Below are 47,130 nucleotides of genomic sequence, written 5' to 3' on the forward strand. Positions count from 1 at the left end.
TCTGGCTCAATCCGGAGCGCATGCAACCGGCAGAACTAAAGCAGTTCGCGTGAAGTGACGCGACAAGTACGTTGACAACCGCCGTCGATGCTCGAACTGGCCTTCATTATCCTTGAGCGTCGTACGCGACGAATCGCGGAAGCCACCAACCTGAATATCCGATATCACGCGTGCACAAGACTCTTTCGAAATGCGCCTCCCTGCCGGTCCCGTTTCTGCTCAGTGGCTGCCTCATTTTTTCGACGCCCGCGAGTGCACAGGAATTCTCCTTCCTCGCCGGGCCTCTTGTCAGCGACAGCGCGAACTCCTATTCATGGGAAGGCAGTTATCGAGAGGGTCTCGGACGCTACGCGGCATGGAGTTTCTCCTGGCTGAACGAAGGCCACATCCCCAATCATCATCGCGATGGCCCATCCGTGCAGGTCTGGGGTCGACTGCCCCTGTGGAACGACCGCCTCGAGCTGTCGGCCGGCGTTGGGCCCTACCACTACTTTGACACGACTGCAGCAGAGGCCGGTGCGGGCTATTCGAACACGCACGGCTGGGGTGCATTATGGAGCGCCCGTGCTGCCTGGTATTTCGATAGCCGCTGGATTGCCCAGATGCAGCTCAACCACGCCCAGGTGTTTGGCGGCCGCGACACGACAGCGCTGCTCTTCGGCGTGGGTTACGAACTGGATGGGAACGACGAACCCGGCCCGCGACAGCGGCCCACTCCGCGCACATCGAACGTCACGAACAACGAACTCACCGTGTTGTTCGGCGAGACGATCCTGAACAGCACCAGTTCGCAAACGGCTCTCGCGGGAGGCCTCGAATACAGACGGGGCGTGTGGCGGTACGTCGATGTGACCGCTTCGTATATTCATGAAGGCAACCGTTCACAGCCGCGTCGGGATGGCGCCGCGGTTCAGATCTGGGGCACGCGTGCTTTCTTCGACGACCGCCTGACATTGTCGGCCGGTGTCGGCCCATACTTCGCAATCACACAAAACGAGGATTCTCCGCAAAACCAGACGGGCGACGGGCGCATTTCCGGGCTCATCTCGGTGTCGGCGAGTTACCGGTTCGGCCAGCGCTGGTTGACGCGAGTGACATGGAATCGCGTCGTCACGCGCTACGATCGCGATACCGATGTGATCGAAGCCGGCGTCGGGCTGCGTTTCTGAGCGCGCTCAGTCTGTCAGCGATCAACCTCTGGCGAAACGCTGTCGCGGACGGGGAGATGGCCGGGTGAATCCGCATCCTGACCAGCCGCTTCGGGTGTGTCGTCCACCTTGATGATCCGCCACGTTCCGCCCTGTTTGCGCAGAGACACCAGCACGCTGGTTTTGTCTTTTGAACCGAAGGTAACGCACACAACCGCGACGTCGCGGCGCACGACCGCCCGATGCGTTGCGATGTGGGCGGACCCGTCCTGCTCGTCGCAGTCCTGCACCTTCGTGAAGTAGTCGCTGTCGCCTGGCAACCGGTCGTGGCGCCAGGCGCTCCGTAGCGCGTCGACTGTCGCCTTCGACACGTAGGTGTAAATGCCGTTATTCAGTAACGGATAGCTGTCGTCGGATTGCAGCTTGATGTACCACGCGTAAAACGCGCGAGTCGTCGATTCCGGCGTGGCGCTGTCTGCAAGCGCTGCATGCTGGCAAAGCAGCCCGCTAACGAGCAGGAGAACCGACACGGCGAGGGAGAACAGTTTCTTCATCGTTTCCTCAGTTGTGTCGATAAAACCTCTATGTGGGCTGTGCCGCCCGGTACGCCGGTCCCGGATGGTTACATCTCGACGAAAGCGTCCTTGTGGCCTTGAACGCTATCATGAAGATCGCGTTGAAACTGTCAAAAATGGATGTGCTGGATGACGCGTATGGCGTGGCTACGCGCTCAGTGTGTTACCAGACCGACTCCCCTACATCCCCTCCACCGAAGTCACATCCTTCTCCGCCGGAAGCTGCGACACGTCCCATCCGCCGCCCAGCGCCTCGATCAACTGCACGCTGCTTGTCATCTGCTGCACGCGCAGCGTGATCATCGTCTGCTGATCGGAGAGCAACGCCGTCTGCGCGACGAACACATTCAGGTACGTATCCACACCCGTGCGATACCGCGCCGTCGAAAGATCGTAGTAACGCTGCGCAGCGGCCACCACCGCCTTCTGCTGTTCCAGCTGCGTGGCCAGAATGCGCTGCGCGGCGAGGTAATCCTCCGTCTGCTGGAAAGCCGTCAGCACGGTCTGACGATACGCCGCCACCGTGCCCTCGTACTGCGCCTTGTATTGCGCGACCGTCGCCGTGCGCAAACCGCCGTCAAAGAGCGTCTGGGAAACCGACGGTCCCAGCGAGAAAAACCGGGCCGGCCACGTGAACCAGTTCTGCAGCAACGAGCTTTCGAAGCCGCCCGACAGCGAAATGCTCACCGTCGGATAAAACGCCGCCGTCTCGACGCCGATCAACGCGTTCGCCTGCGACATCGAGCGCTCCGCCGCCGCGATGTCGGGCCTGCGCTGAAGCAGCGTCGATGGAATTCCGGCGGGAATCGCCGGCGCAACTGTCGTGAGCGGCCTGGAAGGCAACGAGAACGTCGAAGCCGGTTCGCCAGTCAGCAACGCAATCGCATGCTCATACTGCGCGCGCGCGAGTCGCAGATTCGTCGCCGACGCCTCCGCTGTCTTCAGATTCAGTTGCGCCTGAGCCACCGACTGCGCGCTATCGATGCCCGTGCGTCCCAGCACTTCGGTCAAGGCAAGACTCTTGCGATAAGCCTCGATCGTCTGTTCGTTCAGCGCGATGAGTTCGTCCTGCCCGCGCAGTTCAAAATAGTATTGAGCGAGGCTGGCCTGTTCGCTAAGCCGCTTGTTGGCCAGATCGGCGGCGCTCACCTGCGCTGCGTTCGCGTATTCCCGCACGGTGTTGCCGATGCGTCCCCACAGGTCCGGTTCCCACGATATCGCCAGCGGAAAGTTGAAATCGTTGCTCGTGAATCGCATGCCGTTGCTGGGTATCCCGGGCGCGGAAAACGAAGATCCGGAGCGCGTGTAGGCCGGCTGAAGCGTGGCCGTCGGCGCGTAGCTGGCGCGCGCCTGATTCACCTGCGCGCGGGCCGCCATGAAATTCTGGTACGCCTGCGCGATATTCTGGTTCGAGTGGTTCAGGCGCTCTTCCAGCGCGTCCAGTTCCGGCTCCTGATAGATTGTCCACCACGCGCCGCGCTGCGCCGCGTCCTGCGGACTGGCCGGTGTCCACGTCGTGCCATCGGGCGAGACGGCCGGCCCTGCTTCCTTGAACGACGCGGGCGTCGCAACCGAAGGACGGACATAGTCCGGTCCGACCGTACACCCCGCTTCCATGGCTAACGCGGTAAACAGAACCGCGCACGCGAGGATGCGCAGTGAAGGAGCGATGAATCGGGCGAACTTCTGCATGGCTTTTCCGGCAGATCAGATCAGGTTTGCGCGGGCGAATTGCGACCCGCGCGGTCTTGGCGGCGTCGGTTGAAGCGCTGACGCATGCGGTCGAAATACAGGTAGATCACAGGCGTCGTATAAAGCGTGAGCATCTGGCTGAAGATCAATCCGCCGACAATCGCAATGCCCAGCGGCCGTCTCAACTCCGAGCCCGTGCCGTGACCGATCGCAAGCGGCAGCGCGCCCAGCGCCGCGGCAACCGTCGTCATCAGGATAGGCCTGAAACGCAGCATGCAGGCTTCGAAGATCGCGTCTTCGGTGCTTTTGCCTTCGATACGTTCGGCCTGCAACGCGAAATCGATCATCAGAATCGCGTTCTTCTTGACGATCCCGATCAGCAGGAAAATGCCGATCAGCGAGATCACGTCCAGCTCGCTATGAAAGAGGATGAGCGCAATCATCGCGCCCACGCTCGCGGACGGCAGCGTGGTGAGAATCGTAACCGGATGAATCAGGCTTTCATAAAGCATGCCGAGCACGATATAGATCGCCAGCAGCGCACCGAGAATCAGGAACGGCTCGCTGGCAAGCGAACTCTGGAACGCCTGCGCGGTGCCCGCGAACTGGGCGGTGATATTCGCGGGCGTGCCGAGGCGTTGCTGCATCTGCGTGATGAGCGCGGTGGCCTGTCCGAGCGATACGTTCGGCGCGAGATTGAACGCGATGGTGACCGAAGGAAAGAACGAGGAATGGTTGACCGAGAGCGGCGAAGTCGACACCCGCGTGGTCGAGAACGCCCCGAGCGGCACCGCGCCCTTCCCCGATGCATGAACATATGTCGATTGCAATGTCGATGGCGATTGCAGGAGCGCGGGATTCGCCTGCATCACGACGTAATACTGGTTGAGCGACGTGTAGATGGTCGAAACCTGCGACTCGCCGAATTCGTAGTAAAGCGCGTTGTCGATCAGCTTTGGCGTGATGCCGAACCGGGCGGCCGTCATGCGGTCGTAATCGAACAGGGCCTGCAGGCCGTTGTTCTGCTGGTCGGTTGTGACATCCCTGATCTGCGGCATTTTCTGCATCGCGTGATACAGCACGGGCGCCCATTGACTCAACGCATCGACGGTATCGGCGGATAGCTGGTACTGGTACTGCGCATTGCTCTGCCGCCCGCCCACGCCGATATCCTGCGCCGCCTGCAGGAACGTCGACGCCCCCGCGATCGCGTTGAGTTCTGGACGCAGGCGGTCGACGACTTCCGTCGCGGTCACGTCCCGTTCGTTGCGCGGCTTGAGCGTGATGAACACAAACCCCACGTTGCTCGCGCCGCCGCCCGGGCCGCCCTGCCCGCCGGCGAATCCGGCCGCGTTCTCGACGGCGGGATCCTGGCGGATCACGCTTTGAATGCTCATCAGCGAGCGGTTCATCGACTGGAACGAAGCGTCCTGCGCGCCCTGAAAGCCACCGAATATCGTGCCCGTATCCTGCTGCGGGAACAGCCCTTTCTGCGCGATGCCCGCCAGCACGACGTTAAGTGCAAGCGTCAGCACGAGGCTGAATATCACCGTGCGTGGATGCTGGATCGCCCAGCCGAGCGTGGTCCGGTACGCCGCCAGAATATGGTTGAAGCCACGCTCGCTCCACCGGTACAGCCTGCCATGCTGCGTGTCGCTCGCGGGCTTGAGCAGGTACGCGCACATCGCGGGCGTCACGGTCAGCGAGATCACCATCGATATCGCAACGGAGGTCGCGAGCGTGAACGCGAATTCGTGAAAGAGTCGCCCTGGCACGCCCCCCATGAACAAAATGGGAACGAAAACCGCAAGCAGCGAAAGACTCATCGCGATCACCGTGAACGCGACTTCCTGCGTGCCCTGGAACGCGGCACGCATGGTCGGCACGCCGCGCTCGATCAACCGCGTGATGTTCTCCATCACCACGATCGCGTCGTCGACCACAAAGCCGGTCGAGACGGTCAGCGCCATCAGCGACAGGTTATCGAGCGTGAAACCCAGCAGATACATCACGGCGAACGTGCCGATCAGCGAAATCGCCACGGCGACACCTGGAATCAACGTCGCACCCGGGCTGCGCAGAAACACGAACACCACACCGATCACGAGCACGATCGACAGCATGAGCGTGCGTTCGACGTCGTTCACGGACGACCGGATCGTGGTGGTCGTATCGAGCATGAGCTGCAGGTGATCGCTTGCGGGCATCGACGCGCGGATCGACGGCAACGCCTGCTTGATACGATCCACCGTATCGATCACGTTCGCGTTCGGCAGCCTGAAAACAAGCAGGATGACCGACGGCTTGCCGTTGACGTAGCCCGCCGAACGCAGCGTCTGCACGGAATCGTAGACGTGCGCGACGTCGCGCAGGCGCACGACCTTGCCGTTGCTCGTACTGACCACCAGCGGCGCGTAATCCTGCGCGCGGGAGATCTGGTCGTTTGCGGTAATGACCGAAGTGGTCAGATCGTCGCTGAAGCCGCCTTTCGGCCGGTTCGAGTTCTGGACCGACAGGGCCTTCGCGACGTTCTGCACGCCGATGCCATAGCTGTTGAGCTGGGCCGGGTTCAGATCGACGCGCACAGCGGGCAACGAGCTGCCCACCACCTGAACCTGCCCGACGCCCTGCAGCTGCGCGATTTTCTGCGAAATGACCGAGGACGCGAGGTCGTACAGCTGGCCCCGGTCGGCGGAATCCGAGGTCAGGCTTAGCACCGTTATCGGCGCGATCGCGGAATTGATCTTCCGGTAGGTCGGATTGGAAGGCAGGTTGGCCGGCAGGTCGGCGCGCGCGGCATTGATGGCAGCTTCGACGTCCCGTGCGGCGCCGTCGACATCGCGGCTGAGGTCGAACTGCAGCGTCACGGAGGTCACGCCCAGCGTGCTGGACGATGTCATCTGCGTCACGCCGGCGATGCGGCCGAACTGGCGTTCGAGCGGCGTCGCGATGGAAGACGCCATCACTTCCGGGCTCGCGCCCGGCAACGTGGCGGCGACGGTGATCGTCGCGAAGTCCACCTGCGGCAGCGACGCCACCGGCAGTTGCCTGAACGCAATCGCGCCGGCGATGACGATCGCCATCGCCATCAGCGTCGTCGCGACGGGCCGCTTGATGAACGGTGACGAGATGTTGATCACGTTTCGCCAGCCGTCCATGGACCGCGAGGCCGCGCGCCACGCGGCCGGAAACGCTTCGCGAGTCCGTCGAAGAAAACGTAGACGACGGGCGTCGTGTACAGCGTCAGCACCTGGCTCAGCAGCAGGCCGCCCACCATCGAAATACCGAGCGGCCGGCGCAGTTCCGCGCCGATGCCCGAGCCGAACGCGAGCGGCAGGCCGGCGAAGAGCGCGCAGAGCGTCGTCATCAGGATCGGCCGCAGGCGCAGTTGCGCCGCTTCGAACACGGCTTCGACAGGGCTCAGGCCGCGCGTGCGCTCCGCCTCGAGCGCGAAATCGACGAGCATGATGCCGTTCTTCTTCACGATACCGATCAGCAGGATGATGCCGATCACCGCGATGATGCCAAGGTCCTCGTGGAAGAGCCGCAGCGCCAGCAACGCGCCCACGCCCGCGGAAGGCAACGTCGAAAGAATCGTGACCGGGTGAATAAAACTCTCGTACAGGATGCCCAGCACGATATAGACGGCGACCAGCGCGGCGAGAATCAGCAACGCTTCGTTCGAGCCGATATCTTCATACGCTGCTGCCGTGCCCTGAAAATCCGGCTGCACGCTGGCGGGCATCTTCAGGTCGCCCTGGGCGCGCTGGATCGCCGCGACAGCCTGCCCGAGCGACGCGCCCGGCGCCACGTTGAACGAGATCGTGACAACCGGAAACTGCCCCTGATGCGTGATCGTCAAAGGCGCGGAGCGTGTCGTGAACCGGCTGACGGCGCTAAGCGGCACTGGTGTCGATTGCGACGTCGAGTTACCTGAAGTGCTGCCTGTTCCCGCGCCGCCCGATCCGCCAGCGTTACCCGTACTGTTCGAACCCGCATTCGCCCCGGACGAGGACGATGATGAACCCGAACCCGATCCACCCGATGCGCGCGACGCAAGCACGGTGGTCGGCGTTGTCGCGGCGAGGCTCTGGTTCGAAGACGCAACGAGACTCGACACCGTCCCGCTCGAACTCAGCGACGTGCGGCCCGACGTGCTCTGCGCCGCAGACGTGGCGGCGGAATTCGTGCTGCCCTGAATGTAGATGCGATTGAGTTGCGCAGGATTACGCTGGAACTCCGGCAGTGCTTCGAGGATCACGTGATACTGGTTCGACTGCGTATAGAGCGTGCTCACCTGGCGTTGGCCGAACGCGTCGTACAGCGTGGAGTCGATCTGGTCCGGCGTGATGTTCAGACGCGAGGCCGTGGGCCGGTCGATGGTCAGATCGGTGCTGATGCCATTGTTCTGCTGGTCGGTCGTCACGTCGACCAGTTCGGGCAGTGTCCGCAGTTTCGCGACGAGCCGGCCGGTCCACTGGTTGAGTTCCTGCATGTCCGGGTCTTCGAGCGTGTACTGATACTGCGTGCGGCTCACGCGGTCGTCCACGGTCAGGTCCTGCACCGGCTGAAGATAAAGCTGCACGCCGGGCACATCGCGCAGCCGGTCGCGCAGACGGTCGATCACTTCGCTTGCCGTCAGGCCCCGTTCGGCGACCGGCTTCAGGTTGATCTGGATTCTGCCGCTATTGAGCGTCGTGTTGATACCGTCCTGTCCGATGAACGAAGACAGGCTCGCCACCGCCGGATCCTTGAGGATTTCGCTCGCCAGCTGCTGCTGCTTTCGCGACATCGCGGCGAACGAGATCGACTCGGGCGCCTGCGAAATCGCCTGGATGATGCCGGTATCCTGTGGCGGGAAAAATCCCTTGGGAATCTCGATGTACTGGAAAACGGTGAGCACCAGCGTCGCGAGCACCACGAACAGCGTGGCGGTCGAATGATCGAGCACCCAGCGCAAGCTGCGTCCGTACGCGGCGATAACGCGGTCGAAACGTGCCTGCGTCCAGCGGTAAAAGCGGTTCTGTTCGGCGTCCGGCGTGTGACGCAAAAGACGCGAACTCATCATCGGCGTCAGCGTCAGCGAAACGATGCCTGAAATAAGCACCGTGACGCTCAGCGTGACCGCGAATTCGCGGAACAGCCGTCCGACGACATCGCCCATGAACAGCAACGGAATCAATACGGCGATCAGCGAAATGGTCAGCGAGACGATCGTGAAGCCGATCTGACGCGCACCTTCCAGCGCGGCCTCCATCGGCTTCATGCCCTCCTCGAGAAAGCGCGAGATGTTCTCGATCATCACGATCGCGTCGTCGACGACGAAACCCGTCGCGATCGTGAACGCCATCATCGTGAGATTGTTGATGCTGTAGCCGAGCGCGTGCATGACGGCGAGTGTGCCGATCAGCGAGAGCGGCACGGCAACCGTCGGAATGATCGTGGCGGCGAAGCTGCGCAGGAACAGGAACATCACCATCACGACGAGCGCGATCGTGAGCATCAGTTCGAACTGCACGTTCTTCACCGATGCGCGGATCGTCGTCGTGCGGTCGGTCAGCACGGTCACTTCCACCGCGGCAGGCAGTGTGGCTTTCAGCTTCGGCAGCAACTGCTGGATTTCATTGACGACGGCGATCGTGTTCGCGCCAGGCTGCCGCTGGATATTGACGAGTATCGCCGGCGTTTCGTTTTTCCAGGCCGCGAGTTTCGTGTTCTCGATGCCGTCCGTGATCTTCGCGACATCGGTGAGCATCACCGGCGCGCCGTTTTTATACGCGACGATGACGTCGCGAAAGCCTTTCGCCGACAGCAGCTGGTCGTTCGCGTTGATCTGGAACGCCTGCGCGGGGCCGTCGAACGTGCCCTTCGCCATGTTGACGGAGGTGCTTGTAAGCGCCGATCTCAGGTCTTCCAGGTTCAGGCCGTATGACGCGAGCGCAACCGGGTTCGCCTGGATTCGCACAGCCGGTTTGTGGCCGCCGCTGATCGTCACGAGACCGACACCGCTCAGTTGTGAAATCTTCGGTGCGAGCCGCGTATCGACCAGGTCCTCGATCGCCGAGAGCGGCAACGCGCGGGACGTCAGCGCGAGCGTGATGACCGGCGCGTCGGCCGGATTCGATTTGCTGTAGACCGGTGGCGCGGGCAGATCGGTCGGCAGGTAGCTGGTGGCGGCGTTGATCGCGGCCTGCACTTCCTGCTCGGCGACATCGATGTTCAGCGCAAGCGCGAACTGCAGCACGATGACCGAACTGCCGTCCGAACTGGTCGACGTCATCTGCGTGAGGCCCGCGACCTGGCCGAACTGGCGCTCGAGCGGCGCCGTCACCGCCGACGACATCACGTCCGGACTCGCGCCTGGATAGAACGTCTTGACCTGGATCGTCGGATAGTCGGCTTCCGGCAGCGCGGAAACCGGCAGCCCCGGCAGCGCGGCGAGGCCGATGACCAGAATGGCGATCATCAGCAGCGCAGTCGCCACCGGCCGGACGATGAAGAGTCGCGACGGGTTCATGACGTCTGGCCGGCCTTCATGTCCGCGTCTTTCGTGCCGCTGGCGCCACTGCCGCCTTCCGCCGCGGCTGTCCCGCTCGCGCCACTTGCGGCGCCCGTATCGGGCCCGTTCCCCGCTGACGTTTTCGACCCCGGCGCGGTTGCGTTCTGGACCGTGATCTGCGCCCCGTCCTGAAGCTTGTCGAAACTGGAAATCGCCACAACCGTGCCCGCATCGATTCCGCTCACGGCCGCCGCGTCGTTCTCCGTCGCCAGCTCGGTGAGGGTGTGCATCTTCACGGTATTACCCGCGACCACGTAGACGAACGCCTGCGTGCCGTTATGCTGGAGCGCCGCCGTCGGGACGAGCACGACGTTCTTCAATGTCTTCACCAGCAACCGCGCGTTGACGAACTGGTTCGGATAGAGCGTGAGCTGCGCGTTGTCGAACTGCCCGCGAAAACGCACTGTCCCGGTCGACGTATCGACCTGGTTGTCGAGCGTCAGCAGTTTGCCGGTCGTGATTTTTGTCTGCTGCGACCGGTCGAAAATATCGACGGGCAGCGACGCGCGCCGGGTGATTTCGTCGTGGACCTGCGCGAGGTTGTCCTCCGCGACGTTGAACACAACCGTGATGGGTTGCAACTGCGTGATGACGGCAATCGAAGTCGAGCTGCCCGAGAACACCACGTTGCCGGGATCGACCAGACGCAGCCCGATACGCCCGGAAATCGGCGACGTGATGTGGCAATAACCCAGCTGGACCTTCGCGTACTGAACCTGTCCTTCGTCGTTCTTCACGGTTCCGCGATCCTGCTCGACGATAAGCCGCTGATCCTCGTACTGCTGACGCGCGATCGCCTGCTGGCTGGACGCTTCCTGATAGCGCGCGAGATCCATCTCCGCCTGGGCGAGCACGGCGCGGTCGTGCTGCAACGTGCCTTCGGCCTGCTGCAGCTGCGCCGCGTAGCCACGCGGGTCGATGTCGATGAGCGGGTCGCCGCGCTGGACCATCTGGCCTTCCGTGTAGTGAACGGCTTCGACCGTGCCGTTCACCTGACTGTAGACGTTGACAGTCGCGACGGGCGTCACCGTGCCGAGCGCCTCGACGTATACGCCCATATCGCCGGCATGCGCGGATGCCGTGCGGATCGTGACGGCTTGAGGCGCCTGCGCTTCCCCGTTGCCGCTTTTCGGCTTGCGCACCACGATCAGCACCAGGATCACAGCGAACGCGATGGCCGCGCCGATCAGCACCCAGTGGCGTTTGCGACGGGACGGCGGTTCGCCCGGAGCACCTGGCTCGCCTCCAGGGCCGGGGCCGTTGCGCGAAGGTTCGGCTTCGTGTTCGCCGTGCGTGGGTTCATTCATGTTTTTTTTCACCCTTTCTGGCTGAAGGCACGGATGCAACGCCGCGGGCAAAGAGCGCCGCAAAGCCATCCGCCATCCGCTCGATATCGGCAGGTTGAGTCTGATGCAGTTCGCGGTGCATGAACGCCAGCTGAAAGACGAAACCCAGCAGCAGTTCGGTCGCCATGTCGAGATCGAGTGCCGGGTCGATCATGCCCGCATCGATGTAGCGCGCAAGGCGCTCCTTGAGACTGCGCCGGACTTCCTGGCGCGTCGAGATGCGCTGGAAATCGGCCTGGAACGCACGGTCCAGCAGGACACGCGAGAAGACGATGCGGATCGTTTCAGCGCGCTCCGCGAAAACGGCCATGCCGTGATCGATCATCTCGCGCGCTTCCCGTGCGAGCGAAGTACAGAGCGGCCGCTCGAAGAACGGGTCGCGTCTCGATGCGCCCTGGCGCTTCAACACGGCCAGCAGAAGCCCTTCCTTGCCGTTGAAATAGCGCTGGATGAGGCCTTCGGAGCATCCGGCTGCCTCGGCGATGCCACGTGTCGTGGCCTTTTCGAAGCCTCGTTCCGCGAAGGCAACCGCCGCCGCCGCGATGAGTTCTTCCTCCGTGGCCTGACGATCCCGTTGTCGTGCCCTGCCCGCCGTTGGTAGCGATGATGGTTTCACAGCCTGCCCATGTGTATGTGCGTGACCACATACATCATGCTGACCCGTCGGGCTGACGTCAAGCCGAAGATAGACATCGGGGACCGATGAATCGACGGGCGTTGGGAGCGATCTGCTATCGTGCGTCGCTGGCCGCGCGCTCCTGACCTGGCGTCTTCCCGAAGCACTGCTTGTAGCAGCGCCCGAGGTGGGACGGGCTCGCGAAACCACAATGCATCGCAATATCGAACAGGGACCAGGTCGATTCCCGGATCAGCTTCTGCGCGGCTTTCAGGCGCAGTTCCAGATAGAACTGCGAGGGCCGGACGCTGAAATGCTTAAGCCACATCCTTTCGAAGGTTCGCGGCGAAATCCCGGCCAGCGAAGCGATGGTTTTCATCGGAATCGGGCGTTCGATGTTTTGTTCCATCAGCGTGATGGCGTTGACGATGCGACGGTCTTCGACACCGTATCGCCACTGGATCGCCATCTTCTGACTTTCCTGCGCGGTGCGCATGCGCGTATGGATGAACTGGTCGGCCACCTCCCCTGCCATCTGGTGGCCGTGCTGGCGTGCGATCAGTTCGAGCATCATGTCGATGGCTGCCGTGCCGCCGCTGCAGGTCATCCGGTCGCCGTCGATGCAGTAGATATCGCGGCTCACGTCGAGCGACGGAAACTCCTCGGCGAGTTCCCTGAGCGCCTCCCAGTGGATCGTGCAGCGGCGCCTGTCGAGCAGCCCGGCGCGCGCGAGGATCATGGTGCCGAGGCTGATCCCGCCGAGCGTCAGACCTGTCGCCGCATAACGCCGCAAAAAATCGAATACCTGTGCGTTCCGGTAGTCCGACACACCGATACTGGCAACGACAAAAAGATGGCTGAATTCCGGTGATGACGTAATCGCGAATTCCGGCAGAAGTGCGAAGCCAGAACTCGATGACACCGGCTCGCCGTCGACACTGATCAGATGCCAGCTGTAGAGCGGCTTGCCACTGACCCGGTTGGCCGCGCGCAGTGGCTCCGTCACCGAACTGAGCGCCATCATCGAAAAATGCGGAACCAGAAAGAAGCCCATTCGCTGGGTTACCGGGTCGACATTGTCGGTTTCTGATGGGTCCATGAGCGCGTGTGCATTGAGTGCAGGAGAGCCCGTGGCATCCCGGGCGGGTCGAACGTGATCCATCTTCGCCAGGGTATCGATGAGCCGCGTGTCGATCGACCTCACAGGTTAGACCCTGATTTCGCCAAGCACCAGATCGAGCAACGCCGCGATCGGCGCGTCATTCGAACCCAGTTCGTCGACGCGGTTCTCCAGTTCCGTCGCCAGCCGGGTGCTGCAGGCGCCTTCAGCAAAGCGCCGGAATTTCTGCCGGATCGCGGCGGCGCCAAGCGGCAGATCCGGATCGCCGAGCGCCTGGGTCGTCCCGGAGTCAAGGCAGCGGCCATCGACCAGCTCCACGCTTACCTGCGCCAGGCGTTCGCCTGGAAAACGCGCGGTGAATGCCGCCTGCTCTTCGGTACGTATCAGATGGCTCAGGCGCAGCACTTCGGCATCCTTGAGTGCGTCGCCGTGAATCGCATCGAAATCGACGACGCCATACCTGAGCGCAACCGCTACCGGAAAGAGCAGACTGTATTGCGCTTCCTCGGTCGTGGCCGGATGCGCGTGGGCGAGCCGGGTTGCGTGATGGAAGGTCCGCACCCTGACCGCGCGGATCTGCTCGCTCGAGAAACCGTGCTGCTGCCTGAGTGCCTGCGCCGCATCGATCGCCGGATGCGCCCAGCGACAGACGGGCTGCGGCTTGAAATACTGTTCCATGATGCGCCAGCGCTCGCCAAGATCGCCCCAGTATGCCTGCACTTCGGGCTGCTCGACGGTAATCGCGGGTGCGCCGGTGAATCCCTGCTGCGCCAGAAACCCCGCGCTCAAACCTGCCATGCACCCCCATCCCGAGCCATCCTTCACCATCGTCGGATGGTCGATGCAGCGCATCATCTGGCTCCGGGGCCCGTGGTATTCGGCAATGCCGAGCGCCTCGCGGGTCTGCCGCGCATCGAGCGGCAAGAGGCGTGCGACGAGCGCGGCCGCAGCCAGCGCATTCCATGCGCCCGACGTGTGATAGTCGCAGGCACTGGCATGCAGCGCCATGCCGGCGCGCGTCCCGATTTCGTAACCCAGCACGAGCGAGGTGAGGAATTCCCGGCCGCTCATGTCGGGCCGCTGTTCGGCCAGCGCAAGCAATGCCGGCAGCACGGTCACGCCGACATGCCCTTTCGTTTGCGCATGGCCATCGTGGCCGTCGCAGCTATCGATGGTCATCGCGCCCGCGAGGCCGGCGCCGATCGGGCTCGCGATCCGCCCGTCGAAGAGAATGCGCGAGCGCAGCCTGCCGGCCGCGAAGAACTCGACCGCGTGGTCGCCTGCGATACGCGATAACGCGGTCTGTCTGCCGGCCAGCGCAACGCCCAGCAGATCGAGCAGGCACAGTCTGCCCTGCCCGGCGACATCCTCGGGCAAATCATCGAACCTCAGTTGATGAATGAACGCAATGGTGGGGACACCCATCAATCAGTCTCCAGTAAAAATCGGCGGGCGTTTCTGAAAGGTCGCGGCGAGCGCCTCGCGATGGTCCGCCGTCCGGTGCGCAATGCCCTGAAACGCGGCCGACAGTTCGAGCAGGCTCGGCAGGTCCATCCGCTGTCCTTCCCGGATGAGCCGCTTGGACATCCGCAACACGCCAGGCGGATTGCTGGCGATCGCCCGCGCGAGCGAAAGCGCGGCATCCATCAATTCTTCATCCGGCACGACCCGGGACACCAGTCCCCATTCGTGGGCACGCTGCGCATCGATCGGCGTGCCCGTGAAGATCATTTCACTGGCTCGCGAGAGTCCGATCACACGGGGTAGCAGCCAGGCGCCGCCGTCGCCGGGAATGATGCCAACCTTGGCGAAGCTTTCCGCGAACACCGCACTGGCGGCGGCAATACGGATATCGCACATCAAGGTCAGGTCGCAGCCGGCGCCATGCGCCGGGCCGTTCACCGCAGCGATGCACGGCACATCCAGCTCATGAAACGCTTTCGGAATGCGCTGGATGCCGCTGCGATAGTTCTCGCGAATGTGTGCGGAGCTGCCCGCGAACGTGCCGACGTCGTCACGCATGTGCTTGATGTTGCCGCCCGACGAGAACGCCGGACCGGCGCCGGTCAGCACGATCGCGCGGACGCCGCTATCGGCCTGCGCACGTTCGAGGGCGGCCACCAGTGCGTCGACGACCTCCAGTTCGGTCAGCGCATTGCGCGTGGCCGGCCGGTTGAGGGTCAGCGTGACGACCGAATCGTCCTGCTCATACAGTACTGCGTCGCTCATCGTCAGGCTCCTGCCACCAGTTTCTGATAGACCGCTCCGGCCAGCTCGTGCCGCAACACCTTGCCGCTCGGATTGAGCGGTAGCTGGTCAACGAAGAACACTTTTTTCGGGCGCTTGTAGGGCGCGAGATCGTCGCTCGCCTTGCAGAACGCGACGACGTCCGCTTCAGTGAGCGCGGCGTCGCTGCGCACCACGAACGCGGTCACCGCCTGCCCCCACTTCGGGTCGGCGATGCCGATGACCGCGGCCTCCTGCACGCCGGGGCAGTGATACAGCACTTCCTCGACTTCGCGCGGATAGATGTTTTCGCCGCCCGACACGATCATGTCGTCGGCACGGCCGTGAAAGTGAAAATATCCGGCTTCATCGACGCTAAAGAGGTCGCCCGTATAGAGCCAGCCGCCCCTGAATTTCTTCTCCGTTTCAACGGGATTGTTCCAGTAGCTGGCAGCGAGTTGCGGGCCTTTCACGATCAGCTGGCCGACTTCGCCGGCGGCCACGTTCTCGGTTGGCGGCACGGCTCGCCCGGGATCGTTCCTGACGACACGGCACGTGCTGATCAGCGTCGGCTTGCCGCAGGAGCCGAGATACGCCAGTGCGTCGCGCGGATGCAGCAGCAGCGTCAGGCTCGCTTCGGTCATCCCGTAGCCGTTGAAGATGTTCGGGCAGAACGCCTGGATCACGCGCTGCATGGTCGCGGCGGGGATGGCCGCGCCGCCTGTCGTGATCATGCGCAGACTGCTGACATCGATTGACGCGAAATCAGGGTGGAACAACATGTCCTGGATCTGCGTGGGTACCGCGAACAGCGTCGTGATGCGATGCTCAGCGATTGCCTCGAGCGTGGCCAGCGGCTCATAGCGCGGCAGGATCACGTTCGCGGCGCCCACCATCAGGTGGGGCACGAAATACGCCTGCATGCCGCCCACGTGGTAAAGCGGCGCGATATGCAGCGCCGCGTCGGTGCTCGTCAGGCTGTATTCCATCACGCAGTTGGTCGCGATCGCGACGTCATTGCCGTGCGTGTGGATCGCTCCCTTGGGCCGGCCGGTCGTGCCCGACGTGTAGACGAGTGCCGAGATATCGTCAGGCTTCAGGCGCGGCAGTGGCGCATCGAGTTGCCCGACACCCTCGATCAGCGCCTCGAACGAATGATGATGTGCCGGCGCTGCGGACGCATCGGGCGGGCTGCCCGCGACACGGATGTAGACGCGCAGATCGGGCAGCGCCTGCTCGATCTTGCCGATGACGGGCAGCATCGAATCGTCGTAGATCACGGCGCGCGCACCGGCATCGCGCAGGATGAATGCCGCCTCGTTGGCCGAGAGCCGGAAATTCATCGGCACCGCGATCGCGCCAAGCAGCTGGCACGCCATGTAGGCCGTCGGCGTCGCGTCGGAGGTTTTCTGCAGGATCGCCACCCGGTCCATCTGCCGGACCCCGAGATTGAACAGCGCCTGCGCAAGGCATCTGACACGGCGGTTCCACGCCACATAGGTGAGCCGGGTGTCGCCGCAAACGAGGGCAAGGCGGTCGGGATATTTTTCGACCGTGTTTTCGAAGAGAGACGTGATCGTGAGCATGGGATGGGGCGAAGCTGTCTAGAGATTGATCCGGATGTCCGGAAGGTCGCGCCCTGCGATCAGGTATTTGGCGATCTCGGACGTACCGCCGACGATCGTCAACGCGCGGGCATCGCGATAGAGTTGCTCGGCACGGCCAAACTCCTTGGTGATGCCATCGCCGCCCAGAATCTGTACGGTTTCGTTCGCGCAGAAATTCGCGGTTTCGGTCGCGACCAGTTTTGCCATGGCGGCCTCTTTCATCAGCGCCTTGCCGTCGGCCCCTGCGTCGTACATCTTCGTCGCCCGATAGGTGAGCAGTTCCGCTGCGTCGATCCGCCAGCTCATTTGCGCGATCTTCTCCCAGATCAGCTGCTTGCAGCCAAGCGCCTGACCGAACGACTGGCGCCGCTGCGCATGCGCGGTCGCAATATCGAATGCGCTGCGTGCGACGCCGAGCCCCGAACCGCCGAGGATGGCCCGTTCGAAATTGAACATGCCGCGCATGATGCGAAAGCCGCCGCCCTGCTCGCCGAGCAGATGGTCCGCGGGCACGCGGCAGTCGCTAAATTCGACTTCACCCACGATGCAGCCGCGCCGGCCCATGAAGGTGTAATTGCGCGGAAAGCGGATGCCGGCCGCGGTAGCCGGCACCGCGACCGCCGTCATGCCGGCCTGGGACGGGTCCGTGCCGGTCGCGATGCCATAGACGATGTAGACGTCGGCAACCGACGCGTTCGAGATATATCGCTTGAAACCGTTGATGACCCACTCATTGGTCCTTGCGTCAAAATCGATCCGCGTTTCCATGCCGGCGGAATCGCTGCCGACGTTGGCTTCGGTCACGCAGATCGCGCCGATCGCTGTCCCGTCGAGAATCGGCGCCAGATAGGCGTCGCGCAACCGCTCGCTGGCATGGCGATGCAGCGGATAGGCGCAGCTCAACGCGGTCCCGATGGTGGTTTCGAACGCGTAGTTGAGGTATGCCGCTTCCTCGGAAAGGATCGTTGCGTGGGTGAGCCCCGGGCTCGTCAGCGTGCCCCGATACAGATCGGGGAACATCAGCCGGAGATAGCCGGCCTCCCCCAGCGCGCGGACGACATGCTTCACGGCCGACCAGTCCTGCCGGTCTTCGATATCGGCCGCCCGTGGCGCGAGTTCGCGCTGCAGGAATTCCCGGACTTCGCTCCGGAACGCGCGGTCGGCGTCATCAAGAAGAAAATCTCGCATCGTCGTGCCTCAATCCAGGTTAAGGGTAAAGTCGCGCTTCGCCGTGTCCTGGCGCAATGCAAACGCGCGTGCGTCCCGCACGGTCGGCAACAGGAACCGCGCCCGACGAACCGATTCATAGTCGAGCTCGCCGATGACGAGCCCTTCTTCAGTCTCCGGGCCGAGCGCGACAGTCTTGCCGAACGGATCGAGAATGCGCGAGCCGCCCCAGAAGGTCATCATCCCTTCGGTGCCGACGCGGTTTGCCATGACGATGCCCACGCCGTACGTCATCGCGTAGAAACGCAGGTTGACGTCCCAGCCGGCAGGATTGTCGAAACCTTCGCCCACCGCCTCGCGGGCCGAGCTGATCGGCGCCGCGATCAACGTGACGCCATCGCAGGCGAGCGCATGCACGAGCGCCGGATTCCACAGATCCGCGCAGATCGGCGTCGCCATCCGCCAGCGCTCATTGAACGGGAAACTCCCGAGCGTCGTGCCGGCCGCGTAGTAAAGTCCGTCCCTCAGCTTGCCGTAGGTCGCCAGTTGCGCCTTGCGGTGAATATGGACAACCTCGCCATTCGAGACGCTCGCCTGGCTGTTGTAGAACTGCCCGCCAGGTGCTTCCTCGATAAACCCGAACACCGTATGCAGATCGGTGCTGGCCTGCGCAAGCGTCGCGATCACGGGATCATCGGGGCTCATCGCGAGCCTCAGGGCGTCCTTGCCCGCGCTGTGCCCGCACAGCGAGAGCTCGGGGAAAACGAGAAGCCGTACGCCGTTCGCCCGCGCCTGCTCCATGTGCCCAAGGTGCTTCGCCAGGTTTGCACCGACATCGCCGTAGGCGCCGTCGATCTGGGCGGCGGCCACCTTGATCAGGTTGTGCCGCGGATCGTTGCCGGCCATCGAATTCATCTCTCTTCTCTCGCGTTGCGTGAATGGGCGCCCTGACCGTGCATCAGATCAGCCCGGACTGTTTCAGGAATTCGTGCGCGACATCGGTGAAGGACTTCTTCGACACGTCGACGCTCGCATTCAGCCGGGCCATCGTCGGCGCATCGAGCTTCGCCGAGAGCGAATTCAGGATGGGCCCGAGCGACGGGTTGGCATCGAGCGTGGCCTTGCGGATAACCGGTGTGAGCGCATAGGCCGGGAAGTAGCCCTTGTCGTCCTTGAGCAGCACGAAGTGGAAGGCCGGCACGCGGCCATCGGTGGCGAACACCAGCGCGAGGTCGACCTGGCGGTCTTTCAACGCCTGATAGGTCAGCCCCGAATCCATCCGCTTGACCTCATCCTGGCTGAACTCGAAGCCGTACATCTTCTCGAGCGGATGCAGGCCATCGGGGCGCGCATAGAACTCCGAGTTGCATGCGAACGTGAGCGTCTTGCCACCCTTGAGCGCTTTGGCGAGATCGCTGATCGTCACGATGCCGAGCTTCTTCGCTTCATCCTCGTTCATCGCGAACGCGTAGACATTGTTGGCGCGCGACGGGTTCAGCCACACGAGACCCTTCGCCGCATCCAGCTCCTTGACCTTTTTATAGGTGTCTTCGGGGCTGAGACGGTCGTTGATCTTGTTGTAGGTGATCAGCGACGTGCCGGTGTACTCCCAGTAGATATCGACCTGGCCGTTTTCCTGAGCCTGCCGCAATACCGCGCTGCCCATGCCGTCCTTCTTGGTCACCGTGAAGCCCTTGGCTTCCAGCAGTTGCGTGGTCATCTCCGCCATCAACTGCTGCTCGGTGAAGTTCTTGCCACCGACAATGACCGTCGCGGCCGATGAAGGGATGATCCAGCAGGCTGCAATCAGTACGCAGATCAGCGCGAACGCGCGCGCAAACAATGAATTTTTCATGGTCTCCTCGATGGATAGATACAACTGGCAGGGGGTTCAGCTTCTGGAAGTGACGCCGCGCGAGACGAGCCTGCGCTGCATCTGCCCGACAAATGCATCGGTCAGGATCGCCAGCAGGGCGGTCGGGATAGCACCGGCGAGCAGCATGGTGAAATCGTTGAGGTCGATGCCGGTGAAGATCAGTTCACCGAGACCGCCGCCACCGATCAGGAAGGCGAGCGGCGCCGTCCCGACGGTGATCGCGAGCGCCGTGCGGATGCCCGCGAATATCACGTACAGCGCGTTGGGCAACTCGACGCGCAAGAGGATCTGTAGCGGCGTCATGCCCATTCCGGTGGCCGCCTCGATCAGCGAACGCGGCACGGCGCGCAGGCCCTCGTAGGTATTCAGGGCGATCGGCAGCAACGTGGCCACCCACAGCCCGAAAATCGCGGGAATCGAGCCGATACCCAGCGCGCTCATCGCCAGCGCGAGCAGGGCGAGCTTCGGGATCGCCTGCCCGACGTTCAATGTCTGCATGACGACCGCCGCACCGTGCCGCTGTGAGGGCCGGCTCATATAGATGCCGACCGGTACCGCGACGACGATCGCGAGGACACCGGCGATCGCGACCATCGTCATCATCTGGACCGACTGGTACACCATGTCGCTACGATACTGGGCGACCCCGGAGAACCAGCTATCGGCGCGGGCGCCCATCGACACCCCGGCGAGCAGCAGGCCGGTCGCGGCGCTGACACACCTTGCCGCGCGGATACGTGGTTCGGGTTTCATGCCTGCTCTCCGGCCGGTACGCGCAACAGTTCGACGATATGCGCCTGGCTGACATAGCCGACAAACCGGCCGTCGTCGTCGACCGCGGGCAGCCGCGATGCGCCGCTCGCGAACATCGCCGAGACCACCGAGCGCAGATCGTCTGCCGGATTGGCCGTTCCCTGAACCGGGGTGGCGTGTGCCACGCTCAGCGCACCATCGACCGCCTGTAGCTGGGCGACGGTCAGATAGCCCTGCGGCCTGTCGGCCCCGTCGACGAGCACGATCTGGTCGACGCCGTGCTCGGCCATGAGCGCCTGCGCGCGGGCACTGCTCTCGCCGACGCGCACGAGGCATTCGCATTCCGACAGCGCATCTTTCGCGCGGACCAGACGCAGGCGCTTGAGCGCACGGTCCGTCCCGACGAAGCCCGCGATGAACGGCGTCGCGGGGCGCGCGAGGATGTTATCCGGCGTATCGAACTGCTCGAGCCGGCCGGCGCGGAAAATCGCGATCCTGTCAGCCATCTTCACCGCCTCATCGATGTCGTGACTGACAAAGACGATGGTCTTCCTGACCTGCTTCTGGATCCTGAGGAACTCGTCCTGGATCAGCTCCCGGTTGATCGGATCGATCGCACCGAACGGCTCGTCCATCAGCATGACGGGCGGATCGGTCGCCAGCGCCCGGGCTACGCCGACACGCTGTGCCTGGCCACCCGACAGATCCTTCGGGTAGCGGGTGAGGTAAATGGCCGGATCGAGTGCGACGATCTCGAGCAGTTCCGCCGCCCGCCGGCGCGCCTTCGCCTTGTCCCAGCCCAGCAGCTGCGGCACCACGCAGATGTTTTCCTCGACGGTCATGTTGGGAAACAGGCCGATCTGCTGGATCACGTAGCCGATGCGGCGGCGCAACGCCACCACGTCGAATTCATCGGTGTCCTTGCCTTCGAGAAAGATCTTGCCGGAAGTGGGCTGGACCAGACGGTTGATCATCTTGAGCGTCGTCGTCTTGCCGCATCCTGACGGGCCCAGCAGTACGCAGATTTCTCCGGCACCCACTTCCATGTTGATGCCGTCGACCACCGGACCGCTCGCGCCGTCGTAGCGCTTCGTAACGTTGGATAGCTTGATCATGATTAATGCGCCTGTCGTGGTTGTTTGCGAATCCCCGTCAACACGCCCAGTCGCAGCGCGAAACTGGCCGTACGCGAGGGACTGCGCAATCCCTTTGGTGTCAGGAACCGTTGAACCCAGCCGAGGCCGAAGTCTGCCGCGATGGCGAGCAGGCTGACCAGAATGGCGCCCGCGATCAACTGGCGTGGATCCGATTGGGAGATGCCGCGACTGATGAGCTTGCCCAGACCGCCGGCCCCGATGTAGGCCGCAATCGCCGCGACCCCGACATTGATGACCACCGCCATGCGCACGCCAGCCATGATGATGGGCAGCGCGATCGGGAGTTCAACCTTGCGCAGCCGCTCGCCTGTCTTCATCCCCATCCCTCTCGCGGCTTCGCGCAGGGCCGGGTCGATATTGGTAATCGCGGTATAGGTATTGCGGACGATCGGCAGTTGCGAGTAGAGGAACAGCGCGATGACCGTCGGCAGGAAACCGATACCCTGGCCGATCACGGAGAGCACCGGAATCATGATGCCGAACAGGGCGACGGACGGAATCGTCATGATGATCGACGCGACGTACAGCACGATTTTCGCGACGCGCTCGTTGATGGTGATCGCGATGCCGAGCGGCACGCCGGTGAGGATCGCGAAGCCGACACCCACGCCGACGATCTCGATATGCTCGACGGTCATCCTGCCGATGCTGGCCAGGTTGTCCCAGATGAAAGCAAGGGTTTCCACAATGTCTCCTGGACTCTGAAAGAGCCATTTTCTCGTGTGTGCTGCTTTGGTGACAGGATAGGGGCGGAGTGGGCACCGCCTTTAACATGGGATCGACATTGTTTGTCACAAAAGCGGCGTGTCGCGGCTGTGATAAATTTTTATCCTTGTAAATCAATGCGATATAGGGTTACCACCGATGTCTCAAGAAGACGCTTCCAGCTTTGCCGCGCGCTGCGCGGGTGGCTCCGTTCTGTAACGATCCTCAGGCTTGCAGCCCGGATGCGAGTTGTTTTGAGCAGAGCAGAATTGAAGTGAAGTGAAGGAAAAGCGTCACGCGATCACGCCGCTCTCGTCATGCCGCGGCGGGCGCTCACGCTGAGCAACGCTTGAATGGCAAGGACCGCGGTCACGGTCATGGTGAACAGATAGATGCCGAGGGGGCCGACCCACTTCATTACCAGCGATGCGATGATCGGTCCGGCACTCCCCCCGAGCGCGAAAGTCAGCAGCAGGCCGGCACTAACGGCGACGCGGTGGGTCGATGGAACCCGGTCGTTGGCGTGCGCGATGGACAGGCCGTAGACGGTAAAGATCAGGCTGACGTAGAGGTACGCTACAGGTTGAAGTGCCCCGTCGCCATGGAACAGCAAGAGTGTCGCGCTGCTCAGGGTCAGCAACAACGAAACGGCCAGGATGACCCACCTCCGGTCGACGCGGTCAGACAGCCAGGCCACCGGCCATTGCGGCAAAAGCGCTGCGATCAGGGCGGTACCCATGAAATGGGACACCGCCGGCACCGGATAACCGGCGTTACGCATGTACACCGGATACAGCGAGTAAAACACGCTGCTCAGCAAGCCGGCCGCAACGCACCCGCACAGACCCAGCGGCGCCAGTCGACAGAGCGAGCGCACGCCGTCCAGTCCGAGACCGGGTCTCGCCTGCGGTGTGCTGTCGTGTGCGTGCGCTGAGGCTTCGGCGGCAAGGCTGCGAGCGAGGGTCACGGGCACCAGGGATGCCGCGAACAGGCAGCCCACGAGACTGAAAAGCTCGAAGCCGTAGGGATCGGTCATGCTGACCAGAAATTGTCCGGCACCCACGCAGAGATAGGTAGTGATCAGATACACGGAAAAGACCCGCGCCCGCCACGCGTTGCGCGCCACGCCATTCAGCCAGCTTTCCATTACCGTGAAAATGCCGACCAGGCAAAAGCCCGTCATGAACCGCAGACACCCCCAGATGAGCGGCTGGGTGGAAACAGCATATCCGAGCGCCGTGCAGGTCGCGACAGCGGCGAAGATTGCAAATGCGCGGTGATGGCCAATCCGTGCGATGAGTGATCCGCCGCGCCAGGCGCCGAGCATGAAGCCGGCGTAATACGCGGCCTGAACGCATCCAACGGTCATCGAAGGAAAGTTTGCATGAACCATGCGCAGCGCGATCAGCGTGCCGAGCAGGCCGTTCCCCATGACCAGCAGGGCAAATCCGAGCAGCAGGCTGGAAATGGCTGACACCACACCGGGCGCCGGGGCTCCCGTGCGTACGTCACTGGCGCGGGCATTCGCCCGTGTCCCGCACGGCAGTCCGTCGGTGCTCACGTTCGCGACCTCACTGGTTGGAGAATCGATGGCTCGGCACGCGTGCCGACGTGTCTGTCGAGACCGGAACCACTTGCCAGATCATCTGGCGTCACGAGCAGCGATGTGCCGACGGTCTGACGCGTCGCCGCAGCCTTTACAGACTGTTCGACTATAAGGAAGAGTGTTCGCTCACGAATAACACCGCTGCGACATTGTTCGGCACAGAGACGACACGTTGCGACGGCAAACGCGATCGTCGCCGGACACGCCGCGCGCCGCTTACCGCAGGTTCGTTCTCGCGAGTTCGACGATCTCGTCGCCGCGCCCGCTCAATACGGCACGCAGCATATAGAGGCTGAAGCCCTTTGCGTGCGCCAGTTCGATGTTGGGCGGCATTGCCAGTTCGTGCTTCGACGTGACCACGTCGACGAGCGCCGGCCCTGGATGCGCGAACGCCTCCTTCAACGCACCTTCGAGCGCTTCCGATTCCGTCACCCGCACGCTGAAAATGCCGGCACCGTGCGCGATCGCCGCGAAGTCCGTCTTGCTCAGGTCCACGTTCGTATCGAGGTAGCCGCCGGCTTTCAGTTCCATCGATACGAAACCGAGCAGGCTGTTGTTGAACACGACGACCTTGATCGGCAGGTCGAGCTGACGCGCGGACAGCAGGTCGCCCAGCAGCATCGACAGTCCGCCGTCGCCCGACAGCGAAATCACCATCCGCCCCGGATGAGCAGCCTGCGCGCCAAGCGCCTGCGGCATCGCGTTCGCCATCGATCCGTGATTGAACGAACCATGCAGTTGCCGTCTGCCGTTCATCGTCAGATAGCGCGCTGCCCAGAGTGTGGGGGTGCCGACGTCGGCGGAAAAAATCGCATCGTCGCTGGCGACTTCGTCGATCATTCGCGTCAGATACTGCGGATGAATCGGCCTGCCGGGCCCCGAGGGCGTCGCAAGTTCGTCGAGGCCCTTGCGCGCCGACAGATAGTGCTTGCGCGCCTTGTCGATAAACGTGCGATCCGCTTTACGCTGCAGCTTTGGCAACAGCGCCGCGACCGTTTCCTTCACGGTGCCGACAAGCCCGAGCGCAAGCGGCGTGCGGCGCCCCAGTTGCGAGCCCTTCCAGTCGATCTGCACGACTTTTGCTTCGGGCGGATAGAAAGGGCGATACGGAAAATCGCATCCCAGCAAAAGCAGTGTGTCGCACGACATCATCGCGTGATAGCCGGAGCTGAAGCCGATCAACCCCGTCATGCCGACGTCGAACGGATTGTCGTATTCGATGAACTGCTTGCCGCGCAGCGCGTGAACGACCGGAGCGCCCAGCGTATCGGCGAGTTGCACGACTTCGGCATGCGCACCGGCCACGCCACTGCCGCACATGATCGTCACGGCTTCGCAGCCGTTCAGCATCGATGCCAGCCGGTCGATGTCGGACTCCGGCGGCAGGATTGTCGAAGGTCCGCCCAGGTTCCATTCGGGCACCGGCACCTGACATTCGGTGAGCGCGACATCGCCCGGCAACACGATCACCGCGACGCCGCGCTCCTCGGTGGCGGCGCGCATCGCGCGCTCCAGCACACGCGGAAACTGTGATGCGTTCGACACCAGTTCGACGAAATGGCTGCACTCCCGGAACAGATCCTGCGGATGCGTTTCCTGAAAGTAGCCGAGACCGATTTCGGTCGACGGAATATGCGCGGCAATCGCTAGCACGGGCTGCTGGTTGCGATGGCAGTCGAAGAGCCCGTTGATCAGATGCAGGTTACCGGGTCCGCAGCTGCCCGCGCATACGGCGAGACGGCCGGTTGTAGCGGCATCGGCGCCCGCGGCGAACGCGGCGACTTCCTCATGACGCGTGTGCATCCAGCGGATCGTGCCGACCTGATCGAGGCTGTATGCGAGGCCGTTCAGGCTGTCGCCCGTTACGCCCCAGATACGCTCGACGCCCGCAGCCGAAAGCGTCCTTGCCAGATAATCCGCGACCGTCTGTGTAGCCATGTGCTGCTCCTCGCCAAGTACGCCAGCCGGACTCCTGAAACGGAATCCGGACCGGCACGAAATCCGGTGAAGAAGATCGACACGCCCCGTGTACAACGCGCGAACCGGTAAACGTGTCGCCGATGCATCTGAATGCTGACTTTCCTGCGCCCGCGTAGCCCCACCGCGCCTGAAAGCACTGCATGACATCCGTTGCATACTACGCCGGGATCGCATTAGCCGCGCTTTAACAGCCCGCGTCGTTCTCGACACCGGCATGGCGCGACATCCGATTCGATAACCGCACCGCCTCGTCGCACGTTAACACCTGCAAAACAAGGGTCTTCCATCATGACGCGAGGCTCGCCGTGCGCGTGACCTCTTGTTATAATTCTCTCAGGAAATCGAACGAAACATAACGCGCACCCACGCCAAGCGCCAGGACCTTCATGCTGAAAACCGACCGCCTCCGCACCCTGGCCGATGCGCTGGCCAGGCAAAATGTGATGCGCCTGCGTGACGCCGCCACCCTGCTCGGCGTTTCGGAAATGACCGTGCGCCGCGATATCGCGGGCAGCCCCGAGCGGTTCACCTATCTTGGCGGCTACATCGTCAGCGCCACCGATGTCCCGAACAACGCCGGCTACTCGCTTGAAGAAGAGAAAGACCATTTCGCGCAGGCCAAGGCTGAAGCGTCGGCGGTCGCGGCGAGCCTGATCGGCGATAACGAAACGCTCTTTATCGACTGCGGCACGACGCTCACCACGCTCGCGCGGCTTATTCCGGTCGAGCGCCACGTCACGGTGGTGTGCTATTCGCTGAACGTCGCCGAAATCCTGCGGCGCAAGCCGAACGTCCGGATGATCCTGCTAGGCGGTGTCTACGTGCCGTCGTCCGATTCGTTCGCGGGCGAAGAAAGCCTGGAGGTGCTGCGCCGCATGGGCATCAACAAGGCGTTTATTTCCGCCGGCGGCGTGGATCCGGCGCGTGGCGTGACTTGCTGGAATTTTCACGAAGTCGCGCTGAAACAGGCCGCGATGGCGAGCGCTGTCGAGCGGCATCTCGTGGTGGACATGAGCAAGTTCGGTGTGGTGAAAGCGGTGCGCTTTTCACAGATCGACGACTTCGATTCGATCATCACCGAGAAAGGCCAGGATCACCGCAAGCGCAAGTGAATGCGCCTGCTGCTGCGACAGCTAATCGCGTCGCAACAGCAGGCAGCAGTGCTTCATGTGCGCGGCAGGAACGCTCAGCTCTTGCGTTGCAATGCGAAGAGCGTGCCCGCCACCAGAATGAACGCGCCGATAATCACCTTCTGCCAGGTGCTCGGCACGCCGATCAGAATCAGCACGCTGTTGATCAGCGTCACCAGCACGACACCCAGCAGCGTCCCCGCTACCGTCCCGGTGCCGCCTGTGATGCGCGCGCCACCCAGAATCACCGCGGCGATCACGTCGAGTTCCGAGCCGACCAGATCGAACGGATTCGCGAGACGGTTGTTCGACACGTGCAGGATGCCCGCGATACCGGCCAGCATGCCCGTATAGCCGAACACGAACAGATGGATCGCGCGCAGGTTGTATCCGAGCCGTTCGGCGATCGCGAGACTGCCGCCCATCGCATACACACCGCGCCCCATCATCGTCCGGTTGAGCAGCCACCACGTGACAATGGCGGCCGCGACGAGCGCCAGCACCGATACCGGCAACACGGCACGCAGGCCTTCGCTGGTGTGATAGAAGAACAGCGGAATGCGGCCGAACCGGTCCATGCTGTGCGGAATGTTCATGAAGAACGACGTGCCGATGAACGTCAGGAGCACACCGCGAAACAGATACTGCGTGCCGATCGTGACGATCAGCGAAGGCGCCTTCAGCCGGTAAACCAGCAGTCCGTTGACGATGCCGAGCACGATGCCGCCGAGCGCGCCGGCAATCAGGATCAGCGCAAACGGCGCGTCGGGCCACCACGCGAACACGGCCTTGGTGATGCCGTACATCGTCAGCGCGGCGATCGCGGTGAACGATACGTCGATGCCGCCCGATGCCAGCACGACGAGCGTGCCCAGCGCGAAGAGCGACATCGTCGTTGCCGAATGCAGCAGGTCGAACAGCGTCGCGAGCTGGAAAAAGCGTGGATTGATCGCGCCGACAATCAGACAGGTCGTCACGATCAGCGCGGCGGTGAACCACTCGGGATTGCGCGCGAGCTTCGCGCGCACGCTGGGCGGCTTGACCTTGGGTGCGATTTCGACGACGGTTGGGGTGGTCATGGTCTGATTAACACGGGAATTCATGCGTGGGGCGTCCTTTCGTTCCGGGTCAGGCCGCTTCCGAAAGCAGCGCGTGATACAGGTCCGCTTCGCTCAGCGTATCGGCCTTGTACTCGTTCGCGACGCGTCCTTTCTTCATCATCAGAATGCGATCGCAGTTCTGCAGCAGTTCGGGCAGATCGTCGCTGATGAGCACAATGCCGATGCCGCGTTGCGAAAGCCGCTGCATGATGCGATAGATGATGTCCTTCGATCCGACGTCAACGCCGACTGTCGGCCCGTGCAGGATTAGCACGCGCGGATCGATCGCAAGCCACCGGCCGATCAGCACGCGTTGCTGGTTGCCGCCGGAGAGCGACTGCACCGGCTTGTCGACGCCAGGCGTCGCGATCTGCAGATCCTTCACGGTCTGTTCGGCCAGTGCCTGCGCGCGCGCCCGGTCGATCTGGCCGAAGCGGTCGCGCAGGCTCGAAATCATCGCGGTGATCACGTTGTCGCGAATCGGCTTGTCGAGAAAGAGGCCCTCGTTCAGGCGGTCTTCCGGCACATAACCGATCCGGTGATGTTTCGCATCCGACGGCGTGTGCAATGTGACAGGCTTGCCATCGAGCACGACCTGCCCTGATTGCGCGGGCGCGACGCCTGCCAGCGCACGCGCGAGTTCATTGCGGCCCGAATCGAGCAGCCCGGTGATGCCCAGTATTTCGCCCGCATGCAGGGCGAACGAAACATCGCTGAACTGGCCCGCGCGCGCGAGACCGCGCACGTCGAGCACGACCTCCTGCCCGAGACTGCCTTCACGATAACGTTCGTTCGACAGATGGCGACCCGTCATCAGCTCGCTGATCTGCGCTTTCGTGTACTGCGCGATCGGGCCTTGCGCCATCTTCTGGCCGTCGCGCAGCACGATCACTTCGCCACCGATCGCGTAGCACTCGTCGAGCTTGTGGCTGACGAAAAGCACCGTCACGCCCTGCGCGCGCAGATTCGCGAGCACGGCGATCAGGTTGTCGACTTCCTTTTGCGTGAGCGATGTCGTCGGTTCGTCCATGATCACGAACTTCGCCTCGCTCGCGATCGCGCGGGCGATCGCGACGAGCTGACGTGTCGCGAGCGGCAACTGCTCGATCAGCGTTGCCTGAAATTCCGCGGTGCCGGGCAAGCCGACCGCTTCGAGCGCGCGCGCGGCGGTTCGCGCGAGTGCGCGCCGGTCGAACGTGCGGGCAAGCCGGCCGCCGTGTTCGGCGAGCTCGGACGTGAGCGCGACGTTTTCGGCGACGTTCATGTTCGGCAGCAGCGACAGGTCCTGATACACCGTTTCGATCCCCGCCGCGAGCGATTCGAGCGCCGAGAGCCGCGCGTGCCGCACGCCTTCGATCACCAGTTCGCCTTCGTCGGGCGGCTGCGCACCGGAGATGATCTTGATGAGCGTGCTCTTGCCACAGCCGTTTTCGCCGAGCAGGTGATAGATCTGGCCGCGCTCGAACGAAAGATTCACCCCGCGCAACGCATGCACGCCGGTGAAACGCTTGTGTACGCCGACCACTTCCAGAAACGGTTGCGATGGTGAAGACCGCGGTGTCGATACGTCTTGAGTCATGATGGCAAGCCAGTGAATCGCGAATTAAAAGGCGTGCCCGCCCGGGCACGCCACGACACAACGGTCAGAACGGATACTGCTTGTAGTTCGACTTGTCGACATTCACCCAGCCCTGGCCGCGCACGATGATGCCCTTGCCCGGACCCTTCTCGACCGTGACCTTCGTGTAGCCCGGAATGCCGAGGTCGGCGCCGTTCTGAACGGTCTTGCCGTCGATCAGCATCTTCGCGATCTTGTTCATCGCGATGCCCGCGAGCTTCGGATCCCAGAACGCGATGCCGTTGATCGCGCCGCTTTCGAGGAACTTGCCCGCTTCGGTCGGCAGCCCCGTACCGTACACGCAGATCTTGCCCTGCAGACCCGCCTCCTCGACGGCGCGGCCAATGCCGATCACGTCGAGCGACGACGAGCCCTGGAAGCCCTTCAGGTCCGGATGCTTGCGCAGCACTTCCTTCGCGACTTCGTACGCACGCTCACCGTCGTTATTCGTTTCGAGTTTCGGCTCGACCAGATTCATCTTCGGATACTTCGCTTTCGCGTTGCCGATGCCGCCGTCCGCCCACTGCACCTGCGAGCGGCTGCCGAGCGAGCCGACCAGCACGGCCCACTTGCCCTCGTCGTGCATGCACGCCGCGAGGCGCTCGTTCAGGCCCGCACCGTATGCGGTGTTGTCAAAGGCCTCGATGTCGACCATCGTGTTCTTCTCGTTGTCCGCTTCATGCGTGACCACCTTGATGCCGCGATCCATTGCCTTTTTCAGCGCCGGTTCCAGCGTCGGCGGATCGTACGGCACGACCGCGATCGCGGTCACTTTCTTCGCGATCAGGTCTTCGATGATCTTCAGCTGCTGCGCGGCATCGGCGCGGCCCGGGCCGGTCTGATACGCCTTCACGCCGGGATTGTCCTTCGCGAATTCCTTGACGCCGTCGTCCATCCGGTTGAACCAGTTGATGCCTGTCACCTTGACGACCGTGACGATCGTCTCGTCCGTTGCCGCCTGCGCCGCTGCAATGACGCCTACCGTAAGGACGCCTGCTGTGAGCGCGGCAGCCAGTCGAGTCAATTTCATGCGATGTCTCCTTTATCGTTCGATGTCGCCCTGTTCATGGTCGCGGACAACCAGGGCTCCGATGTCCGCCGCGTACTGAAAACCTTCTGGTACGGATGCCTTCGCTAACGCCCGGGCGTTGAACCGGGACTGCCCGAGCCACCGGAACTGCCTGCAGCCGGATTGCCGCCCGTACCGCCGAAACCAAAGATCGCGCGCACCCGTTCGCCGCCCGCGAACGCAAGCGAAAGCAGCAGCAGGAAACCCCATGCGCAGTCGCCGAAGAACTGGGATACGCCGAGCAGATTGAACAGGCTCGACAGAAACTGCAGCACGGTCGCGGCGAAGAACACGCAGATGATGCGTCCGTGGCCGCCCGCCGGATTCACGCCGCCCATCACGGCGATCAGGATGGCAATCAGCAGATACGAATTGCCGTAGTCCCATTTCGCGCTGGAGGTGTGCGTGGCGCTGATCAGCCCGGCCAGCGAGGCGAGCACGCCGCACATCGCGTAGGTCCTGACCAGCATGCGTACACGCGGAATGCCCGCATAAAACGCCGCTTTCGGATTCGTGCCCATCAGGTACAGGCGCAGGCCGAACGGGCTGCGCCTGAGCAGCCAGCCCAGCACCACGATCGCCGCGATAAAGATGCAGAACGCGATCGGCACCTGAAACACCGTACCGTTGCCGATCTCCGACAGCGGGTCGACATAGTCGACATGCACGGATGCACCGTTGCTGAGCACCACGGCAATGCCGGTGAACAACAACTGCGTGCCGAGCGTGCAGAGAATCGGCGTGAGCTTGAGCCGCGCGATGACGACGCCGTTCAGCAGGCCGCCAAGCAACCCCATGACGACGACGATCACACAGAAGAGCGACGTATAGAGCACCGGCGAGTTGTCGCCGTTCACGTACAGCGGCACGACCATCGCCGCGACCATGCCCGAGAGGTTCGCAAGTCCGACGCCCGACAGGTCGATCCCGCCGTTGCCGGACACCATCGAGAGCATGATGCCGAGCGCGAGCAGGCCGAGTTCGGGCAACTGGCCGCCCATCGACTGCAGGTTGTCGATATCGACGAACTGTCCCTGCGACATCCACGTCGCGACCAGCACGACGAGCACGTTGACGATCAGCAGAAAATTCAGTTGCCGGTCGGCGAACAGTTTTCCATTGGCAAACGAGGACTTCATGGTGATGACGAACTCCTTCAAACTGCACAGCCAGCCACGCGGCCGGCGACGTGTGGCGCTACGGATGCAATGGCGATGAGGTCGGTTGCCCAAGAACCTGGTTCACTTCATCGAGCGTCGGCATCGAGGGCGCCGTGCCGGCACGCGTGACGGAAATGCCCGCCAGCGCGCAACCGAAGCGCATGGCCGCGATCGGCTCTTCGCCACGTGCGAGCGCGGCGGCGAAACCGCCCGTGAAGCCGTCCCCGGCGCCCGCTGTCTCGACCACGCGACCGCAGTGATACGCGGGCACCAGTACCGATTGCGTCGCCGAATGCAGCAGCGCGCCGCCTTCGCCCAGCGTGACGATCACCGTGCCGACGCCTTTGGCAAGCAGCACATCAGCGGCGCGGCGTGCGTCGTCGGCGTTCGCGATCGGCACGCCGGTGAGCGCCGTGGCTTCCGTTTCATTCGGGGTGATGTAGTCGCACAGCGGGAAAATGTCGTCGTCGAGCGGCAATGCAGGTGCTGGATTGAACACCGTGATCACGCCGTGCTTGCGGGCCACTTCCAGCCCGCGTCGCGCGGCGGGCAGCGGCTGCTCGAGCTGCGTGACGAACACGCGCGCCGCGGCGATATCCGCCTCGATCGCATCGACGTCGGCGGCGGTCATCGTGCCCGCCGCGCCGGACGCGACGATAATCGCGTTCCTGCCGGTGATGTCGTCGACAAAGATATGGGCCGCGCCTGTCGAGACGCCGTTGAGCACCGTGGCGCGCGCGGTAATGCCTTCGTCGTTCCATGTCGCGCGCGCGATCGAACCGAACGCGTCGTCGCCGATGCGGGTGCAGAACACGACCTGCGCGCCCGCGCGTGCGGCGGCGACGGCCTGATTCGAACCCTTGCCGCCGGGGCCCATCGCGAATGCGGAGCCTGCAATCGTTTCGCCGATCAGCGGCATGCGGTCCGCGCGAAACGTCAGGTCGGTCACATAGATGCCGAGAATGACGACGCGCCCGTTACGCTCCTCGCGGGCGATCATGTGCGATTCCCCTGAGGGGCGTCCGGTGCGAGGAGCACGCCCTTCTTGAACATGAAGCATCCATAGCCGCGCTGTTCGCCGGTCGCGATCACGCAGTACGCGCGCCGCGCCCGTTCGTAAAACGCGAAACGTTCGATCGAAGCGAACGGCAGATCGCGTCCTTCCGCCCTGTTCACTTCGGCCTGCGCCTCGCGCTGCACTGCGGGAACCGTATCCGGTTCGCCGACCACTTCCATGCGCAGCGCCGGATCGTCGACGAAGGTGTCGAGCGGCATGACCGACAGCACCGCGCGAATCGCGCGTGCCGCATCGACGCCGTCAAGGCGCAGCAGCTTGCCGGTGACCGTTGCGCGTGCAACGGAGTCGGCCGGGAAATTCGCATCGCAAATGACGAGTTCATCGCCATGGCCCATCGCGCTCAACGCGTGCAGCACGTCGGCGCTCAACAGCGGGTCCAGATTCTTCAGCACGTTGTCTCCTCCATTTCCTGGTTGGCGTGCAATTCGTTCAGACGGTTCGGACAGTCAGGTGTTCAGTCAGTCACCGTACGGTATCCAGATATTCTTCACCTGCACCGCCTGGCGCAGGAACGGCAGCCCTTCGCTCGACCGGTCGTGCCAGTCGAACTGGCGCCCGTGATCGACAAACGTGCGCTTCAGGTTACCGATCGACTCGCGTTCGACCAGCGTCGAATCCGACGCATTGCCAAAGCACCAGAGCGCATCGACATCGTCGTGCTTCGCGAGCGCCGGCAGCAGCGCGCCGCGCTCGCCCGTGACGATGTTCAGCACACCGCCCGGCACGTCCGAGGTTTCCGCCACCTGATAGAAATCGGTAACGGCCAGCGGACACGCCGCGCCCGGCAACACGACGACACGGTTACCCATCGCGAGCGCCGGCGCCACGAGCGAAACGAAACCGAGCAACGGCGCTTCGTCCGGGCACGCAATGCCGATCACACCGAGCGGCTCGTGCATGGCGAGCGCAACGCCGCGCAGCGGCGGCGTATGCACGGCGCCATCGAACTTGTCGGCCCACGCGGCGTATGTGAAAAGCCGCGATACCGATGCGTCGACTTCAGCACGGGCCGCCGCTTCCGTTGCGCCGTTACGCACGACGAGCTGGCGCGCGAATTCATCGGCACGTACCGCGAGATTCTCGGCGAGGTAATACAGCACCTGCGCGCGATTGTGCGTGCTGGCCTGAGACCACTTGTGCGCCGCCCGTGCCGCTTCCACGGCATTACGGATGTCCTTGCGGTTGCCCTCGCCCACTTCACCGACCGGCGTGCCATCGGGCGCGTACACCGGCAGCGAATAGCCGCTGTCCGGACGCACCTGCCTGCCGCCGATAAAGAGTTTCGCGGTACGGTCGATCAACGCGACGTTCGAAGGCTCATCACGCTTCGATGCGCGCGCCGCAGCCCGCAACGGCACGCGATCCGCAAGCTTGAGCCACGCGCGCGGCTTCAGATATTCGTAAATGCCCTCACGTCCGCCTTCGCGGCCATAGCCCGACTCGCGATAGCCGCCAAAGCCGACCGCCGCATCGAACAGGTTCGTCGCGTTGATCCACACGACGCCACACGCCAGACGCGGTGCGATATCGAGCGCGCGCCCGATCGTCTCGCTCCACACGCTCGCCGCAAGCCCATAGCGCGAGTTGTTCGCGAGCGCGATGGCCTCGTCGGGCGTGCGAAAGCTCATCGCGATCAGTACCGGACCAAAGATTTCTTCCTGCGCGAGCGTCGAAGCGGGCGCGACGCCAGTGACCAGCGTCGGCGGATAAAAGCAGCCGCTTGCGGGCATCGTTGCATCGGGCGATTGCCAGACTGCGCAGCCTTCGCGCTTGCCGGCTTCCACCAGCGAATGGATGCGCTCCAGCTGGACCGGATCGACGATCGCACCCATATCGATGCTCTTGTCGAGCGAGTGGCCCACGCGCAGCGTTTCCATCCGGCGCTTGAGCTTCGCGATGAAACGCGCTTCGATACCTTCCTGCACGAGCAGACGCGAACCCGCGCAGCAAACCTGGCCCTGGTTGAACCAGATCGCGTCGACCACGCCCTCCACCGCGCCGTCGATATCCGCATCGTCGAATACGATGAACGGCGACTTGCCGCCGAGTTCGAGCGTCAGCGACTTGCCCGAACCCGCCGTCACCGAGCGGATCAACCGGCCGACTTCCGTCGAACCCGTGAACGCGATCTTGTCGACCTGCGGATGCGCGACGAGCGCGGCACCCGTGCTGCCATCGCCCGTCACCACGTTCAGCACGCCCGCGGGCAAGCCGGCACGATGCGCGAGTTCGGCGAACAGCAGTGCGCTGAGCGGCGTGTATTCGGCAGGCTTCAATACCACGCAGTTGCCCGTGGCAATCGCGGGCGCGATCTTCCATGCGAGCATCAGCAGCGGAAAATTCCACGGCACGATCTGGCCCACGACACCGAGCGGCGCGTAATCGCGGAACTCGTTGTCCTGCAACTGCGCCCAGCCGGCGTGATGCAGGAAATGGCGCGCGACGAGGGGCACGTCGATATCGCGTGTTTCGCGGATCGGCTTGCCGTTGTCGAGCGCTTCGAGCACCGCGAAAAGACGGCTATGGCGCTGGACCATGCGTGCGAGCGCATACAGATGGCGCGCGCGTCCGGCGCCGCCCAGCGCGAGCCAGGCCGGCTGCGCGGCACGCGCGGCGGCAACGACCGCGTCGACATCGGCCGCGTCGCCCTGCGCGATATCGGCAAGACGCTCGCCCGTGGCGGGTGCATGCGAAACGAAATGTTCACCGGCAGCCGGCGCATGCCACGCGCCGCCGATGAAATGCCCAAAGGTCGCCTCGTGCTGCGCGAGCCAGGCGCGCGCGGGCTGATCGTCCTCGGGTGCGGGACCGTACTCCATCGAAGAAAAATACTCGGCTACGCTCATGGGATCGGTCTTGAGTTCAGGCTACAGGGTGACGGTTGAAAGCGGAATAACGGCCGCTCACATGATGTTCGAGCTGACGTTCGATATCCGCCAGCAGGCTCGACGCGCCGATACGGAACAGCTCCGGTTCGAGCCACGGGCGGCCGAGTTCTTCTTTCATCAGGAACTGGTACGACAGCACGGACTTCGCGCCGGATACACCGCCCGCCGGCTTGAACCCGATCAGCACGCCAGTGCGCTCCTGGTATTCGCGGATCATGCGGACCATCACGAGCGACACGTCGAGCGTGGCGTTCACGCCCTCCTTGCCGGTCGACGTCTTGATGAAATCGGCGCCCGCCATCATGCAGACCATCGACGCGCGCGCGACGTTCGACAGCGTGCGGATGTCGCCGGTGGCGAGAATCGCCTTCAGATGCGCCGGGCCGCAGGCCGCGCGGAAATCGCGCACTTCGTCATAAAGCGCCTGCCAGTTGCCGGTGAGCACATGTTCGCGCGTCACGACGATATCGATTTCCTTCGCGCCGTCCGCCACCGAAGCCTCGATTTCCTTCAGCTTGAGCGGATGCGGAATCAGCCCGGCCGGAAAACCCGTGGAAACCGCGGCAACCGGAATGTTGCTGCCCCCGAGCGCATCGACGGCGGCCGCGACAAAGCGGTGATAGACGCAGACCGCGCCCGTCGTGATGCTTCGCGGCGCGATACCGAGCGCTTCGAGAATGTCGGTGCGCACGGGCTGCCGCGCCTTCGCGCACAGACGCCTGACGCGGCCCTCGGTGTCGTCGCCGTTCAGTGTGGTGAGGTCGATGCAGGTCACCGCCTTCAGCAGCCAGGCCGCCTGTGCGTCTTTCTTGACGGTGCGGCGCGTGGCCAGCGTGGCCGTGCGCCGCTCGACCGCCGACTGGTTCACGCGCAGACCGTCCAGCCATGACGCGTCGAACGGCGTACCTGGGTTGCGCACCGGATGGATTAGCGGCCCGCCGCGCAGCGCGATGACCGTGGAAGACGAAGAAGGAGCTTCAGGCATGAGACATCCGGAAATTGGTGCAATGCACAGCAAAAAGCCTATGGGCCGTTCAGGTCTATGCTACATCGATTGATATGATTCTAACAAGTCCAGTGAATCGATCATGACATTTCAGCCGTATCAGGCTTGTCAAAGACCGTTAATGTTATTGACTCACCAAATCCGTGATGCGAAGATCACAACATCACATGCGACAGATCGCGCGATAAAGACAGGAATTTCGTCGCTCCCGACGAAGGAGACAAGCCAGATGAGTGAGCCGGTAACGGTCACGGCCGCTTCATCGCCTCAGGCACCCCTGATCCGTGTTGCGGGCGTCACCAAACGTTTTGGCGGCGTGCAGGCACTGCGCGGCGTCAACCTCGAAGTCATGCCCGGAGAAGTTCATGCGTTGCTCGGCGAGAATGGCGCCGGCAAATCCACGCTGATCAAGATCCTGAGCGGTGTTCACGCCTACGACGAAGGCAGCATCGAGATCGATGGCCGCAATGTTGCGTTTGCCACGCCGGCGCAGTCGCGCGACGCGGGCGTCGCGGTGGTCTACCAGGATCTGAGTCTCGTCGAGTCGCTTTCGGTCGGCGCCAATCTGATGCTGGGGCGCGAGCCGCGCACGCGCTTCGGTTTCGTGAAGCAGCACCAGTTGATGGCGGAAGTCGGCGCGTTTTTGCAGCTGCATGGCATTCCACTCGATCCACGTGTTCAGGTCGGCTCCCTCCCCTTTGCGTACCGGCAGATGACGGAAATCAGCAAGGCGCTGATGGGCGACGTGCGCGTGCTGATTCTGGACGAGCCCACCTCCGCGCTCACGGGTGGCGAGGAACAGATCCTGTTCGACGCGATACGCGCGGTGACCGGTCGCGGCGTCGGCGTGATCTACGTGACGCACCGGTTGAACGAAGTGTTCCGTATTTCGCAACGCGTCACCGTGTTTCGCGACGGCGCCAACGCGGGCCAGTTCTCGACGGCGCAAACCGACATGAAAGAGCTGGTCGCCGCGATCGTCGGCCCGGGTCATGCCGCGCTGCATGCGCGGGAGATGACCGCGAGCAGTTCAGGCGCAATGAGCAATTCATCCGCTGCCTCAGGTCGCGAAGCGGATGCGGCATCCAGCGCGCCGGTGCTGACTTTATCGGGCGTCGGCAACGACAGACTGCACGCGGTCGACCTCGCCGTGCACCAGAGCGAGATTCACGGGCTTGCCGGCCTCATCGGCAGTGGCCGCACCGAAATCCTGCAAACCATTTTCGGCCTGCGAAGCGTCGATACTGGCACCATCGTCATCGACGGCCAGTCGCTCACCCACCTCACGCCCGCGCAGGCAATCAAATGCGGCATCGCGCTTGTTCCTGAAGATCGCCATCTCGAAGGCCTCGTGCTCGATCATTCGATTGAACGCAACCTGACACTGCCGCGGCTGCCGCATTTTTCACGCTGGGGCTGGCTGCGCGGCAAGGCCGCTGTTCAACAGGCAAAAAGCGCGATGAAGCAGCTTGCCGTGAAGGCGCCGAACGCATCCACGTCAGTCAGGTTTCTGTCGGGCGGCAACCAGCAGAAAGTGGTCTTCGCCAAGTGGAACAACCCGCGCCCGAAGCTCCTCATGCTCGATGAACCGACCGTCGGCGTCGACGTCGGCGCACGCGAGGAAATTTACGACGTGGTGCACGACGCGGCGCGGGCGGGCACCGGCGTGCTCATCGTGTCGTCCGACCTCGACGAACTGCTGCGTCTGTGCGACCGGATTTCGATTGTCGTCGACGGCGGCATCGCCAGGACCGTCGAGCGCGCCGACCTCGCTAACGCCGAGGCGCTACATCACCTGATCCAGCTTTCCCGTTCTTCAATCGAGTCCCGTCATGTGACTTCCTTCGGAGCGTCCGCAACATGAACGATTCCGTCTCGCCGCTGACAACCGGGCAGCAGGTTTTGCCGCAACAGCGGCGCAGTCGTGGCCGGCGCCTCGCCCAGCTTCTGCTTCAGGGCGACAGGCCGTACGCGCTGTACATCGCTTTCGCGATCCTGCTGGTTGTTTTCAGTTTCGCTTCACCCTGGTTTCTCTCCATCGACAACTTCCTGAACATCGGCCGCCAGACCGCGCTTGTTTCGATTGTCGCGATCGGCATGACGTTCGTGATCATCGCGCGGCAGATCGATCTGTCGGTGGGCTCGACGCTCGCGTTGTCGGGCATGGCCGCGGCGCTCGCGATGTCGTATGTCGGCGACAACTGGATCATCGGCGCGATTGCCGGCATCGGCACGGGCGCGATTGTCGGCGCGCTCAACGGTGTATTGACCATGCGCCTGAATATTCCTTCGTTCCTTGTGACGCTCGGCACATTGAGCGCCGCGCGTGGACTCGCGCTGATGGTGACCACGACCAGGCCCGTCATCATCACCAACGACGCCTTCGTGGCGATCTTCGGCGAGGGTTCCATTTTCGGCGTGCCCGTGCCGATCGCCTGGACACTGCTCGCCGTGATCGCCGGCATCCTGCTGCTGCATTACAGCGTGTTCGGCCGGCAGATCTACGCAGCGGGCGGCAATCCGACAGCGGCGCTTTACTCCGGCATCAATATCCGCCGCGTGACCACGCTCGCCTTTGTCCTGACCGGCGCGCTCGCCGGCCTCGCTGCGCTCGTGCTTTCGGCACGCTCGCACGCGGCGCGACCCGACGTCGTGCAGGGACTCGAACTCGACGTGATTGCTTCCGTGACGTTAGGCGGATGCAGCCTCTTCGGTGGCCGGGGATTTGTTCTCGGCACGCTGCTTGGCAGCCTGATCATCGGCACGCTTAACAACGGGCTGGTTTTGCTGGGCGTGAGTTCTTCGCTTCAGCTTGTCATCAAGGGCGCCATCATCGTCGCAGCGGTCGCATTTACGAAGAAGTGACAGGGCATGACGATCGCCCGTGAAATCCGGGATTCCGGAATCCTGGCGACGTGTCTGCAGGATTCCGCAAGCGGCAGAGGACTTAACACCGATATGAAGACCAACGGAGGAGAATCATGAATCATCGTCGTGGCTCTAGAATGGTTTTAGCCAGTGTCATGGCAGCGGGAACGCTTGCCGCCCTGTCCTCGTTTGCCGTTAGCGCGCAATGCGTGACCGGATTGCCGGTTGCTTCGATCGGCCCGAAAACGATCATCGGGCAAGGGCCAAACGGCGAAAAGGCCGCTTCGGTCGATTCCGTGCAACTGAGCGCGGCCGATGCAGCCAAAGTCAAGGCCGGCAAGTTCAAGGTCGGCATTTCGATGCAGACGATGAATCTCGACTGGTCGCAACTCCAGGTACAAGGCATTACCGATACGCTCAAGAAGTACGGCGTCGACGTGATCGGTACGGCTTCCGCCGAGTATCAGGTCGACAAGCAGATCGCGGATATCGAGAACACCATCCAGCGCCATCCGGACGGAATCATTTCGATTCCGGTCGACGGCACGGCAACGGCGGCGACCTACAAGAAGGTCTCCGCGGCCGGCATCAAGCTCGTGTTCATGGACAACGTGCCGACCGGGCTCAAGCATCCGGAACAGTACGCCTCGATGATTTCAGCGGATAGCGAAGGCAACGGCCAGATCGCCGCGAAGGTGCTCGCTTCGTGCGTGCCGCACGGCGCGACGATCGGGCTCGTCAACTTCGGCGTCGATTACTTCAGTACGAAAGAACGCACGAAAGCCGTCAACGACTGGATGAAGAAGAACCGTCCGGACATCAGGATCAAGCAGGTCGACTTCACGGACCCGTCGAAGGTCGGCCAGATCGCCGGCGACTTCCTGACCGGCAATCCGGACGTCAAGGGTCTCTTCGCGGTATGGGATCAGCCTGCCCTCGACACGCTCACGTCGATGCGGGCGCAGGGCGTGAACATTCCGGTGACGACGGTCGATCTGGGTCTGGAATCGGCGATTGAAATTGCGAGAGGCGGGCCGCTCAAGGCAACGGGCTCGCAACGTCCGTACGACCAGGGCGTCGCCGAGGCAATGGCGATGATGAAAGCGTTGATTGGTCAGACGCCGCCCGCGTGGATCGGCGTGCAATCGTTGCCGGTCGTTCAGTCGAACGTGCTCGAAGCATACAAGACCGTGTTCAAGAAAGACCCGCCGCCCCAACTCGCCGAAGCGTGCACGAAAGCGAAGCCGGCTTGCGGTTGATGTGAAGCCTGCCTGACCCCGGAGGCGCGCGATCTGCAAGGATGCCCGCCTCCCGGCGTTTACATTCAGAACAGGTCGCCAAAGCCACCCGGCTTCGCACCGGACGCGCATAGCGCGGCGGCAACACGAGGTGAAAGCAGTGCATGGAGTTCGTCTGCGTGACGATAGTCGCGCATGCCGTCACTCAATGGACCCTCGCCTGCTATCGCGGGATGGCAATAGATCTCGCCGACACCTTCAGGCAAACCGGCCAGTGCGGCAAGCCACGTCGCTTCGTCCATCCGGCCCGAGCCGGCAATGCCCACGACGTAATCGTTATGGGCGATGCCAGCCCGATCGAGCTGGCGACATACGTGTGTGATCCACGGCTTCAACCAGAGTGGCCCGCCAACTCGTGCGTCTGGCTTCGCGCTTATCTTCGCGTTTACCTCCGCGCTTACCTCGTAAGGCAAGCGCATCGCGCGCATGCCATAGTCGCGCCCGATTTCCAGAATCAGCCGCAGCACGGTGGGATGCAGATGAAAATGCTTGTGCGTATTGACGTGATCGAGCGTCAGGCCGGTCTTTACGAACGCGTCGAACTGCGCACGGATTTCGCGCGTGAGCTGCCTGCGCACATGCGGCAGCAGGAAAAACCGTACGCCGTCGAGCACCATGTTATTGCCGAAGCGGCCTTCGCGATCGACCAGCGCGGGAATAAGCGCACGCGGCGTGAGTGCAGCACCATCGGCCAGCACCAGATGCAGTCCGACGCGCAAATCCGGCAGCGCGCGCGCCCGTTCCACGGCATCGCGCGCAGCGGGCGCGCCGACCATCAGGCTCGCGGCTGTCAGAACGCCGTGCTGATGCGCCCACTCGACTGCCAGATTGACACGCCCGTGCAAGCCGAAATCGTCTGCGGTAATGATCAGCCTGCGTGTCGCCTTAAGCTCGCCCTTAACGCCTGCCGCCTGAATCATCTCATTGCGTGACGACGCTAGTTGCCGTGCCTCAACCGCCATCCGATGTCTCCATGACGTTGACGTCCCGCTCCACCGGCACCTCCAGTGGCACGCGGGTGCCGCGCCACATGACATGCGAACCGAACGTGGCCGCGAACCATTGCACTGCCAGCAACGTATCGCGCAGCGGCGTCAGCGCAAGATCGCGCCAGAACGTACCTGCGTGACGCGCGCTGCGCCAGTGCAGGAGCACACGCGCCACACCGCCCGCGATGATGCTCGCCTCGCTCGCCAGTGCGGCCGGACCATGCGCGCTGCCCGTTGCGGCTTCAAGTCCATAAGCGATACACGCGGCAAGCATCAGCCAGGGCGAGGTGAACGTAATGAACAGGAACGCGAAGCCGTGCGGCCGCACCGAGCGGATCGTCCGCAGCCAGCGCGTCTCGCGTTGCCATAGTGTCGCCAGCGTCGGCTCGATGACGTCGGTGGTGACTATCACACGCGAGAGCACGGTGCGCAACCCGAGCGCGCGGACGTGCTCGGCGAGCCAGTAGTCGTCGGCGAGACAGTTGCGCAGCGCGCTAAAGCCGCCGATGCGTTCGAGCGTCGAGCGGCGCAACGCCAGCGTTGCGCCAAAGCCGAAACGGCGGGAGCCGGTCGCGTGCGCGACACGCACGGACGGCGCGAACCATTCGTTGACGAAGAGTGCACCGACACGCGGCCAGAATCCGCCGATACCCTGTGCAACATACAGACACGTGACCACGCCGACGTGTCGATCGCTTAATGGCGCCGCGACCCGGTCGAGATAATCGGGCGGGACAGCGATATCGCTGTCCGCGATGACGATCATTTCATATCGGGCACGCTCGGCCATATTGATCAGATTGCTGACCTTGCGGTTGCTGCCATGCACGCGCCCGTTCACCACGAGTTCGATATCGTGCGCGGGCCACGCGGCCTGCAGACGCCGGACCACGGAAACCGCAGGATCGTCCTGTGACGAAACGCCCAGCACCAGCTGGAAACGTTCATGACGCTGCTTGCAGAACGTCGTGAGATTTTCGTAGAGACGCGGCTCCGCCCCACACAACGGCTTGAGAACACTGATACCGGTCGTGGCGAACAGTCGAGCCGTGTGATGACCGTTAGCGGAATGATGTCTCGGAAACAGTGGCATGGCGACCGCGGCAAATACGGCATACAGCGACGCCGCGCAACAGCCTGCTAGCAACATCCATAGAACTGCGGACAACGCATGAGCCGCCATTGTCTGATTCCACTACTGTATGAAAGAAATGGAAAGTCCCCGACTGACACACATATTGTCGATATTGAATGGATGATTCATGAACATGGGCTCGCGATACGCACGACGGAATCCAGTCGTGCTTTCCATAGGTGCGCGTGTGTTGGCGTTGCGATGCGCGAACGGTTGCACTGCGCCTTGCGATACGCGCAAGCGCGTCACGCTCACCGTTCAAGGAGCGATAGTATCGACGCATCCTGAAGGAAATCTTAAGCATCGCGTTGCCTGATGAATCTGTCAGGCAGGTGCCCTTCGTCAACGTCCCCTTCATCGTCCCTGCGTGCGCACCGGAACCGCACATCGTGCGGCCAGTTTCTGCTGACGCAATTCTTCGGTGGTTTCGCTGGAACCGTCCGCACGCCAGCCCGGCGGCAGGATCACGTAGCTGATCGCCGTCCACACGCTGCCCGCCGATGCGATATCCCGCGCAAGACTGACCCAGTGTTCGAACTCGACGACGAGCGGATTGCGCGAGCGTGTCGGTGTCACGAGGCCGTAGCGACACGGCTCGTCAGCGCGTTCCTCGACGTACGTGCCGAACAGGCGGTCGAATACGACGAGCACGCCGCCATAGTTCGCATCGAGATAATCGACGTTCGATGCGTGGTGAACGCGATGCGCGGACGGCGTATTGAACACGTATTCGAGCCAGCCGAGTTTCGGCGTCCAGGTGTTATGCAGCCAGAACTGATAGAGCAGATTGAACATCAGCGTCGCAAGCACGATTTCCGGGCGTACGCCGAGCCATACGAGTGGCGTGAAGAACATCGCCGAACCGGTCAGCTTGCCGGTCACACCTAGCCGGTAAGCAGACGAAAGCGTCAACTGGTTCGGCGAATGGTGAACCGCATGCGTCGCCCAGAAAAAGCGGATGCGGTGCGACGCACGGTGATACCAGTAGTAGCAGAACTCCTGGCCGATAAAGAGCACGAACACCATCAGCGCGCTGTCGAGTGTGACGGTAAAAATCCGGTGATCCCAGGCGAACGCGAAAACCGGCGTTGCGAGCGAAAGCGGCAGCAATGCGAGCAGCTTGCGCCCGACCAGGTCGGCCAGCGAAATCCATACTTCATACCAGTCGAAGGGCGTCGCGCCATTGCGCTGTTTAAGGGTGAGCACGCAGGCCTCGACCAGCGAAACGGCCACGACGAACAACGTGACACAAACCGCGATTTTTCCAGTGGTAACCATGATGGGCAGATAACCGGTTCAGGTGGGACGCGTCGTCTGCGGGAAAAGGCCGCTATCGCGTCGGGTGAAGCTAATGTAGTGGGCCATCCGCATAAAAACCATGCGAAAACCATGTCGCCAGATGTCACCGGATTTCGGCCGCGATGCCCGGCTGGCGCCGCAGGCCGGTCGTAGAGGCCCGGTGCGGTAAGACGCTGACGGAGCGCCGCCGCCGTGTAACACCGCGACATCTTTTGCACGGCGATTATTTCGCGCACTCCTTCTATAGTTCGTCCCGTTGCCACGCCGCAGTGCGTGACTGAACCGAACCGAAGGACATCTGATGAAACGCCATTACCTTGCCGCAGCCACCGCTTCGCTGCTCATCGCCGTCAGCACGCCCGCGTTCGCGGGATGGTCGGGTCACGGTAGCGCCTACACGCCGCACGGCACCTATAACGGCGCGCATTACGGCTCCTGCGCAGGCGGCAGCTGCACGCACGCCGGCGGCGTCGCGAATCCCTATGGCGGCATCGCCACCAACAGTGGCACGGTGACCCGGACCGCACCGGGCCAGTTTTCGAATTCGGGCACGGCAACCGGCCCGAACGGCCGTCAGGTCCAGCACTCAGGCGACACGAGTTGCGCAGGCGGCACGTGTGACCACACCGGCAGTCTGACCGGCTCCAACGGCCACAGCGCGACCACCTCGGGGAGCGTGACGCGCGACGCCCCGGGTCAGTATTCGTCCTCCGGCACGATCACCGGTGCGAACGGCAACACCACCAGCCACACGGCATCGACGAGCTGCGCCGGGTCCGCCTGCGTGCGTTCCGGCACCGTGACGGGCACCGACGGCGCAACCGTCGCCCACTCAGGCAGTGCGACACGCGTGGCCCCCGGTGTAGTGACGACGGGTGGCGGCACAACGGTTGTGCACGGCGGCACGGTAACCACCGGCGGCGCGGTTGCCGTGAGCACCGCACCGGTCGTGGTCGCGTCCCCGCCGGTCGTCGTTGCAGCTGCGCCGGTCGTCGTGGCACCCCCGCCTGCCGTCGTCGTGCCGCCGCCTGCCGTCGTCGTGCCGCCGCCGGTCGCGTATGTGCCGCCGCCCCCGCCGAAGGTCGCCTACGTTGCACCGCCCGCGCCGAAAGCCATCTATGTCGCGCCGCCCCCGCCGAAGGTCGTCTACGTCGCGCCGCCTCCGCCGCGCGTTGTGTTTATCGCACCGCAGGCCCGCACGCTGTATGTCGCGCCGCGAGCCGTCTATGTGGCACCCGCGCCGCATGCCGCGGTGATGGTGCCGGGTCACTGGGTCGGCCGCGTCTGGGTGCCGGCGCACTGGGCGTAACGACAACGTCAGATCAGTTAGCCAACCCTGCCGGCGACGAGCGTCGGCTACACCACGGAGTAGATGATGAAAAAGATGATCACGATTCTTGTCTTGTGTATTGTTTCGGCAACGGCTTCGGCCCAGGGCGCGCTTCCGCCTGGCGAAACCACGCGCGGCGAGCGTGCGATGCAGCAATTGCAGACGCGCTTTGCCAGCGCGAACACCACGCACGACGGCAAGCTGACACGTGAACAGGCGGCTGCCGGCATGCCGGGGGTCGCGAAGCATTTCGACGAAATCGACACACAGCACGCCGGTTATGTCACGCTGTCGCAGATCGAAAACCTGATGAAACAGAGAGCAATGGCACGCTGAATGCCGATGCGCGCCGGAGATGCGTCATGGACCAGGTCAACAGGATTATCGTGCTGGACGACGAAGCCGAATTGCGCAACATGCTGCAACGGTTCCTGACCGGTCACGGGTTCTACGTGCGCGTCGTCGCCGACGGCAAGCAGCTCGACCGCTACCTGCAGCGCGAGCCGTATGACCTGCTCGTGCTGGACCTGATGATGGAACCGGAAGACGGGCTGACGGTATGCCGGCGGCTGCGTGCCGAAGGACAGACGCTGCCCATCCTCATGCTGACCGCGAAGGGCGATCCGGTCGACCGCGTGGTGGGCCTCGAAACCGGTGCCGACGACTACCTTGCGAAACCCTTCCTGCCCGACGAACTGGTCGCGCGAATCCGTGCGCTGCTGCGCCGCCAGAAAATGGCCGCGGGCGTGCCGACCGTGACCTCGCAGAGGCTGCGCTTCGGCGAATATCAGTTCGACGTCGGCACACAGACGCTGCTGCATCGCGGCGAGCCGGTCGAGGTGCATTCCGCGCAGATGTTGCTGCTGCACGCGCTGGGGTCGTCGCCGAACCGGCCGGTGAGCCGCGAAAACCTGCTCGCACGGGCACGCGGCCGCGACCACGACGCACTCGATCGCAGCATCGACGTGCAGATCCTGCGGCTTACCCCGATAGTGGCGGGCGCTCCCGCGAAGGCCCGCGTGATCAATG

Annotated in this window: 37 protein-coding genes; 8 read left to right on the forward strand and 29 right to left on the reverse strand. The window is 63.3% G+C overall.

The annotated features are described in order from the left end of the window. The first annotated feature begins 170 nt into the window (after positions 1 to 170). Positions 171 to 1,169, forward strand: coding sequence for a hypothetical protein (locus LPA34_RS24025; RefSeq protein ID WP_411179032.1), 999 nt, complete (start codon positions 171 to 173; stop codon positions 1,167 to 1,169). A gap of 14 nt (positions 1,170 to 1,183) precedes the next feature. Here LPA34_RS24025 and LPA34_RS24030 read toward each other — a convergent pair whose 3' ends face one another. The 18 genes from LPA34_RS24030 to poxB all read right to left on the reverse strand — a co-directional run bounded on the left by LPA34_RS24030 (position 1,184) and on the right by poxB (position 26,091). Further along, positions 1,184 to 1,702, reverse strand: a complete 519-nt coding sequence (locus LPA34_RS24030) for a DUF3828 domain-containing protein (RefSeq protein WP_228983078.1) — start codon at positions 1,700 to 1,702, stop codon at positions 1,184 to 1,186. 201 nt (positions 1,703 to 1,903) lie between these two features. Beyond that, the gene (locus LPA34_RS24035; RefSeq protein ID WP_228983080.1) at positions 1,904 to 3,415 is read right to left on the reverse strand and encodes an efflux transporter outer membrane subunit; all 1,512 of its coding nucleotides are present in this window, start codon (positions 3,413 to 3,415) and stop codon (positions 1,904 to 1,906) included. Positions 3,416 to 3,435: 20 nt separating this feature from the next. Then, positions 3,436 to 6,552 (reverse strand): efflux RND transporter permease subunit, encoded by a 3,117-nt coding sequence (locus LPA34_RS24040; RefSeq protein ID WP_228983188.1) that lies wholly within the window; start codon positions 6,550 to 6,552, stop codon positions 3,436 to 3,438. Next, entirely contained in the window at positions 6,552 to 9,932 is a 3,381-nt protein-coding gene (locus LPA34_RS24045) for an efflux RND transporter permease subunit (protein WP_228983082.1), read from the reverse strand. The genes LPA34_RS24040 and LPA34_RS24045 overlap by 1 nt, the downstream gene beginning before the upstream one ends. Further along, positions 9,929 to 11,281, reverse strand: a complete 1,353-nt coding sequence (locus tag LPA34_RS24050) for an efflux RND transporter periplasmic adaptor subunit (RefSeq protein ID WP_228983084.1) — start codon at positions 11,279 to 11,281, stop codon at positions 9,929 to 9,931. The genes LPA34_RS24045 and LPA34_RS24050 overlap by 4 nt, the downstream gene beginning before the upstream one ends. Continuing rightward, entirely contained in the window at positions 11,274 to 11,936 is a 663-nt protein-coding gene (locus tag LPA34_RS24055) for a TetR/AcrR family transcriptional regulator (protein WP_228983094.1), read from the reverse strand. Before LPA34_RS24055 ends, LPA34_RS24050 begins: the two co-directional genes overlap by 8 nt. 115 nt (positions 11,937 to 12,051) lie before the next feature. Continuing rightward, the gene (locus tag LPA34_RS24060) at positions 12,052 to 13,035 is read right to left on the reverse strand and encodes a GlxA family transcriptional regulator (protein WP_228983096.1); all 984 of its coding nucleotides are present in this window, start codon (positions 13,033 to 13,035) and stop codon (positions 12,052 to 12,054) included. Positions 13,036 to 13,143: 108 nt separating this feature from the next. After that, positions 13,144 to 14,481 carry an MmgE/PrpD family protein gene (locus LPA34_RS24065; protein ID WP_228983097.1) on the reverse strand — a complete coding sequence of 446 codons (1,338 nt, stop codon included), beginning with the start codon at positions 14,479 to 14,481 and terminating at the stop codon, positions 13,144 to 13,146. A gap of 3 nt (positions 14,482 to 14,484) precedes the next feature. Next, entirely contained in the window at positions 14,485 to 15,285 is an 801-nt protein-coding gene (locus LPA34_RS24070) for a crotonase/enoyl-CoA hydratase family protein (protein ID WP_228983099.1), read from the reverse strand. Between the two features lie 2 nt (positions 15,286 to 15,287). Beyond that, on the reverse strand, positions 15,288 to 16,868 hold the full coding sequence (locus LPA34_RS24075; protein ID WP_228983101.1) for a class I adenylate-forming enzyme family protein: 1,581 nt from the start codon (positions 16,866 to 16,868) through the stop codon (positions 15,288 to 15,290). A gap of 18 nt (positions 16,869 to 16,886) precedes the next feature. Next, positions 16,887 to 18,077, reverse strand: a complete 1,191-nt coding sequence (locus tag LPA34_RS24080; protein WP_228983103.1) for an acyl-CoA dehydrogenase family protein — start codon at positions 18,075 to 18,077, stop codon at positions 16,887 to 16,889. 9 nt (positions 18,078 to 18,086) lie between these two features. Further along, positions 18,087 to 18,971, reverse strand: coding sequence for a nitrilase-related carbon-nitrogen hydrolase (locus LPA34_RS24085; RefSeq protein WP_228983106.1), 885 nt, complete (start codon positions 18,969 to 18,971; stop codon positions 18,087 to 18,089). A gap of 43 nt (positions 18,972 to 19,014) precedes the next feature. Further along, a complete protein-coding gene (locus tag LPA34_RS24090; RefSeq protein ID WP_228983111.1) occupies positions 19,015 to 19,911 on the reverse strand; it encodes a glycine betaine ABC transporter substrate-binding protein in 897 nt (298 codons plus the stop codon). A 36-nt stretch (positions 19,912 to 19,947) separates the two neighbouring features. Then, on the reverse strand, positions 19,948 to 20,685 hold the full coding sequence (locus tag LPA34_RS24095; RefSeq protein ID WP_228983115.1) for an ABC transporter permease: 738 nt from the start codon (positions 20,683 to 20,685) through the stop codon (positions 19,948 to 19,950). Continuing rightward, positions 20,682 to 21,800, reverse strand: coding sequence for an ABC transporter ATP-binding protein (locus LPA34_RS24100; RefSeq protein ID WP_228983118.1), 1,119 nt, complete (start codon positions 21,798 to 21,800; stop codon positions 20,682 to 20,684). The genes LPA34_RS24095 and LPA34_RS24100 overlap by 4 nt, the downstream gene beginning before the upstream one ends. A gap of 2 nt (positions 21,801 to 21,802) precedes the next feature. Beyond that, positions 21,803 to 22,528, reverse strand: a complete 726-nt coding sequence (locus LPA34_RS24105; protein ID WP_228983122.1) for an ABC transporter permease — start codon at positions 22,526 to 22,528, stop codon at positions 21,803 to 21,805. Between the two features lie 320 nt (positions 22,529 to 22,848). Further along, on the reverse strand, positions 22,849 to 24,024 hold the full coding sequence (locus tag LPA34_RS24110; RefSeq protein ID WP_228983126.1) for an MFS transporter: 1,176 nt from the start codon (positions 24,022 to 24,024) through the stop codon (positions 22,849 to 22,851). 345 nt (positions 24,025 to 24,369) lie between these two features. Then, positions 24,370 to 26,091, reverse strand: coding sequence for a ubiquinone-dependent pyruvate dehydrogenase (gene poxB, locus LPA34_RS24115; protein WP_228983131.1), 1,722 nt, complete (start codon positions 26,089 to 26,091; stop codon positions 24,370 to 24,372). Positions 26,092 to 26,519: 428 nt separating this feature from the next. Between poxB and LPA34_RS24120 the strand changes: the two genes are divergently transcribed. After that, on the forward strand, positions 26,520 to 27,245 hold the full coding sequence (locus LPA34_RS24120) for a DeoR/GlpR family DNA-binding transcription regulator (protein ID WP_228983134.1): 726 nt from the start codon (positions 26,520 to 26,522) through the stop codon (positions 27,243 to 27,245). A 74-nt stretch (positions 27,246 to 27,319) separates the two neighbouring features. On the opposite strand, the gene LPA34_RS24125 is transcribed toward LPA34_RS24120, so the two are convergent. The 8 genes from LPA34_RS24125 to deoC all read right to left on the reverse strand — a co-directional run bounded on the left by LPA34_RS24125 (position 27,320) and on the right by deoC (position 37,161). Then, positions 27,320 to 28,366, reverse strand: a complete 1,047-nt coding sequence (locus LPA34_RS24125; RefSeq protein ID WP_228983137.1) for an ABC transporter permease — start codon at positions 28,364 to 28,366, stop codon at positions 27,320 to 27,322. A gap of 25 nt (positions 28,367 to 28,391) precedes the next feature. Further along, the gene (locus LPA34_RS24130; protein WP_228983141.1) at positions 28,392 to 29,942 is read right to left on the reverse strand and encodes a sugar ABC transporter ATP-binding protein; all 1,551 of its coding nucleotides are present in this window, start codon (positions 29,940 to 29,942) and stop codon (positions 28,392 to 28,394) included. A 64-nt stretch (positions 29,943 to 30,006) separates the two neighbouring features. Beyond that, positions 30,007 to 31,011, reverse strand: a complete 1,005-nt coding sequence (locus LPA34_RS24135; RefSeq protein ID WP_228983143.1) for an autoinducer 2 ABC transporter substrate-binding protein — start codon at positions 31,009 to 31,011, stop codon at positions 30,007 to 30,009. Positions 31,012 to 31,115: 104 nt separating this feature from the next. Continuing rightward, a complete protein-coding gene (locus LPA34_RS24140) occupies positions 31,116 to 32,189 on the reverse strand; it encodes an ABC transporter permease (RefSeq protein WP_228983146.1) in 1,074 nt (357 codons plus the stop codon). 58 nt (positions 32,190 to 32,247) lie between these two features. Further along, positions 32,248 to 33,210 carry a ribokinase gene (rbsK, locus tag LPA34_RS24145; RefSeq protein ID WP_228983148.1) on the reverse strand — a complete coding sequence of 321 codons (963 nt, stop codon included), beginning with the start codon at positions 33,208 to 33,210 and terminating at the stop codon, positions 32,248 to 32,250. Continuing rightward, a complete protein-coding gene (locus LPA34_RS24150) occupies positions 33,207 to 33,680 on the reverse strand; it encodes an RbsD/FucU family protein (protein WP_228983150.1) in 474 nt (157 codons plus the stop codon). The genes rbsK and LPA34_RS24150 overlap by 4 nt, the downstream gene beginning before the upstream one ends. 66 nt (positions 33,681 to 33,746) lie before the next feature. Further along, positions 33,747 to 36,134 (reverse strand): aldehyde dehydrogenase family protein, encoded by a 2,388-nt coding sequence (locus LPA34_RS24155; protein WP_228983153.1) that lies wholly within the window; start codon positions 36,132 to 36,134, stop codon positions 33,747 to 33,749. Positions 36,135 to 36,150: 16 nt separating this feature from the next. After that, positions 36,151 to 37,161, reverse strand: coding sequence for a deoxyribose-phosphate aldolase (deoC, locus tag LPA34_RS24160; protein ID WP_228983156.1), 1,011 nt, complete (start codon positions 37,159 to 37,161; stop codon positions 36,151 to 36,153). A 250-nt stretch (positions 37,162 to 37,411) separates the two neighbouring features. Between deoC and LPA34_RS24165 the strand changes: the two genes are divergently transcribed. The 3 genes from LPA34_RS24165 (at position 37,412) to LPA34_RS24175 (ending at position 41,309) form a co-directional block, all read left to right on the forward strand. After that, positions 37,412 to 39,046: a sugar ABC transporter ATP-binding protein gene (locus LPA34_RS24165; RefSeq protein ID WP_228983159.1), complete on the forward strand. Its 1,635-nt coding sequence runs from the start codon at positions 37,412 to 37,414 to the stop codon at positions 39,044 to 39,046. Further along, positions 39,043 to 40,047, forward strand: a complete 1,005-nt coding sequence (locus LPA34_RS24170; protein ID WP_228983163.1) for an ABC transporter permease — start codon at positions 39,043 to 39,045, stop codon at positions 40,045 to 40,047. The genes LPA34_RS24165 and LPA34_RS24170 overlap by 4 nt, the downstream gene beginning before the upstream one ends. Before the next feature lie 116 nt (positions 40,048 to 40,163). After that, positions 40,164 to 41,309 carry a substrate-binding domain-containing protein gene (locus LPA34_RS24175; RefSeq protein WP_228983166.1) on the forward strand — a complete coding sequence of 382 codons (1,146 nt, stop codon included), beginning with the start codon at positions 40,164 to 40,166 and terminating at the stop codon, positions 41,307 to 41,309. 65 nt (positions 41,310 to 41,374) lie between these two features. Here LPA34_RS24175 and hpnK read toward each other — a convergent pair whose 3' ends face one another. From hpnK to LPA34_RS24190, 3 genes are all read right to left on the reverse strand, one after another. After that, positions 41,375 to 42,268 carry a hopanoid biosynthesis-associated protein HpnK gene (gene hpnK, locus LPA34_RS24180; protein WP_228983168.1) on the reverse strand — a complete coding sequence of 298 codons (894 nt, stop codon included), beginning with the start codon at positions 42,266 to 42,268 and terminating at the stop codon, positions 41,375 to 41,377. Between the two features lie 31 nt (positions 42,269 to 42,299). Then, on the reverse strand, positions 42,300 to 43,520 hold the full coding sequence (hpnI, locus tag LPA34_RS24185; protein WP_228983171.1) for a bacteriohopanetetrol glucosamine biosynthesis glycosyltransferase HpnI: 1,221 nt from the start codon (positions 43,518 to 43,520) through the stop codon (positions 42,300 to 42,302). Between the two features lie 306 nt (positions 43,521 to 43,826). Further along, complete coding sequence (locus tag LPA34_RS24190; RefSeq protein WP_228983174.1) at positions 43,827 to 44,750, reverse strand: sterol desaturase family protein; 924 nt, start codon at positions 44,748 to 44,750, stop codon at positions 43,827 to 43,829. A 322-nt stretch (positions 44,751 to 45,072) separates the two neighbouring features. On the opposite strand from LPA34_RS24190, the gene LPA34_RS24195 reads away from it, so the two are divergent. From LPA34_RS24195 to LPA34_RS24205, 3 genes are all read left to right on the forward strand, one after another. After that, positions 45,073 to 46,080 carry a hypothetical protein gene (locus LPA34_RS24195; protein ID WP_228983177.1) on the forward strand — a complete coding sequence of 336 codons (1,008 nt, stop codon included), beginning with the start codon at positions 45,073 to 45,075 and terminating at the stop codon, positions 46,078 to 46,080. A 66-nt stretch (positions 46,081 to 46,146) separates the two neighbouring features. Further along, positions 46,147 to 46,437 carry an EF-hand domain-containing protein gene (locus tag LPA34_RS24200; protein ID WP_228983191.1) on the forward strand — a complete coding sequence of 97 codons (291 nt, stop codon included), beginning with the start codon at positions 46,147 to 46,149 and terminating at the stop codon, positions 46,435 to 46,437. 26 nt (positions 46,438 to 46,463) lie between these two features. After that, the coding region (locus tag LPA34_RS24205; protein WP_228983182.1) for a response regulator at positions 46,464 to 47,130 on the forward strand (667 nt) is incomplete at its 3' end.

It is taken from the genome of Paraburkholderia gardini (assembly GCF_907164575.1).
GTDB classification, from domain to species: Bacteria; Pseudomonadota; Gammaproteobacteria; order Burkholderiales; family Burkholderiaceae; genus Paraburkholderia; species Paraburkholderia gardini.

What these genes read in the sequence shown, in the direction of transcription:
- LPA34_RS24030 (WP_228983078.1), bottom strand. Translation starts at nt 1,702, where the DNA reads ATGAAGAAACTGTTCTCCCTCGCCGTGTCGGTTCTCCTGCTCGTTAGC.
- LPA34_RS24035 (WP_228983080.1), bottom strand. Translation starts at nt 3,415, where the DNA reads ATGCAGAAGTTCGCCCGATTCATCGCTCCTTCACTGCGCATCCTCGCG.
- LPA34_RS24045 (WP_228983082.1), bottom strand. Translation starts at nt 9,932, where the DNA reads ATGAACCCGTCGCGACTCTTCATCGTCCGGCCGGTGGCGACTGCGCTG.
- LPA34_RS24050 (WP_228983084.1), bottom strand. Translation starts at nt 11,281, where the DNA reads ATGAATGAACCCACGCACGGCGAACACGAAGCCGAACCTTCGCGCAAC.
- LPA34_RS24060 (WP_228983096.1), bottom strand. Translation starts at nt 13,035, where the DNA reads ATGGACCCATCAGAAACCGACAATGTCGACCCGGTAACCCAGCGAATG.
- LPA34_RS24065 (WP_228983097.1), bottom strand. Translation starts at nt 14,481, where the DNA reads ATGGGTGTCCCCACCATTGCGTTCATTCATCAACTGAGGTTCGATGAT.
- LPA34_RS24070 (WP_228983099.1), bottom strand. Translation starts at nt 15,285, where the DNA reads ATGAGCGACGCAGTACTGTATGAGCAGGACGATTCGGTCGTCACGCTG.
- LPA34_RS24075 (WP_228983101.1), bottom strand. Translation starts at nt 16,868, where the DNA reads ATGCTCACGATCACGTCTCTCTTCGAAAACACGGTCGAAAAATATCCC.
- LPA34_RS24080 (WP_228983103.1), bottom strand. Translation starts at nt 18,077, where the DNA reads ATGCGAGATTTTCTTCTTGATGACGCCGACCGCGCGTTCCGGAGCGAA.
- LPA34_RS24085 (WP_228983106.1), bottom strand. Translation starts at nt 18,971, where the DNA reads ATGAATTCGATGGCCGGCAACGATCCGCGGCACAACCTGATCAAGGTG.
- LPA34_RS24090 (WP_228983111.1), bottom strand. Translation starts at nt 19,911, where the DNA reads ATGAAAAATTCATTGTTTGCGCGCGCGTTCGCGCTGATCTGCGTACTG.
- LPA34_RS24095 (WP_228983115.1), bottom strand. Translation starts at nt 20,685, where the DNA reads ATGAAACCCGAACCACGTATCCGCGCGGCAAGGTGTGTCAGCGCCGCG.
- LPA34_RS24100 (WP_228983118.1), bottom strand. Translation starts at nt 21,800, where the DNA reads ATGATCAAGCTATCCAACGTTACGAAGCGCTACGACGGCGCGAGCGGT.
- poxB (WP_228983131.1), bottom strand. Translation starts at nt 26,091, where the DNA reads ATGGCTACACAGACGGTCGCGGATTATCTGGCAAGGACGCTTTCGGCT.
- LPA34_RS24120 (WP_228983134.1), top strand. Translation starts at nt 26,520, where the DNA reads ATGCTGAAAACCGACCGCCTCCGCACCCTGGCCGATGCGCTGGCCAGG.
- LPA34_RS24125 (WP_228983137.1), bottom strand. Translation starts at nt 28,366, where the DNA reads ATGAATTCCCGTGTTAATCAGACCATGACCACCCCAACCGTCGTCGAA.
- LPA34_RS24130 (WP_228983141.1), bottom strand. Translation starts at nt 29,942, where the DNA reads ATGACTCAAGACGTATCGACACCGCGGTCTTCACCATCGCAACCGTTT.
- LPA34_RS24135 (WP_228983143.1), bottom strand. Translation starts at nt 31,011, where the DNA reads ATGAAATTGACTCGACTGGCTGCCGCGCTCACAGCAGGCGTCCTTACG.
- LPA34_RS24140 (WP_228983146.1), bottom strand. Translation starts at nt 32,189, where the DNA reads ATGAAGTCCTCGTTTGCCAATGGAAAACTGTTCGCCGACCGGCAACTG.
- rbsK (WP_228983148.1), bottom strand. Translation starts at nt 33,210, where the DNA reads ATGATCGCCCGCGAGGAGCGTAACGGGCGCGTCGTCATTCTCGGCATC.
- LPA34_RS24155 (WP_228983153.1), bottom strand. Translation starts at nt 36,134, where the DNA reads ATGAGCGTAGCCGAGTATTTTTCTTCGATGGAGTACGGTCCCGCACCC.
- deoC (WP_228983156.1), bottom strand. Translation starts at nt 37,161, where the DNA reads ATGCCTGAAGCTCCTTCTTCGTCTTCCACGGTCATCGCGCTGCGCGGC.
- LPA34_RS24165 (WP_228983159.1), top strand. Translation starts at nt 37,412, where the DNA reads ATGAGTGAGCCGGTAACGGTCACGGCCGCTTCATCGCCTCAGGCACCC.
- LPA34_RS24170 (WP_228983163.1), top strand. Translation starts at nt 39,043, where the DNA reads ATGAACGATTCCGTCTCGCCGCTGACAACCGGGCAGCAGGTTTTGCCG.
- LPA34_RS24175 (WP_228983166.1), top strand. Translation starts at nt 40,164, where the DNA reads ATGAATCATCGTCGTGGCTCTAGAATGGTTTTAGCCAGTGTCATGGCA.
- hpnK (WP_228983168.1), bottom strand. Translation starts at nt 42,268, where the DNA reads ATGATTCAGGCGGCAGGCGTTAAGGGCGAGCTTAAGGCGACACGCAGG.
- hpnI (WP_228983171.1), bottom strand. Translation starts at nt 43,520, where the DNA reads ATGGCGGCTCATGCGTTGTCCGCAGTTCTATGGATGTTGCTAGCAGGC.
- LPA34_RS24190 (WP_228983174.1), bottom strand. Translation starts at nt 44,750, where the DNA reads ATGGTTACCACTGGAAAAATCGCGGTTTGTGTCACGTTGTTCGTCGTG.
- LPA34_RS24195 (WP_228983177.1), top strand. Translation starts at nt 45,073, where the DNA reads ATGAAACGCCATTACCTTGCCGCAGCCACCGCTTCGCTGCTCATCGCC.
- LPA34_RS24200 (WP_228983191.1), top strand. Translation starts at nt 46,147, where the DNA reads ATGAAAAAGATGATCACGATTCTTGTCTTGTGTATTGTTTCGGCAACG.